Source organism: Nesterenkonia salmonea (assembly GCF_005771525.1).
Classification (GTDB): Bacteria; Actinomycetota; Actinomycetes; order Actinomycetales; family Micrococcaceae; genus Nesterenkonia; species Nesterenkonia salmonea.
The window spans coordinates 1-56,768 of record NZ_VAVZ01000019.1; the positions used below are offsets into that span (position 1 = coordinate 1).

57 protein-coding genes (1 of these 57 running past the window's edge) are annotated in these 56,768 nt (G+C 60.9%); 31 read left to right on the plus strand and 26 right to left on the minus strand.

From position 1 onward, the window contains the following. Positions 1 to 95: 95 nt before the first annotated feature. Complete coding sequence (locus tag FEF26_RS07940; protein ID WP_138253010.1) at positions 96 to 470, minus strand: DUF2267 domain-containing protein; 375 nt, start codon at positions 468 to 470, stop codon at positions 96 to 98. 244 nt (positions 471 to 714) lie between these two features. On the opposite strand from FEF26_RS07940, the gene FEF26_RS07945 reads away from it, so the two are divergent. Next, positions 715 to 1,845, plus strand: coding sequence for an ATP-grasp domain-containing protein (locus FEF26_RS07945; RefSeq protein ID WP_138253011.1), 1,131 nt, complete (start codon positions 715 to 717; stop codon positions 1,843 to 1,845). Between the two features lie 252 nt (positions 1,846 to 2,097). After that, the gene (locus FEF26_RS07950; RefSeq protein ID WP_138253064.1) at positions 2,098 to 3,933 is read left to right on the plus strand and encodes a phosphoenolpyruvate carboxykinase (GTP); all 1,836 of its coding nucleotides are present in this window, start codon (positions 2,098 to 2,100) and stop codon (positions 3,931 to 3,933) included. 54 nt (positions 3,934 to 3,987) lie between these two features. Here FEF26_RS07950 and rfbA read toward each other — a convergent pair whose 3' ends face one another. After that, positions 3,988 to 4,857, minus strand: a complete 870-nt coding sequence (rfbA, locus tag FEF26_RS07955) for a glucose-1-phosphate thymidylyltransferase RfbA (RefSeq protein WP_138253012.1) — start codon at positions 4,855 to 4,857, stop codon at positions 3,988 to 3,990. A gap of 37 nt (positions 4,858 to 4,894) precedes the next feature. Here rfbA and rfbB point away from each other — a divergent pair, with 37 nt between their 5' ends. The 6 genes from rfbB (at position 4,895) to FEF26_RS07985 (ending at position 12,936) form a co-directional block, all read left to right on the plus strand. Continuing rightward, the gene (gene rfbB, locus FEF26_RS07960) at positions 4,895 to 5,893 is read left to right on the plus strand and encodes a dTDP-glucose 4,6-dehydratase (protein ID WP_138253013.1); all 999 of its coding nucleotides are present in this window, start codon (positions 4,895 to 4,897) and stop codon (positions 5,891 to 5,893) included. Further along, a complete protein-coding gene (locus FEF26_RS07965) occupies positions 5,893 to 7,284 on the plus strand; it encodes a sugar nucleotide-binding protein (protein WP_138253014.1) in 1,392 nt (463 codons plus the stop codon). The genes rfbB and FEF26_RS07965 overlap by 1 nt, the downstream gene beginning before the upstream one ends. 111 nt (positions 7,285 to 7,395) lie before the next feature. Next, complete coding sequence (locus tag FEF26_RS07970; RefSeq protein ID WP_138253015.1) at positions 7,396 to 8,919, plus strand: tyrosine-protein kinase domain-containing protein; 1,524 nt, start codon at positions 7,396 to 7,398, stop codon at positions 8,917 to 8,919. Between the two features lie 175 nt (positions 8,920 to 9,094). After that, the gene (locus FEF26_RS07975) at positions 9,095 to 10,405 is read left to right on the plus strand and encodes a PIG-L family deacetylase (protein WP_166432961.1); all 1,311 of its coding nucleotides are present in this window, start codon (positions 9,095 to 9,097) and stop codon (positions 10,403 to 10,405) included. 138 nt (positions 10,406 to 10,543) lie between these two features. Continuing rightward, entirely contained in the window at positions 10,544 to 11,701 is a 1,158-nt protein-coding gene (locus FEF26_RS07980; protein WP_138253017.1) for a GNAT family N-acetyltransferase, read from the plus strand. Next, positions 11,698 to 12,936 (plus strand): GNAT family N-acetyltransferase, encoded by a 1,239-nt coding sequence (locus FEF26_RS07985; protein ID WP_138253018.1) that lies wholly within the window; start codon positions 11,698 to 11,700, stop codon positions 12,934 to 12,936. Before FEF26_RS07980 ends, FEF26_RS07985 begins: the two co-directional genes overlap by 4 nt. Here FEF26_RS07985 and FEF26_RS07990 read toward each other — a convergent pair. Further along, on the minus strand, positions 12,906 to 13,826 hold the full coding sequence (locus FEF26_RS07990) for a glycosyltransferase family 2 protein (protein WP_138253019.1): 921 nt from the start codon (positions 13,824 to 13,826) through the stop codon (positions 12,906 to 12,908). The two genes, FEF26_RS07985 and FEF26_RS07990, sit on opposite strands and share 31 nt — an antisense overlap. After that, the gene (locus FEF26_RS07995) at positions 13,823 to 14,485 is read right to left on the minus strand and encodes a polysaccharide deacetylase family protein (protein WP_166432962.1); all 663 of its coding nucleotides are present in this window, start codon (positions 14,483 to 14,485) and stop codon (positions 13,823 to 13,825) included. The genes FEF26_RS07990 and FEF26_RS07995 overlap by 4 nt, the downstream gene beginning before the upstream one ends. Positions 14,486 to 14,714: 229 nt before the next feature. Between FEF26_RS07995 and FEF26_RS08000 the strand changes: the two genes are divergently transcribed. Continuing rightward, positions 14,715 to 15,656, plus strand: a complete 942-nt coding sequence (locus FEF26_RS08000; protein ID WP_166432963.1) for a glycosyltransferase family 2 protein — start codon at positions 14,715 to 14,717, stop codon at positions 15,654 to 15,656. On the opposite strand, the gene FEF26_RS08005 is transcribed toward FEF26_RS08000, so the two are convergent. The 4 genes from FEF26_RS08005 to FEF26_RS08020 are packed head-to-tail and all read right to left on the minus strand — an operon-like array spanning position 15,653 to position 19,416. Next, the gene (locus tag FEF26_RS08005; protein ID WP_166432964.1) at positions 15,653 to 16,666 is read right to left on the minus strand and encodes a glycosyltransferase family 2 protein; all 1,014 of its coding nucleotides are present in this window, start codon (positions 16,664 to 16,666) and stop codon (positions 15,653 to 15,655) included. The genes FEF26_RS08000 and FEF26_RS08005 overlap by 4 nt on opposite strands. Next, positions 16,663 to 17,499 (minus strand): glycosyltransferase family protein, encoded by an 837-nt coding sequence (locus FEF26_RS08010; RefSeq protein ID WP_138253023.1) that lies wholly within the window; start codon positions 17,497 to 17,499, stop codon positions 16,663 to 16,665. The genes FEF26_RS08005 and FEF26_RS08010 overlap by 4 nt, the downstream gene beginning before the upstream one ends. Next, the gene (locus FEF26_RS08015; protein WP_166432965.1) at positions 17,499 to 18,326 is read right to left on the minus strand and encodes an ABC transporter permease; all 828 of its coding nucleotides are present in this window, start codon (positions 18,324 to 18,326) and stop codon (positions 17,499 to 17,501) included. The genes FEF26_RS08010 and FEF26_RS08015 overlap by 1 nt, the downstream gene beginning before the upstream one ends. Before the next feature lies 1 nt (position 18,327). After that, complete coding sequence (locus FEF26_RS08020) at positions 18,328 to 19,416, minus strand: ABC transporter ATP-binding protein (RefSeq protein WP_138253025.1); 1,089 nt, start codon at positions 19,414 to 19,416, stop codon at positions 18,328 to 18,330. A 259-nt stretch (positions 19,417 to 19,675) separates the two neighbouring features. On the opposite strand from FEF26_RS08020, the gene FEF26_RS08025 reads away from it, so the two are divergent. Continuing rightward, positions 19,676 to 20,605 carry a glycosyltransferase family 2 protein gene (locus FEF26_RS08025; RefSeq protein ID WP_138253026.1) on the plus strand — a complete coding sequence of 310 codons (930 nt, stop codon included), beginning with the start codon at positions 19,676 to 19,678 and terminating at the stop codon, positions 20,603 to 20,605. On the opposite strand, the gene FEF26_RS08030 is transcribed toward FEF26_RS08025, so the two are convergent. Beyond that, positions 20,532 to 21,686, minus strand: coding sequence for a glycosyltransferase (locus FEF26_RS08030; RefSeq protein ID WP_138253027.1), 1,155 nt, complete (start codon positions 21,684 to 21,686; stop codon positions 20,532 to 20,534). The genes FEF26_RS08025 and FEF26_RS08030 overlap by 74 nt on opposite strands. Before the next feature lie 2 nt (positions 21,687 to 21,688). Further along, on the minus strand, positions 21,689 to 23,659 hold the full coding sequence (locus FEF26_RS08035) for a glycosyltransferase (protein ID WP_138253028.1): 1,971 nt from the start codon (positions 23,657 to 23,659) through the stop codon (positions 21,689 to 21,691). A gap of 103 nt (positions 23,660 to 23,762) precedes the next feature. Here FEF26_RS08035 and FEF26_RS08040 point away from each other — a divergent pair, with 103 nt between their 5' ends. From FEF26_RS08040 to FEF26_RS08070, 7 genes are all read left to right on the plus strand, one after another. Next, entirely contained in the window at positions 23,763 to 24,383 is a 621-nt protein-coding gene (locus FEF26_RS08040) for an arsenate reductase/protein-tyrosine-phosphatase family protein (RefSeq protein WP_138253029.1), read from the plus strand. A gap of 5 nt (positions 24,384 to 24,388) precedes the next feature. Further along, the gene (locus tag FEF26_RS08045) at positions 24,389 to 25,762 is read left to right on the plus strand and encodes an O-antigen ligase family protein (RefSeq protein ID WP_138253030.1); all 1,374 of its coding nucleotides are present in this window, start codon (positions 24,389 to 24,391) and stop codon (positions 25,760 to 25,762) included. 59 nt (positions 25,763 to 25,821) lie between these two features. Beyond that, positions 25,822 to 26,913 carry a glycosyltransferase family 4 protein gene (locus FEF26_RS08050; protein ID WP_166432966.1) on the plus strand — a complete coding sequence of 364 codons (1,092 nt, stop codon included), beginning with the start codon at positions 25,822 to 25,824 and terminating at the stop codon, positions 26,911 to 26,913. A gap of 22 nt (positions 26,914 to 26,935) precedes the next feature. Next, the gene (locus FEF26_RS08055) at positions 26,936 to 28,057 is read left to right on the plus strand and encodes a glycosyltransferase family 4 protein (protein WP_138253032.1); all 1,122 of its coding nucleotides are present in this window, start codon (positions 26,936 to 26,938) and stop codon (positions 28,055 to 28,057) included. Beyond that, the gene (locus FEF26_RS08060; RefSeq protein ID WP_138253033.1) at positions 28,054 to 29,103 is read left to right on the plus strand and encodes a glycosyltransferase family 4 protein; all 1,050 of its coding nucleotides are present in this window, start codon (positions 28,054 to 28,056) and stop codon (positions 29,101 to 29,103) included. Before FEF26_RS08055 ends, FEF26_RS08060 begins: the two co-directional genes overlap by 4 nt. A gap of 2 nt (positions 29,104 to 29,105) precedes the next feature. Beyond that, entirely contained in the window at positions 29,106 to 30,299 is a 1,194-nt protein-coding gene (locus tag FEF26_RS08065; RefSeq protein ID WP_138253034.1) for a glycosyltransferase family 4 protein, read from the plus strand. Positions 30,300 to 30,372: 73 nt separating this feature from the next. After that, a complete protein-coding gene (locus FEF26_RS08070) occupies positions 30,373 to 31,320 on the plus strand; it encodes a glycosyltransferase family 2 protein (RefSeq protein WP_138253035.1) in 948 nt (315 codons plus the stop codon). On the opposite strand, the gene FEF26_RS08075 is transcribed toward FEF26_RS08070, so the two are convergent. Genes FEF26_RS08075 through FEF26_RS08085 form a run of 3 tightly spaced genes read right to left on the minus strand, consistent with a single transcriptional unit; the run spans position 31,296 to position 34,310 of the window. Next, positions 31,296 to 32,093 (minus strand): phosphatase PAP2 family protein, encoded by a 798-nt coding sequence (locus FEF26_RS08075; RefSeq protein WP_166432967.1) that lies wholly within the window; start codon positions 32,091 to 32,093, stop codon positions 31,296 to 31,298. The two genes, FEF26_RS08070 and FEF26_RS08075, sit on opposite strands and share 25 nt — an antisense overlap. After that, positions 32,086 to 33,213, minus strand: a complete 1,128-nt coding sequence (locus tag FEF26_RS08080; protein ID WP_208012871.1) for a glycosyltransferase — start codon at positions 33,211 to 33,213, stop codon at positions 32,086 to 32,088. Before FEF26_RS08080 ends, FEF26_RS08075 begins: the two co-directional genes overlap by 8 nt. 53 nt (positions 33,214 to 33,266) lie before the next feature. Continuing rightward, positions 33,267 to 34,310, minus strand: coding sequence for a glycosyltransferase family 4 protein (locus FEF26_RS08085; RefSeq protein ID WP_138253037.1), 1,044 nt, complete (start codon positions 34,308 to 34,310; stop codon positions 33,267 to 33,269). Positions 34,311 to 34,422: 112 nt separating this feature from the next. On the opposite strand from FEF26_RS08085, the gene FEF26_RS08090 reads away from it, so the two are divergent. The 5 genes from FEF26_RS08090 (at position 34,423) to FEF26_RS08110 (ending at position 40,713) form a co-directional block, all read left to right on the plus strand. Continuing rightward, positions 34,423 to 35,562, plus strand: a complete 1,140-nt coding sequence (locus FEF26_RS08090; RefSeq protein ID WP_138253038.1) for a glycosyltransferase family 4 protein — start codon at positions 34,423 to 34,425, stop codon at positions 35,560 to 35,562. Between the two features lie 77 nt (positions 35,563 to 35,639). Further along, the gene (locus FEF26_RS08095; protein WP_243730481.1) at positions 35,640 to 36,488 is read left to right on the plus strand and encodes an ABC transporter ATP-binding protein; all 849 of its coding nucleotides are present in this window, start codon (positions 35,640 to 35,642) and stop codon (positions 36,486 to 36,488) included. A gap of 68 nt (positions 36,489 to 36,556) precedes the next feature. Further along, positions 36,557 to 37,567, plus strand: a complete 1,011-nt coding sequence (locus FEF26_RS08100; RefSeq protein ID WP_138253039.1) for an ABC transporter substrate-binding protein — start codon at positions 36,557 to 36,559, stop codon at positions 37,565 to 37,567. Positions 37,568 to 37,572: 5 nt separating this feature from the next. Next, a complete protein-coding gene (locus tag FEF26_RS08105; protein WP_166432968.1) occupies positions 37,573 to 39,684 on the plus strand; it encodes an iron ABC transporter permease in 2,112 nt (703 codons plus the stop codon). 102 nt (positions 39,685 to 39,786) lie between these two features. Then, positions 39,787 to 40,713 carry an alpha/beta hydrolase gene (locus tag FEF26_RS08110; protein WP_138253041.1) on the plus strand — a complete coding sequence of 309 codons (927 nt, stop codon included), beginning with the start codon at positions 39,787 to 39,789 and terminating at the stop codon, positions 40,711 to 40,713. Positions 40,714 to 40,743: 30 nt separating this feature from the next. On the opposite strand, the gene FEF26_RS08115 is transcribed toward FEF26_RS08110, so the two are convergent. From FEF26_RS08115 to FEF26_RS08150, 10 genes are all read right to left on the minus strand, one after another. After that, positions 40,744 to 41,169 (minus strand): hypothetical protein, encoded by a 426-nt coding sequence (locus FEF26_RS08115; RefSeq protein ID WP_138253042.1) that lies wholly within the window; start codon positions 41,167 to 41,169, stop codon positions 40,744 to 40,746. A gap of 36 nt (positions 41,170 to 41,205) precedes the next feature. After that, positions 41,206 to 42,660: an ATP-grasp domain-containing protein gene (locus tag FEF26_RS08120; protein ID WP_138253043.1), complete on the minus strand. Its 1,455-nt coding sequence runs from the start codon at positions 42,658 to 42,660 to the stop codon at positions 41,206 to 41,208. Further along, positions 42,638 to 43,243, minus strand: a complete 606-nt coding sequence (locus FEF26_RS08125) for a cadmium resistance transporter (RefSeq protein ID WP_138253044.1) — start codon at positions 43,241 to 43,243, stop codon at positions 42,638 to 42,640. Before FEF26_RS08125 ends, FEF26_RS08120 begins: the two co-directional genes overlap by 23 nt. Continuing rightward, a complete protein-coding gene (gene cmtR / locus FEF26_RS08130; RefSeq protein ID WP_138253045.1) occupies positions 43,240 to 43,599 on the minus strand; it encodes a Cd(II)/Pb(II)-sensing metalloregulatory transcriptional regulator CmtR in 360 nt (119 codons plus the stop codon). The genes FEF26_RS08125 and cmtR overlap by 4 nt, the downstream gene beginning before the upstream one ends. A 179-nt stretch (positions 43,600 to 43,778) precedes the next feature. Further along, positions 43,779 to 44,180: a MerR family transcriptional regulator gene (locus tag FEF26_RS08135; RefSeq protein ID WP_138253046.1), complete on the minus strand. Its 402-nt coding sequence runs from the start codon at positions 44,178 to 44,180 to the stop codon at positions 43,779 to 43,781. Positions 44,181 to 44,208: 28 nt separating this feature from the next. Continuing rightward, a complete protein-coding gene (locus FEF26_RS08140) occupies positions 44,209 to 45,201 on the minus strand; it encodes an arsenic resistance protein (RefSeq protein ID WP_138253047.1) in 993 nt (330 codons plus the stop codon). 503 nt (positions 45,202 to 45,704) lie between these two features. Continuing rightward, positions 45,705 to 45,851, minus strand: a complete 147-nt coding sequence (locus FEF26_RS16075) for a hypothetical protein (protein WP_243730482.1) — start codon at positions 45,849 to 45,851, stop codon at positions 45,705 to 45,707. 90 nt (positions 45,852 to 45,941) lie between these two features. Then, positions 45,942 to 46,826, minus strand: a complete 885-nt coding sequence (locus FEF26_RS08145; RefSeq protein WP_279536480.1) for an FAD-dependent oxidoreductase — start codon at positions 46,824 to 46,826, stop codon at positions 45,942 to 45,944. Then, positions 46,823 to 47,071: an FAD-dependent oxidoreductase gene (locus FEF26_RS16260; RefSeq protein WP_279536481.1), complete on the minus strand. Its 249-nt coding sequence runs from the start codon at positions 47,069 to 47,071 to the stop codon at positions 46,823 to 46,825. Before FEF26_RS16260 ends, FEF26_RS08145 begins: the two co-directional genes overlap by 4 nt. 67 nt (positions 47,072 to 47,138) lie before the next feature. Next, the gene (locus FEF26_RS08150) at positions 47,139 to 47,453 is read right to left on the minus strand and encodes a thioredoxin family protein (protein WP_138253048.1); all 315 of its coding nucleotides are present in this window, start codon (positions 47,451 to 47,453) and stop codon (positions 47,139 to 47,141) included. A gap of 54 nt (positions 47,454 to 47,507) precedes the next feature. Here FEF26_RS08150 and FEF26_RS08155 point away from each other — a divergent pair, with 54 nt between their 5' ends. The 4 genes from FEF26_RS08155 to FEF26_RS08170 all read left to right on the plus strand — a co-directional run bounded on the left by FEF26_RS08155 (position 47,508) and on the right by FEF26_RS08170 (position 51,135). Beyond that, on the plus strand, positions 47,508 to 47,990 hold the full coding sequence (locus FEF26_RS08155) for a heavy metal-responsive transcriptional regulator (protein ID WP_138253049.1): 483 nt from the start codon (positions 47,508 to 47,510) through the stop codon (positions 47,988 to 47,990). A gap of 165 nt (positions 47,991 to 48,155) precedes the next feature. Beyond that, complete coding sequence (locus FEF26_RS08160) at positions 48,156 to 48,782, plus strand: recombinase family protein (RefSeq protein WP_138253050.1); 627 nt, start codon at positions 48,156 to 48,158, stop codon at positions 48,780 to 48,782. 18 nt (positions 48,783 to 48,800) lie between these two features. Then, complete coding sequence (locus FEF26_RS08165) at positions 48,801 to 50,243, plus strand: Mu transposase C-terminal domain-containing protein (RefSeq protein ID WP_243730483.1); 1,443 nt, start codon at positions 48,801 to 48,803, stop codon at positions 50,241 to 50,243. Then, on the plus strand, positions 50,230 to 51,135 hold the full coding sequence (locus FEF26_RS08170; RefSeq protein WP_138253052.1) for an AAA family ATPase: 906 nt from the start codon (positions 50,230 to 50,232) through the stop codon (positions 51,133 to 51,135). The genes FEF26_RS08165 and FEF26_RS08170 overlap by 14 nt, the downstream gene beginning before the upstream one ends. Here FEF26_RS08170 and FEF26_RS08175 read toward each other — a convergent pair. Then, on the minus strand, positions 51,132 to 52,430 hold the full coding sequence (locus FEF26_RS08175; RefSeq protein ID WP_138253053.1) for a CapA family protein: 1,299 nt from the start codon (positions 52,428 to 52,430) through the stop codon (positions 51,132 to 51,134). The genes FEF26_RS08170 and FEF26_RS08175 overlap by 4 nt on opposite strands. Next, positions 52,427 to 53,836 carry a phosphomannomutase/phosphoglucomutase gene (locus FEF26_RS08180; protein WP_138253054.1) on the minus strand — a complete coding sequence of 470 codons (1,410 nt, stop codon included), beginning with the start codon at positions 53,834 to 53,836 and terminating at the stop codon, positions 52,427 to 52,429. The genes FEF26_RS08175 and FEF26_RS08180 overlap by 4 nt, the downstream gene beginning before the upstream one ends. Positions 53,837 to 53,928: 92 nt before the next feature. On the opposite strand from FEF26_RS08180, the gene FEF26_RS08185 reads away from it, so the two are divergent. From FEF26_RS08185 to FEF26_RS08190, 3 genes are read left to right on the plus strand one after another with little or no spacing between them, the layout of a single operon-like run. Continuing rightward, complete coding sequence (locus FEF26_RS08185; protein ID WP_138253055.1) at positions 53,929 to 54,774, plus strand: hypothetical protein; 846 nt, start codon at positions 53,929 to 53,931, stop codon at positions 54,772 to 54,774. Continuing rightward, positions 54,774 to 54,911 carry a hypothetical protein gene (locus FEF26_RS15720; protein ID WP_166432969.1) on the plus strand — a complete coding sequence of 46 codons (138 nt, stop codon included), beginning with the start codon at positions 54,774 to 54,776 and terminating at the stop codon, positions 54,909 to 54,911. Before FEF26_RS08185 ends, FEF26_RS15720 begins: the two co-directional genes overlap by 1 nt. Positions 54,912 to 54,938: 27 nt before the next feature. Continuing rightward, the gene (locus FEF26_RS08190; RefSeq protein ID WP_138253056.1) at positions 54,939 to 55,256 is read left to right on the plus strand and encodes an NUDIX domain-containing protein; all 318 of its coding nucleotides are present in this window, start codon (positions 54,939 to 54,941) and stop codon (positions 55,254 to 55,256) included. Positions 55,257 to 55,318: 62 nt separating this feature from the next. On the opposite strand, the gene FEF26_RS08195 is transcribed toward FEF26_RS08190, so the two are convergent. Further along, positions 55,319 to 55,600, minus strand: a complete 282-nt coding sequence (locus FEF26_RS08195) for a helix-turn-helix transcriptional regulator (protein WP_138253057.1) — start codon at positions 55,598 to 55,600, stop codon at positions 55,319 to 55,321. Positions 55,601 to 55,723: 123 nt separating this feature from the next. On the opposite strand from FEF26_RS08195, the gene FEF26_RS08200 reads away from it, so the two are divergent. Continuing rightward, positions 55,724 to 56,656 (plus strand): sodium-dependent bicarbonate transport family permease, encoded by a 933-nt coding sequence (locus FEF26_RS08200; protein ID WP_138253058.1) that lies wholly within the window; start codon positions 55,724 to 55,726, stop codon positions 56,654 to 56,656. A gap of 14 nt (positions 56,657 to 56,670) precedes the next feature. Then, positions 56,671 to 56,768, plus strand: partial view of a P-II family nitrogen regulator gene (locus FEF26_RS08205; protein WP_138253059.1) — the 5' end (the start) only. It continues 205 nt past the right edge of the window; the window shows 98 of its 303 coding nt (coding positions 1-98); it begins with the start codon at positions 56,671 to 56,673; the stop codon falls past the right edge of the window.

Sequence of the window (56,768 nt, forward strand, 5' to 3'; positions counted from 1 at the left end):
ACAAAGTCGCCCGAGCACGAACCAGCCTCAACGAACAGGCAAACCAAAACTGAGACAGACCACTAGCGCGCCTCATGCGAGGCAGGTATTGACGTTCAGCTCCAGACGGCCAGTCCGGAAATGTCCTCCGGGAGCGCGTTCACAAACGATGTCCGCTCGCCTGGTGTCACCGCATCAGCGATCACAGAGATCGTAGCGTGAGTGACACGCGTGGCGGCTTCGCGATCGAGGTCTAAAGCTGATTCGATCCGACCCAGCAGCGTGTCCCTCGTCAGATCCTCCGCCGCCTCGCCAGAGGCTAATGCTCCCTTGTACTCCTCCGGCAGCTGTGCGGCAATTTCGCGTGCCTCCGAGCCGATGTTGAGACGGCTGAGTTCAGCCAGAACCGCAGTGCCTGCCTCATGTGCCGCCTCTGTGGATTCCAGCTCGGCACGTTCCTTGATAATGGTGTCAATCTCTTCAGTCTGCACTCATGCCTCCTGTTCAATATGGGTCGTCTTGATGTCTCGCCACGCTATCTGCTCAACCATGGTCAGCTGCAACCTCGCTTGGTCTCCTGCGGCATCATGGGAGTCGCCCCTGACACGTACGTGCCCGGTGCTCGCGGCTTCCGTGTTGGCATATTTCTCCCTGTAAAGTCATCTTCCAGGGGGCTTCCGAGAAGGTCTCAATGGCCTGGTGGAGGTGCGTCGTGAGAGAGCAGAGGTTAGGCCCGTGGAACTAGAAGAGACACACCAGTATTTGGTGAAGCACGACATCAAGGGCGGCCTCACCGTGACCCTCTTAGCCAGCCGAGCGTTGGAAAAGGGGATACCCATCTCCGGGGATTCCAAGCGGCGTTTGACCATGAAGGTCGGCAATCGAAGCGTCTGGTTCGACGGCGCCCGCTCAAACCTGAATGATCTGCTTGCCCGCCGCTGCACCCGATACAAGGATGTGACCAGCCGCCTGCTCCTCAATAGAGGTGTCCGGGCCCCTGAGAACATTGCCTTCGGCCATCACCAATTGGATGAAGCGTGGAGCTGGGCGTCGCATCAGACTCCCGTTGTCGTGAAGCCACCCAACGAGGGCATGGGCTCATCAGTTCATATTGGGATCTCCGAGTTCACCGAATTCGAGGCCGCGTTCAAAGACGTCGCTTCCCAGTCCGACTATGTCTTGGTCGAGCGCTTCGTCGAAGGAGTGGAACATCGAGTGCTGTTGGTCTACGGCAAAGTTGCTGCCGCCGCACGACGTGTGCCTGCCAATGTCATCGGAGACGGTTCCTCCACTGTTGCCGAGCTCATTGAGGAGAAGAACAGGCAACGCACTGCATCGCAAAACCCTGTGCATTACCAAATCCCTGTCGACGACGTCGTTGTCAAAGAGCTGAAAAAGAGTCAGCTCACCTTGGAATCGGTCCCCGAAGATGGTCAGCAAGTCTGGCTGCGCCCAAACTCCAACGTCCACAGCGGGGGAGACGGCGTGGACGCCACAGATGAGCTCACCCCTGAAGAGATCCGCATGGCCGAAGACGTGGCCAAAGCCATACCCGGCCTGCGCGTCGCTGGAATTGACATGCTCCTTCCGCGCGAGGGGCAAGGGGATAAACCCTATGTGCTCGAAGTCAATAGCAGCGCCATGATCACCGGTCATCACTACCCTTGGACCGGTCAGAGTCGGGACGCCGCTGGCATGCTGGTGGATGCCATGTTCGCCGACGCCGCTTCCAAGAAGAATCAGACACCTCAGAAGCCGGTTATGACAGTGAAAGAACCGGAAGTCCGCACCTCATCGCGGCTGCGCAAGCAGATCCGTATCCTGCGCCGACGGCTGCAGTGGTTGACATCCAGGAAGCTCCGGTAAGGAGCCAAGGTCAAAAAGTGATCTCGGTCACACTTCTGCGAGTAGTTCACCTGATTGTGACATTGGCGCGTTAGAGTTAGCGCTGTCTCCTCCTGACGCCGCAGGCCCATCGCGGAAGCAAGGACGGCACGTACAACGTAGTACGCGCCACGGACCGTTCGCGGTCCACCTGCCCTTCGCATGGTGTGGCAGAGGGAGAAGGCGCGATACATCTGTCACCCAATGGAGGGAAAAACAGTGAACACCGTTGCAATGGCGCCCGGTGAAAATATTTGGGACATCGCCAAGGATGCCCCCACTACACACCAGAAGCTCATCGACTTCGTCGCTTCGATCGCGGAGCTCACAGAGCCGCAAAACGTCCACTGGGTGGACGGTTCGGAAGAAGAACACACTCGGCTCACCGATCACCTCGTGGACACCGGAACCCTGACTCGCCTCACCAGTCCGGACTTTCCCAATTCCTTCGCCGCCTTCTCCGACCCGGCCGACGTCGCCCGCGTGGAATCGCGGACGTTCATCTGCTCTGAGAAGGAGCGCGACGCCGGTTTCACTAATAACTGGGTGGAGCCGGAGGAGATGCGCAAGACTCTCAGCGGAGTATTTCAGGGCGCAATGCGGGGCAGGACCATGTATGTCATACCGTTCGTCATGGGCCACCTCGAAGCCGATGACCCGAAGTTCGGCGTGGAGATCACAGATTCCGCCTACGTCGTGACCTCGATGCGCATCATGGCGCGCATCGGCACCGATGTTCTGCGCAAGATCGAGGAGCTCGACGCGTTCTTCGTCCCCGCCGTGCACTCGGTGGGCGCCCCGCTGGAGCCCGGCGATGAGGATGTGCCGTGGCCCTGCAATGAGGACAAGTACATCGTCCACTTCCCGGAGAGTCGGGAGATCTGGTCCTTCGGCTCCGGCTACGGGGGCAACGCCCTGTTGGGGAAGAAGTGCTACGCGCTGCGCATCGCCTCGGTGATGGCGCGCGATGAGGGCTGGCTCGCCGAGCATATGCTCATCCTGAAGCTCACCAGCCCCGAGCAGAAGAGCTACTACATCTCCGCAGCCTTCCCCTCGGCCTGCGGCAAAACCAACCTCGCGCTGATCGACCCCACCCTGGAGGGCTGGAAGGCTGAGACGCTCGGTGATGACATCACCTGGATCCGGCCCGGCGCAAACGGTGAGTTCCGGGTGATGAACCCAGAGGCCGGATACTTCGGGGTGGCACCGGGCACCGGGTGGCACACCAACGCCAACGCCATGCGCGCCATCGCCAAGGGCAACTCCATCTTCACCAACTGCGCCCTTACAGATGACGGCGGGGTCTGGTGGGAAGGCATGACGGAAGAGACTCCAGAACACCTCATCGATTGGACTGGTCAGAACTGGACCCCAGACTCTGACGAACCAGCAGCGCACCCCAATGCCCGGTTCTGCACTCCCATTGACCAGACTGACATGCTGGCGCCGGAGTACTTTGAACCGAACGGAGTGAAGCTCGACGCCATCCTTTTCGGCGGCCGCCGGAAGACGACAGTGCCGCTGGTGACCGAAGCGCGTGATTGGAACCACGGCATTTTCTTCGGCGCCACCCTCTCATCGGAGACGACCGCTGCAGCCGAGGGGCAGGTGGGTACGGTACGCAGGGACCCCATGGCCATGCTGCCGTTCATCGGATACGACGCCGGTGACTACCTCAAGCATTGGGTGGAAGTCTCCGACGCCGCCTCAGAAGAGGACCTGCCCAGGATCTTCCTGGTCAACTGGTTCCGCCGCAACCGTGACGGCGGTTTCGCGTGGCCTGGATTCGCGGAGAACACCCGTGTTTTGAAGTGGATTGTGGAACGGCTTGAAGGACACGGGGAAGCTACCGAGACTCCCATCGGTTTCACTCCGACTCCCGAGGCCCTAGATCTCAGCGGACTCGAGGTCAGTGACCAAGACATAGAAGATGCGCTCAAGGTCGACCCCGCAGAATGGGCCGAAGAGCTGGTGGGGATTGACGAATGGTTTGGAGAATTCGGAGAATCCCTGCCTGAGACGATTCGCGCTGAAGCAGAGCAACTGCGTCAGCGCATCAAAGCCGACTAGAGGAACACTCTTCGAGGTCTGCTGGTGAGCGCATGGTGTGCCCGCCAGCAGACCTCAGCGGCGTAATTCCAGCAAAGACCCCAGGTAGCGGCCATAGCCGGACTTGGCGAGTGCCTGAGCTCGTTGGGCCAAACGCTCGTCTGAAAGGAACCCCATTCGCCACGCGGCTTCTTCGGGACAGCCGACCTGGAGACCCTGCCGAGCTTGCACCGTGCGGACAAAGTTGCTGGCGTCATTGAGTGAATCAAATGTTCCTGTGTCCAGCCACGCGGTGCCGCGGGGCAGCACCGAAACGCGCAACTGACGGTTCTCCAGATACACACGGTTGACATCAGTGATCTCGTATTCTCCCCGAGCCGATGGCGCTAGGTCGCGGGCGATGTCCACCACCGCATTGTCATAGAAGTACAAACCGGGAACGGCGTAGGGTGATTTCGGCCGCGTGGGTTTTTCCTCGATCGAGATCGCATAGCCGGTTTCGTCCAGTTCCACCACACCGTAGGCAGTGGGATCGGCGACCTGGTAGCCGAAGATCAGTGCGCCCTCGATGCCGCTGAAATTGCTGAGTTGAGTGCCCAGACCCTGGCCGTAGAAAATATTGTCGCCCAGCACCAGACAGCAGGTGTCGGTGCCGATGAAATCCTCACCGATTGTGAACGCCTGGGCAAGCCCCTTGGGTTCCGGCTGCACGGCATAGTCGATGGAAATTCCGAGCTGCGAACCATCTCCCAGAAGGCGCTGAAACGCGTCTTGTTCGTGGGGAGTAGTAATGATCAAAACGTCTGAAATGCCCGCGAAAATAAGTGTTGAGAGCGGGTAGTAGATCATCGGTTTGTCATATACGGGCACGAGCTGTTTGCTGTTGCCCAAAGTGATGGGATGAAGTCGGGTGCCTGAGCCGCCTGCCAGGATTATGCCACGCATATCCCGCATTATCCCACGCGGCCCATAGTATGGGTTTATGTCTTCGCTTCTCGTCACTGGCGGTGCCGGTTTCATCGGCAGCAACTTCACGCGATACGTCCTTGAGAACACCGAACACACCGTGACTGTGCTGGACGCGCTGACCTACGCTGGGAACCGCTCATCATTGGAAGGCCTTCCGGAAAAGCGTTTCCAGTTTGTGAAGGGATCAGTGTGCGATGCACGAATTGTCGATGAGCTTGTCCAATCCCACGACGTGACAGTACATTTCGCGGCTGAGTCGCACAATGACAACTCGATGCGCGACCCGTCGCCCTTTGTTCAGACCAATGTGGTGGGCACTTACGAGCTGCTTCAGGCAGTTCATCGGCATGACAAGCGGTACCACCACATCTCAACTGACGAGGTCTATGGTGACCTTGAGTTGGACGACCCTGAGAAGTTCACCGAAACCACACCCTACAATCCGTCGAGCCCGTACTCGGCAACTAAGGCCGGGTCAGACATGCTGGTCAAAGCCTGGGTGCGCAGCTTTGGGGTCAGGGCCACCATCAGCAACTGCTCCAACAACTACGGGCCTTACCAACATGTTGAGAAGTTCATCCCTCGCCAGATCACCAACATCCTTGATGGGCATCGCCCTAAGCTCTATGGCACAGGACTGAATGTCCGGGATTGGATCCATGTTGATGACCACAACACTGCAGTTCTGGAGATCATCGACCGGGGACGGATCGGGGAGGTCTACATGATCGGCGCCGACGGAGAACACAACAACACATCAGTGATCGAACTGATCCTGACCCTCATGGACCAACCTGCCGATGCCTACGACCACGTCAATGACCGGCCTGGGCACGATCTGCGCTACGCGATAGACGCCACTCGGCTTCGTCAAGAACTGGGTTGGCGTCCCCGATACGCTGATTTCTCCTCGGGCCTGCAGGACACGATCGAGTGGTACCGCGCACACGAATCCTGGTGGCGCCCGGCGAAAGCCTCCACGGAGGCTCAGTACGCCCAGGCTGGGCAGTGATGACCGAACTCAGCGCCCACCCAACGCCGATTCCAGGCCTGTTAGTGTTCGACCTGCCGCTTCATGGAGACTCACGTGGATGGTTCAAGGAGAACTGGCAACGCGCAAAGATGACTTCTCTGGGTCTCCCAGACTTCGGCCCCGTTCAGAACAACGTCTCGTTCAACGAAGAGGCTGGTAGCACTCGAGGGCTGCACGCTGAACCCTGGGACAAACTGATCTCCCTAGCGCACGGGCGGATCTTCGGCGCTTGGGTGGATCTGCGGCCAGGTGAGACATATGGGACGTCATTTTCTTTGGACATGGGTCCTGAGAAAGCGGTGTTTGTACCGCGGGGGGTTGCCAACGGATATCAGGCACTCGAGCCGAAAACCGTCTACTCCTATCTAGTGAACGATCACTGGAGCCCGCGGGCTCGCGATTCCTACACGTATCTCAACCTCGCCGATCCAACGATCGGTATCGACTGGCCGATCCCACTGGACCATGCAGAGCTCTCTGACGCCGACCGCTCCCATCCCTTCTTTCCCGACGTCGACCCTGTGGCGCCCAAACCGCCAGTCATCGTCGGGGCCTCCGGGCAGTTGGGTCGGGCGCTCGTTGAACACTTTCCTGAGGCAGTAGGCCTAGCTCGGACGGACATTGACCTTTGCGATCCGGCGTCGATAGATGCCACGGACTTCTCCCAGTTCGGAGTGATCATCAACGCGGCCGCCTACACGGCCGTAGACGCAGCTGAGACGAAACAAGGCCGGCGCGAGTGCTGGCAGGTCAATGTCACAGGGCTGGCGCACTTGGTAGAGCAAGCCCGCAAACACAGAGTGCCGATGGTGCACATCTCGTCCGACTACGTTTTCGACGGTACCCAAGAAACGCACGACGAAGACGAGCCGCTGAGCCCCTTGGGCGTATATGGGCAAACCAAGGCCGCCGGAGAGAAGCTGGTTTCAACTCTGCCCAAGCACTGGATCGTGCGCACCAGTTGGGTCATCGGCCAAGGCAACAACTTTGTTCGCACAATGGTTGGGCTGGCCTCACGAGGGGTAAACCCGTCCGTAGTAGGTGACCAATACGGTCGTCTGACGTTCACCCGGGATTTGGTCGACGGCATCGACCACCTCATTCGAACAGCTGCGCCCTTCGGCACCTACCACCTCACTAACGCTGGGCCTCCCCAGAGCTGGGCAGATATTGCCAAACGCGTCTTCGAACTCTCGGGCCGTTCCTCTGATGACGTCACAGAAGTGACAACAGCCCAGTACGTATCGGAGAAACAGTCCGCGCCACGCCCGCGGAACAGCACATTGAATCTTGACAAAATCTCCGCCACTGGTTTTCGCCCTGTTCCTGCGGAAAACCGACTTTTCGATTACCTCGATGAAATTCAGTGAACTCTCAATGCGTGGGCCTATTCGTTATACACCATCGCATCCGTATACTTCTGGCAGGGGCTGGCGCATAGTTCCGGGGGGAACCCACACTTTGAGTGAGGATATGACGGTATGACGCTGCGACAGGTACTTGGAATTATTGGGCATCGCTGGATTTTAGTGCTGCTGACAACGATCCTGATCGGGGGAGCGACAGCCGCGTACGCACTGCTCACACCGCAGGTCTACGAATCCTCGACCACTCTTCGCTATAGCGAGGCCGCGGCCACGACTCTTGAAGGCCCCGGCGGATACCAAGGCATGGAGCTAGACCTGGACACATTCTTCGTCACCTCAGAGGAAGTACTTGAGGGGGCGGCGGCGGAGACTGGTGATTCCGTGGCTGAACTGCAGGAGTCCACCAGCGTGGCCCTGCTCGAAGGCGTAAGAACGCAACGTCTTGAGATCACAAGTGAGGCAGAGTCCCCGGAACAGGCTCAGGCCCGAGCCAATGCTGTGGGCGAGGCATACACTTCCCACCTCCAGTCACAGGTCGATGCCAGTCTGGCCGAGTTGGAAGCTGACCTTGAAGAAGCCGATGTGGTGCGGGAAGAAGCTATCGAGGCCGTGGGCGAGGACCCTGAGGACACATTCGTTCAGGACCAATTGGGTGTGGCGCTCTCGGAACACGCTGAACTGGCGAGTCAGATAGACGCCATCGAAAATGCAGGCCCCCCAGTCACGACGCTCCAGACGGCCTCTCCCGGAGGTCGCGTCGGCACAGACCTTCCTCTCCTGATCGTGATCGGCATCATCAGTGGGCTCATCGCAGGTGCCGGAGTTGCGCTGATTCGGGACCTCTTTGACGACCGTATGCGCACTGCATTGGCCATGCAGGAAATAGCTGAACAACCGCTTCTTGCCGAAATCCCGCTGGTAGAGAAACGGGGAGCTGACGATCTCTCACTACCCCTGGCAGGAATCGCGCCAACACCCTTCAATGAGAGCATTCGCAACCTGCGAACCTCGCTACAAGTCTCCTACTCGGAGCAGCATGCCGTCATCGCCATTACCAGCCCGATGCCAGCGGACGGTAAAACGTTCCTTACAGCCAACTTGGCCGTCTCAGTGGCACGCAGCGGGCGCAGCGTGGTCATCGTCAGCGGTGACTTGCGACGCCCTCGTGTGGAGTCTTACTTCGGGGAGCAAACAGAAAAAGAAGGGCTCTCTGAAGCTCTACGGTCCGATGCCGCAACCGAGCAGATTCGTGAGTTTTTGCTGCCCACTCAATTCGACGGACTTCGCCTGCTGCCGGCTGGGGTGGCTCGGTCCCAGCCTGCAGATCTCTTGGCGGGTGACTCCCTGCCCCGGGTGATCGAACGCCTGAGGGAGTTGGCGGATGTCATCCTCATTGATACGCCTCCAGGGATGGTCATTGCCGACGCCACGCTCTTGGGCGCTCAAGCCGACGGCGTGGTCGTGGTCTCATCGGTGAAGTCCACCAGTAAGCGCAACCTCCTCTCCACCTTAGAAACGCTAGAGTCCAGCGGTTGCTCGGTCGCAGGCATCGTTGCCAACCGTTCCAAGCGCCGAACGATGCCCCGGAGTTACGACTCTTATCTGGAAACTGCCAGTGATGTGGACGCGAAAAGCTGAACCCCCGTCGCGGTATTCGCGAGGGCTAAAAAGCTGCCGTCCCCGCTTACAGAGCATTCGTTCGGCCTGCTACCACCCATGGAAGGCGGCTGTATCGCTGATACTGGCGAGCCTAGTCCTGGGCTGTTCCACGGACCCTGACCCGTTGGCAGACGACCCCGATGGTCTTACAGGTATGTCAATTGTTGCCCATCACGACGACGATCTGGGCCTGATCAACCCCTCTATAGAGGACGACTTACGGCAGGGAGCTGCGGTACAAACCATTTACATCACCGCTGGGGATGCTGGTCAAGGCTGGGGCGACTATCCCAAGGGCAGAGAAGAGGGAATTAGGGCCGCCTACGCCCATATGGCCGAGGAATCCTCCCCCTCATGGACCTCGGGTGAAGTGTCCGTTGATGGCATGAGCATCGCATACTCCGAGCTTGATGGAGCTGACATACGTCTCTATTGGCTGCGGCTTCCGGACTCCTACCCGCCAAGACTGGCCGAGTTGTGGTTGGAAGAAACCGAAGCTCTGGAAGCTGTCGACTCTGGTGAGGCGTATACCAAAGATGATCTGATCTCAGTGCTGTCGAGCTTGATCGATCTTCACGATCCGGCAGTGGTTCGGCACTTGAATTCACGCGATGAGTTCGGAGCGGGAGATCATCTTGACCACGTTGCAGCTGGGCGCTTTGCGGCGGCGGCGGTGGAAGCCTCCGAGACAGCACCGACCAGTGCCATCTATGGGAGTATGCAGCTCGCTGGGTTGCCGAATACGATACTGACTCCGGAAGAGCAGCAGCGCAAAGAAGAGACAGTGGCGGTCTACGCGCCGTACGACGAGATTTTCGGGAAACATTGGGATCAGGATGAGCAGGTGGGTATGGCTCTTGAACGAGACTTCTCCATCCCATCGGCTGAACCACCGACGTTATCGAATCCGCAAGAAGCGAGCCTGTTCAACGACGCCACTTTGCCTGATCCAGACCCGGAAGGGCAAGAGACTTCGCCGGCGACAGTGGCCACAGCCTTCGAGGTCGGAGGGGACAACGACTGGAGCGCCGTCGGGGGCAGAGTGCAACTGGCTGCCGGGGCGGACGCTGATGTTGAAGGGGGCGGGTACTTCGCGCATCTGTGGAAGTCTCACGACCAACTGCCTGGTACCTGGCTTGCCTCGAGTACCTGTGATGACGTTGTGCGGGGTCAATGGGCCGAGTGCCGATTCGTCCAGCCCGTGGCGCTGGATGAAGACAGTCAGTACTTCATCGCTGTCACATTCCCCCGGGGACGCGAGCCCAACGTCTCTGACGTCATTCCGCAGGATGGTTACGAGTCAGAAACACCTGGCTTGTCAGTTCCAGGTGCCGACAGCAGCCCACAAGGGCTTATGCGTCGGGGAATGGGCGCAGCTGAAGGATGGGCGCCGGTGACTCCGGATCCGGGTGCGTGGCGCGGGGCAGACGTTCTCCTGGAGTACGAGCCCCGCTCTGCTCAGTGACCCTCGCAGCCCAATAGTCTTGCAGCTATAATGGCCTCAGGGGGCAATCGAAGGGTATTTCGCGCGCTGTGATGGGGGAGCGGGTTATGCCATGCGCATTGGGTCACGACTCGCGGGTTCTACCGGAAGAAGGCAAGAGTGGATGTCCAATTTGTGCCGCTGGTAGATGCGGTTCACGGCATATCTGGCTGGGAAGATCTCGCCGAGACAGCGGCAGAACCCAATGCATTCCTTGATCCCCGATTCCTCCGGCCCTGCGCATCGCATTTGGAAGAAGCTGAAGACGTGGAACTCGCCGTGGTGCGGGATGGAAACGAACTTGTGGCACTTCACGCCTTCTCCGACCAACCGATCCAGCTACGTGGCGTGGCTCCCGTCGCCACGTCAACGTCAGGTCGATTCTTCGATCAGGTTATGGCTGTTCGCCGTCCGTTGATCAGTGGAACAGACCCTGCTGGGGCGGCCACGTCTCTTCTCCAAGCCATGAGCCTGAGTGAACGCCCCGGGGTCCTCGCGATGGTCGGCGCCCCAGGCGAAGGCAAAGTCGCTGAAGCTATTCGAGCGGCGGCAGTCGACTGCAACATGCCGCGCCATACCTTGTCGACCTTTGAAACTGCCTGGTATCGACGCAAATCCGTACCGCCAAGAAAATCAGCCGGAGCGCGCGAGCTCGTCGATATCGTGGCAGGTCAGACGTACTTGAGTACTTCGGCGCGAAAAAAGATGAAGCAGCGCCTCCGTGCTATGGAGCGCACATTTGGCCCGGTGAGCTTGGTTGACCGCAGCAAAGATCCACTTGCGGTGGACGACTTTCTCGCTCTGGAGAATGCAGGTTGGAAGGGCGACGTATCTCAGGGCGGAGCGGCCTATGCGGCCGAGTCCAAGAGCGCGTGGCTGCGTGAAGTGGCACATCAGTTCCGAGATTCTGGTCACTTGTATGTGAATGAGCTTCGTGCCGGAGCGACAACGGTCTACCTCGCGATCGAGCTGCGATCAGGCGACGGTGTTTTCGCACTCAGAGAGACCTTCAACGAGGAAGCCGCAAAGTTCAGCCCCGGTCTCTTGGGGCGAGTATTGGTCCAGAACAGGATTCTCTCCATACCGGGTGTTCAATTCTATGATCCATGCATGGGTGAGGCAGCGCCAGAGGTGCAGCGGCTTCTTCCTGAGCGCCGAACGCACGAGACATATATGCTGGCTGTTCGGGGCACAGGACGCAAGGCTGCTCTGCGCATGTACTCTCGACTTGGTGCACGACACCGGGCAAAACGAGATTCAGAGGGGGGCGAATCGTGAGAACGCGAATTCTCCGTGTGGCAGAGCTGTCCCAAGGCGATGTCCTCAGATGGCAGGCACTTGCTGAGCGAGCGATAGAGCCCAACGCCTATCTGGACCCCCGCTGGCTCCACACCTCAGTTCTGACGCACCCGGATGCCGCCGACATGATGGTGGCACTCGTAGAGGATGACGACGATCTCCGCGGTCTGCTCGCTTTCACTGTGGAACCGGCCTGGCAGGGTTTTCCGTTCCGTGCTGTGTCGACGGCGGGCCGCTTCTTGCACACTCATGCCGAGCGGCATCATCCACTCATCGATCCTCGAGAGCCAGTTGCCACGATGGAGTCGCTGCTTCGAGGCTTGCGGGCCAGCCGCCTTCCCGGACTTTTCGCCCTCCATAAGTTCGTTGGCGATGGTCCACTCGCGGCCGCACTGGAGCAAGCCGTGACACGATCCGGTGTCTTCGTGCAGGAATTACTCCGCCAGCCATGGGCCTTTGCTGAGTCAGAACGCCCCACCCTGCTCCCGAACTCGAACGTCTCAGAGGACGGTCGGCTAGAGCTGACTCCTGAATTTATGCTGCCTCTTTCGAGTAAGAAAGCAACGCAGAATCTCCGAAGGCGTGCCAGAGGCCTCCTGAAAGAGCTCGGCGCCCCGGTGGTGCTTATCGACCGCAGTGACAGCCCTGAAGCTATATCCGACTTCCTCACGTTCCAGGCCTCGGGGTGGAAGGGAGACGCTTCCGCTGGTGGAACAGCGATGGCGCTGTCCGAGCATACGGAGAAATGGTTCCGAGAGGTCTCCGAACGGTTCGGGAGCGACGGAGACCTGCGAATTTTCCAAGTGGAATCAGGAAAAACGGTTCTGTATATGAGCGTGTGCTACAAGTCGGGCGGGGGCGTCTTCGGGATCATTGATTCGTACAATGAGGATTTTGGACGTTACAGCGTGGGGCACATGGGCCGCATTTTGGGGCTCGATATGTTGAATTCCCGAGACCCCGACACGCTATTCGACCCCGACCTCGACCCTTTCTACTCATCTAGTACTGCGATCTACCCCCATCGGCGAGAGAGGGTGAACCTTCTGATGTCTCTGGGCGGTCCCATTTCACCGTTGCTTCTGCGGGCGGTGCCGCTGGCCCGCAGATCTCGGGAGCGTGTGCGCGAACTCCTTCGGCGCAAAGGGGGCGAGGACGGTCCTGAAGAGAAAAGCCCTTCGCCTCAGGGCAAGGTCTCTGGAGGCGTAAGCTGAGCGACCGCGCCTGTTTGGGCTCGGCTGTAACCTAGCCGGTGCGCCAGCGCAGCAGCGTGGGGAATAACCTCAGAAGGTCGCCGAGCGATCCTCATGACTTTTCTCTGTATTCTCCGTCGTCGACTCGGGGCTGGTTCAGCCCCACCGACAGTCTCTGGGAGGGAAGGCCCTAGAGGCGCATGGGCGTACGCCTCTCTCACGCGCGAGTAGCGCTGCGACAGCAGGCGAGTTCCGGAGCCTTTGGCATAGGCCTGACGCAGCGAAGCCAGAAGGCCGTCTCGCTTGCGTACGTGCACGATAGCCTCAGGCACACCCAGGAGGTTGTAACCCGCCAACTGGACTCGCCAGGAAAAGTCAAGGTCTTCGCCAGCACTCAATGACTCCTCGAAGCCACCTACTTCGGCAAACACCTCAGCGTGAATACCCATGTTTCCCGACCCACCTGCCGGAAGCTGGGGGAGTGCCTCGTTATAGAACGTAGGCTCATTCCACCCGAAATCCCAGTCGCGGCCCCGGTTGAGCAATGAATGCTCTACAGCACCCACCGCAAAGGGAGCCTCCAGGAGTGCGTGGTGCATCGCACTCACCCAGCCGGCGCTGACCACATCGTCAGCATCGCAAAAGAGCAAATGAGGTGACCGGGCAGCAGCTGCTCCGATATTGCGTGCTGCTGAAGCGCCCCGCCGGGATGAGGCATCGATCAGGCGAAGGCCCCCGAACTGAGGGGAAAACGCTGCGGTGACCTCCGGGGTCGAATCCGATGAACCGTTGTCGCACACCAGGACCTCAAAACGGACGGTAGTCTCCTGTGACGCAGGGGCCTCCAACTGCTCGGTGAGGGTCTCTTCAGCGTTGTATGCGGGAATGATGACGCTCGCATCGTAAATCATTCTCGCCTCATTCGGTCTCGAAGTGCGCTACGCACCTGCCGATGATTGCTGAGCAACTCATGTGCGGTCACGGTGCCGAAGTTTCGCTGGCTGAGACCGTCCAGAATGTGAGAAAGAACCTCGGCCTTATTGAAAGTGGGGAGGCGTTCGCCGTCACCGAGCATCTCCGGATCAGCTCGGTGATCATGCAAAAGGAGAACAGCGCCAGGAAACACGGCCTGCAGAGCTCGATCTGCGACCACAACGGTCTCGTCATCAATCCAATCCCAGGCATGGCCAGACCAGATGGCCAGTTCCATCCCCATCCGGCGTATCCCTAGTGCCTGCCGCCACGTGTGTTTGCCGTAGGGAGGCCTGAAGAGCTTTACCTCAGTCTGCGCAATGCCCTCCACGAGGTCTTTGGCCTGACGAATGTTCTGCAACGCTTGGGCATCACTGAGCCGTGTCAATGCGGTGTGATCAAGGCCGTGCAGTGCGACCTCGTGCCCCTCCGCAGCGATGCGCCGAACGATATCGGGATTCTCAGCAGCTTGGCTCGCCAACACGAAGAACGTTGCGCGCGCCTGCCGCTCTGCAAGCACATCAAGAATGCCAGGCGTGTGCTCAGGATGTGGCCCATCATCGAAAGTGAGGCTGACTAATGGTTCAACAGTGTCCACGCAGAAGACCCCGAAAGGTCTCGTTGCCAATGCCGGCAGCGGCACAGGCGCGAGGGACAATTGCGAAAACTGCCCGCCTCTGGGCGCAGGTTCACGCCAAATGTCCCGCGACCGCACAAGAAGCGGCGAAGGTTGCTTGAACATGATGCCCCCAGACGTGGTGCTAGCCCTAAGTAGTAGTCTAATGTCTGCAAAGTCTCAGAGGATCAACTCGTGAAAGTTGGGAACTGTGAACGAAAATTCAGCGGGTGCTCAAGGCCCAGCTCCGAGTGACCACAGCTCACTTTCCGGCCTGCCAGAAATTGTGATCGTAGCCTATGGATCCCCGGAACTGCTCACAAGTACCCTTGCGCCCCTAGGCGGGTGCACCGTGACCATCGTGGACAACTCTTCGATGCCTGAGATAGCGGAAATCGCAGAAGCGGCCGGCGCCACATATTGGGACCCCGGAGAAAATCTCGGTTTCGGCGCGGGAGTAAATTACGCCCTGGCACGCCGTCAGATTCCTGGATCGGATGTTCTGCTTCTGAATCCCGATGCGGTAATTGAGCCTTCGGAGATTCTCCTGTTGAGCGAAGCTCTACATGCCGTCCCACGCATTGCCTGCGTGGGACCGGGGCAGGTAGACCTCAACGGAAATCGTGCCCAAGTCACGTGGCCGTACCCGCGCCCTTCGCAGTACGTTGCAGATGCGGTCAAGCTTGGCCGCTTGGTGCGCAGTGAGCCCCGCTACGTCATCGGTTCGGTCCTGCTGCTGAACGCAGCGGCACTTGCTGATATCGGAGGCTTTGACGAGGAGTTCTTCCTCTACGCCGAGGAGGCGGATTGGGAGTACCGTGCTCATGAGGCGGGCTGGCGCAATGTTGCTGTTGACGACATCACAATTCTCCACATCGGTGGTGGTACAAGTTCTGACCCGGTACGGCGGGAGGTTTTTCTGCAGGCCGGTCAGCAGCGTTTCTTGCTGAAGCATCACGGCTCTCTGGGATGGCACGCTGCGCGGTGGGCCACTGTGCTTTCCAGCATTCCGCGGATCCTTCTGTTCCGGGGTGATAGGCGCGGCCAAGCGAAGGCGCGGGGCTCCCTGTTCTTGCATGGCCCGATCGCGCTCGAGTCGAAGTATCGACCGGAACCCAAGAGGCAGGCGAGAGCTACTGAGGGGCCGCCTTAGGGGGGCGCGCCGCTATTGGCTTGTCCGGCGCCTATGAGGTCGTTTCGTCTTGCAGCAAAGGCGGCTGGGAATCCGGCTGCGAGCCCTGAGAGCTCTACCGGGATCCACGTCAGTGGTTCCGGAGCTGCTAAGCGTTCACGGAGTCGGCGTCGACTCCCGTCTGGATGGGTGCGCCCTAGACTCTGAACGAACTTGCGCACATGATTGGGCTGCTCGCGGACAGTGGTCCAGAGAAACCTGTACGTCAGAGGGTCCCTCCACCCTAGAGCCCGGAGAAGCACCATGACATGGTCGCGGCGTTCCGTGTAGCAAAAGCGGTAACTCATCCTGTTCTTCTCATCTGTTCGGCCAGCTGCGGGTGCTTCTACTACGGCCGCAGGCTGAAAGATAAGTCGGCCCCCCTTCGCTCGCAGCCGCAGAGCCGCATCTGTCAGCTCGCGACCGCCCCTGCCGGGGTATCCGATGCGGCGTATACCCCCAATGCTCTCCAGTGCGGTGCGGCGGAAGGACACATTCGTGCTGGGCACGTGGTCCACTTCAATGGGGCGTCCAGGATCCGCCCCAAAATTATCCGTGAGATTGCCATTTGGCAGCAAGCACCCAATTTCGCTGATGCCGTTTGTCGCCTCACCCGGGATGCCGTTCGCCACTCGGCCACTCACGCCGGCCACGGATTCGTCCTCATAGGGCATCATCAGTTCGTTGAGCCAGCTTGGCTCGGCACGGGAAGTGTCGTCGATGAACACGACGACGTCACCTGCGCTTGCCGCAACACCTAGGTCATGAGATGGATTGCTCGCGCCCTCAGCAGGTTCGTCGGGAAGGAAGTGAAACTCGGGGAACTGTTGGCGAGCAGTTTGGACGGCCGGATCGTCCCACTGTGCGCCGACAATGAGCACCTCAGCTGGCTTGGTATCCAGGTCTTTGAGGTGCTTCAGACAGGCAAGGAGATCACCATGGTAGTTTCTCGCAACCACGATGACCGTGACGCTCAGCTTCGCTAGGCTCACTTCCCCACGCCCTCGGGAACGGTCACGAGGCGATACCATTCGCTGCGTCGCAATGGCGAGGTCAGCACGGATTGCCGGGGCCTGCGTTGGCGGCGTGCCCACCGTTGATAGACAACTGGTTGGGAATAGTCCTGGGCGTGTCCGGACCAACCGAACTTACGCCGGATCGTGGCGTGGTCTCGAACCCATGAGTAGTGAAGCACCGCTGATTCCGGGCTGATGACCTCATGAACTGTGCTTCCATGGTTATGGTGCGGATCGGTGTTCCACGGTCGGAGATCAACTCGATAGAGCGGGACCTCAGCCTGCCGTGCCTGCACAAGTTGCGTTCCTGCCCGGATCGCCAGTGGACCGGGGAAAGAAGCTGCTGGTCGGCCGAACCTGGTGCTGGCCTCCAAAAAACGCCCGGGCCCCACTTGCGCATATAGCCACCGCGACGGGTAGTCCATGGCGGATGCCCCGAGGGACTCAGCTCGGTGCAGCGACCGGAAAAACTGTTCTGGATCGAGCATGACCTCATCGGTATCCAACTGCAGTACCCAATCTGCGCCTTCAGATGCCAGATCCAGTGCTTGCTGCCGTTGATGGGTGTCATTGTCGAGGGGATCATGGTCGAGCCGGGCATAGGATCCTGGTGCATGGACGCACTTATTGTTTGTGTCCACCGTCTCGATCACGTCGAGGCACTCCTGGACAGGAATGGCAGTGCCGGTCCAGGAGACTGATGTCTTGTCATAGGACAGCACTATGCGGTCCACATGGTGGTAGTACGAGCGCAGGCTCTCGCTCAGGAAGTTCGGGTCAGCGACGAGCACATAAGCGGTGACGCGCATTAGATGTAATCCGCGAACTCACGTTCGTTCTTTTGGAAGACGAGAATGCCCAGAAAGAGGACGGCCGGCGCTGCCACAATGAGGGCGATGAACTGCCATGATGGCGGTGCCTCGGCTCCTAAGGTCGACCAGCGGAAGACTTCGAGGAACCACGTGATCGGGTTCGCTTCGAAGAACCACCGAATGTTCTGCGGAACGGCGTTCAGAGAGTAGGCGAGTGGGCTGGCATACATCAGCACCTGCAAAACCCAGGGCAGGACGTAGCCAACATCCCGGTATTTCACCAGGTAGGCCGCCGCCATTAGGCCCAGTCCAAGCCCGAGCATGAGAATCAGAAGGACCCAGACAGGCAGCAGGAGAATGGGCCAACCGGGGTTGATTCCGAAGATAAACAGCAGCGCCACCAGCAGTGTGAGGCTCACCAGGAAGTCGACGACAATCGACACGACGCTCGAGGCCGGCACAATAAGCCGAGGGAAAAACACCTTCTGTACGAGCGACTGATTGCTCACCATAGAGGTCGAGGCCTGGCTCACTGCCCCGTTGAACAGGTTCCAGGCCAGCATTGCGGCAAGAGTGAAGACGAAGGTCGGAATGCCGTCGGAATCTAAACCGGCGATAACTCCGAACACAATAGTAAAGACACCAGCTGTGACGAGAGGCTGAAGCAGTACCCACGAGATACCGAAAATGGTCTGCCGATAGCGGACGATGATGTCCCGTTGAGCCATTCGCACCGCCACTTCACGCGAACGCCAGATTTCGCGCCACTGGGGGAGGTTGAGCCGACCTGGCGGCGTGATCGAAGTGGGCTTAGGCTTCTGCACCTCAAGCCTCCTTGTAGTCGAAGTTGACGAAGACGAGCCCTTTTTCGGTGCCCGAAGATTCGGTGAATTCGGGATATGGCAGGTCGGGAAGGACCTCGAAACGCCACGCCCCCTCCCACGCGTCAAGAACGCCTGCCTGACATACGAAGACATCGACTGTGTACTGGCCCGGTTTTAGCCACAAGTCACGGATCAAGAGGTGCCCTTCATGGCGGTGGTTGGGGTCAAACCACTTGCCTACCAGCCGTGAGTCGCACTGGGCGATGACGGCTCCCTGATCATTGTTGATGTGGGCGGAGACGAAGTAGCTGCCAATCAGGTCTTTCGACGGCGGAGCTGCGAACCTGATGTCGATGTCGTCGCCTGATTTGACGAACTCGTCCTCCATAGAGACTCTCTCCAGGCGCAGCATTCCATTGCCTGGCCGAAGATCTGGATTCGATTGGGCAATGGCGAAACTCTCGAAGCTGTCCCGGTATGCCTCTAGAGTGCCTTCAACGGTGCCTGAGTAGGTTAACTTGCCGCGGTCCAGCAGCAGGGCGGATGTGCACAGGGCCTGCACTGTCTGCAGTTGGTGGCTGACATAGAGCACCGTGCGCCCACCTGAGGCCGCTTCCCTCATCTTGGCGATGGAGCGGCGTTGGAACTCGGCATCGCCGACGGCCAACACCTCATCAATGGCGAGGATTTCCGTTTCCAGATGTGCTGCGACGGAGAATGCCAAACGAACCTGCATGCCTGAGGAGTAGCGTTTCACGGGGGTGGCCAGGAATTTTTCGATACCGGAGAAGGCAACAATCTCGTCGTACTGCTTGCGGATCTCCTGGCGGCTCATGCCAAGAATCGCGCCATTCAAGAAAATATTTTCCTTGCCCGTCAGCTCGGGGTGGAATCCGGTTCCGACCTCCAGGAGCGAACCGATGCGTCCGTTGAGTTCAATCTTTCCCCGTGTAGGCCCCGTGACTCGGGTCAGGAGCTTCAGCAGAGTGGATTTGCCGGCTCCGTTACGGCCAACGATTCCGACTGCTTCGCCCTGAGGGATTTCAAAGGACACATCATCCAAGGCATCAAAGAGCGTGTACTTTGCCATGCCGGTGGATCGCAGCCACTGTATTGCTGCTTGCGCGGCAGTTGACGGGCGTTCTCCGTTAGCGCCGAGTCTGTAGGTTTTGCCCAGACCTGAAACACTGACCGCTGGTATTTGTCCCAAATTACGTCCCCCTCTAAGACACGAATAAGCCCAACTTATCGAGTTGTTGTCAAGGAAGCGAGTGCTACGGGTGTGTCGGCTTCCGGGACTGCGTCTTTGGGTTCGCCGCGCAGTGCGTGAAAGCTACTAGAATTCAGGGATGAACAGTGTGATGCCTCTGGTGAGCGTCATTCTTGCGACCAACAGAATAGGTCCTTTTTTTCCTGAAGCCCTCGCTTCAGTCGAGGCTCAGAGTTACTCAAATGTCGAGCTCATTGTGGTGGACGACGGCGCGCCAGAATCGGCTGAAGTCGATCTAGCCGTCTCCTCAATCACCAACGCGCGGGTTATTCACCAGGCGGCGGCAGGCGTGAGTGTGGCCCGCAACGTCGGCATTGCAGCCGCACAAGGCGAGTACGTCGCCTTTCTCGACGACGATGACCGCTGGGACCCTCGGCGCCTTGAGCTGCAGGTGGGGCATTTTCTTGCCACTCCTCACGCCGTGGCTTGTTACTGCGGGATGCGCACGATCAATCACGAGGGAGAGGTGCTGGCGCATGCGGATCAGGTCCCCGTTGCTGACCGCCTTGACATCGCGCGGCGCAGTACTGGGATCATCCTTCCAAATACCATGGTGCGGCGAGCCGCGCTGGTTGCCGCCGGAGGGTTCCATGCGGGAATCAGGCTGGCTGAAGACCTGGATCTAATGCTCCGCCTAGCTGAGCGTGGCGACTTCCTGTTCGAACCACAAGCCTTGGTCGACTACCGCAATCATGGAAGCAACACCACGCGTCGGCACCGAGACCTGGTGGAGAGCATCGAGCGGGTGCTTCGCCTGCACCGAGGCAATGCACACGAACGGGGAGACATCGACCTCGTTGAGGCGTTGGACGAGAGCCTGCGAAAGAACAGAAGGTTCGCGTGGTGGTCTGCTGGGCGCGCCGCGAAGGCTGAACTTCAGCACCGCCGTCCCTTCAAGGCCGCTGGGGAGTTCCGGTGGGCGCTCATGGCCGCACCTACTGGTCTGGTCGACGGCGGGCTGCGGAGTCTTCAGCGGATTCGGCGGCGGAGTTCAAAACAGCTGCCATAGCGGTCACTCTGTCGCTCCAGTCGGCCAGCTGAAAGGGGCCCACCTGCGCCGGTGGCTCAGCGATGAACTGAGCCACCGCATGGGGAAGATCATCGGAGGGCTGGATGACCACACCTGGTGTGTCCTCAAGTTCCCGGAAACCCGAAACAGGGGTGGCGGCGATTGGTCGTTCGGCAGCCTGATATTCATAGAGCTTGATGGGGTCGAGACTGTCAGTGAACTCATCCACCTTGTGGGGCACTACGAGCACGTCTGCGTGCTGGAGGTAGGCGGGAATCGTGTGGTGGGCCCGGGTGCCGAGGAGGCGGACGCCGGGCGCATGGTTCAACAGCGTGGTGTTCTCGGTGCTCAACGCGTTCGGGCCGACCAGGACTAGCGCGGCGTTCAGGGCGGCGAGTTGCCCCCCGATGCGCAGGCATAGATCCACATCCAGTCGGTCTTCGTGCAGGGTTCCGACGTACACAGCAGACCGGGAGTCTCCCATATCTGTAGGGCGGGGTAAGGGTTCGCGGTACCGTGCCACATCCACGGCATTCCGGATGAGTTCGATGGGCCGTACTCCTCCCTTGGAATGCGCAAGGTGGGGGGAGCACACCACAACTGCGTCACATCTCTGCACGAGCTTTTGGTCGTTGGTGACGATTCGTTGGTGCTCGCGCGGTGGGCGCTCGGCGGCCGCCCAATCATCGGTGATGTCATAGAGGGACGTCCAGTTGGTGGCGTGGACCATATGGGCCCAACCAGGGTCATTGATCCACAACACCGGTGATTTCATCCCCAGACGGTGCACGGCGCCGCGAACCCCGCGACGAAGCAAACTGTGGGCCCACGGGCCGACAGCGCGTGGCAACCATTTGGTGAGTTCGAGCCTATGCAAACGGCCACCGTATCCAGGGACAGGTATCAGACCCTGCCCGAGCTGCGCCTTCTGGCCAGTGCGGATCTGATGCAACGGATCACGGGTCGGCTCAACGAAAAGAACGCGATGCACTGTCTGTTGGCGTAGCAACCCGTCCACCAGAAACTGATTGCGCCGCCAGACATCGTCCCAGGGCTCGAGGGAACACACGATCAGATCCATGGTCACCGCTCTCCGACGCCGCCGGCACGGGGCGCCCTGGTATAGAACCGCAAGCGCCACTTCGCTCGGTCCCGAGTGTCCCCGCGGGCCACCGCAGCACGGGCCAATGCACCGGCGAGCACGGCCGCTCGGAACGAGAACTCCCCGGTCCGGCCGTAGTGCTTATCCATAAAAGCAAGAAGTGAGGTGTTGAACATCTCCATTCTGCGAACTGAATCTCCACCGGTGCCCGCGCCAACATGAGTGGCGGTGGCCTCAGACACTAAACCGGTTTTCCAGCCCCGTTTGACGGCTCGTAACTGCCAGTCGGTTTCCTCCGCGTAGAGAAAGAACCGCTCATCGAATCTTCCAACATCAGCCAACGCAGAGCCGCGAAGCAATAGCACCGAACCAATGATGAAGCCTGCACGGTTGTTAAGACGTCCGAGCCCGATCGCTTCGAGCCACGCGGCTCCGGGCCCTGGAAATGGCCAGGACACCCGTTCAGGGACCCCGGTTCTCGGGTGCTTCTGCACGGGAGCGACGCACGCCAGGTGCGGGTTTTCGTGCAACCCGACGTGCAGCGACCGTATGGATTCAGCGGTGACGGTGGCATCTGGGTTCAGTAGCAGGACATCGGAAGTGCTCAGCCCGCGCTGTTCCAGGGAGTCCAAGGCCATGTTCACCCCGGCGGCGAAACCAAGGTTGCCGCCGGGATCGATGTAGTGGGCACCATAGAGTTCCGCGACGTCGCGCGTCTCCGCAGAGGAGGAGTTGTCGACGATCGTGATGGAGAACCCGGTCAGGGGCCTTATGGCATCTGCCAGCGGTTCAGCTGGGCCATAGGCCACAACCACGATTTCTGGTGGAGCTTCGGGATTATCCACAGGTGTTAGCGCTTCCTGGTAGAACGTGAGTTGTTCAGTGGCTATCGAAGGCCAGTCGAACTGCTGGGCTCGGTGAAGTCCGGCATCTCTGAGGGTGGACCATCGGACAGTGTCCGTCACCACAGCTAGGGCTTCTCTGATGGCCTGGGGGTCTCCAGGTTCTACCAGGATCCCGGCGTCGGCCACCACATCCTGGAGTGCGCCGGTGCGACTGGCGATGACGGGGACCCCGGAAGCAAATGCCTCGATCACCACCCGCCCGAACTGCTCCAACCATCCGGGAGTGGGGAGCGATGGAACCACAAGCACGTCGAGCTCCCGGTAGAAGTCTGGCAGCTGATCACCCAGATGACCTCGAAAAGCAACCTGATCAGCGATGCCCAAGGTGTCAGCCAGCGCCTCCAATTCGGGGCGTTGAGGACCATCACCGGCGATGTCTAGCTGATACTGGGGCGCCTCCGAGATTGCGGTGAGCAAGACGTGCGCGCCCTTGTGGGATTCGAGGCGGCCAGCGAAGCCGACGCGCACCGGAGTCTGCGGCCGCTGACGTTCACTCGGGGTGAAGACACTGACATCTGTGCCTAGGCCAATTAACCGCGCCGGAGCGCGTAACCCTTTCCGTTGCAGAATCTCCCCAGCCTCACTGTTGCAGACGTACACCCCGGCGGTCCTGCGCAGTGCGTAGCGCTCAAACCAGCGGAAGGGGACCGGGTAACGCTTATAAATGTTCTGCGCAGAGTAGAGAACAAAGGGTGTCCGAAGTCCGCGCAGCCGTCGCATGGCAAGCACTTGAGCCGCAGCCAGGGAGAACGGCTCCTCGTGGAGATCGATGAGATCCCACCGCTGCCCGAGCAGCTTCCAGAGAGGCACAGGTGAATAGACGAAAGCGTTGGGATGTGTCCCGAATGTGCGCACGCCTGTGACGAAATGATCCTGGCCTGCGTGGAGGTCAATGTTCTTGCCGCCCTCATTCCAGCGTTTGGCGGACACCAGAGTCACATCGACGTGTTGTTTGCGCAGTTCACGTTCCCGTTGCCGCCAAGGAGTCACGACGCCGTGATGGGCGACCCTAAGGACACGCATGGCATGAGTCACCGCGCCTGTCATCCTGTCCCCCCGCAGTTCGCCAATATCAGACTATGATGACACAGACCACCATTTTCTCACCGAATGGACGAAGCGAGGTCCCGTGGTGCACCAGACTCGACTGATGCCTCAGGATCACACTGCCCCGCAGTCTGGCGCGGAACCTCAGCGGAATTCTGATGAGATCTCGATGATTTTTGTCTGCCGGGCCAATCGTTGCCGGTCACCGCTTGCTGAACACATCGCCCGCCACCGGGCCTCGCAGTGGGGGCTGGCGGTCAGCACCTCATCGATGGGTTTTCTAGCTTCAGGTGCTCCTACGCCACCTGCTGGTGTTCAAGCAGCGGCTGAGCAGGATATTGACCTGTCGAGGCACCTGAGTCAGCAATTGGACCCTGAACAGTTGCGGGACGCGGATGTCATTCTGGCATCAGGACGAGCTGAAGCTCGTGACCTGGTGGCAAAAATGCCTGAACTTTGGCCTCGTGTCTTCACCCTGAAACAGTTCGACGCTCAGCTTGGCGCGGATCCGATCTCATCGGAGGAGGGCTTTTCCTCCTGGGTCCTCCGGTCCGGAGAGTCGCGATCACGCAACGTGCTTTTGGGCAGTAGCTCCAGGGACGACATTGCCGACCCGGTGGGAAGGCCCCCTCGGATATGGCGGAGGACAATCCGGGAGCTTGATGAGCTGATCCGCAGCGTGCTCGGGCGTTCCGCGGGAGCTATCCCCAGAGCGGAAGTCTGATACAGATGACGAATGTGAGTGTCCGCCCCGGCGTAGGGGGCAGCACGCGACGTTCTGTGGGCAGCATCGCAGCTGCCATGACGGGGGTCTTCGCCCTGGTGGCTCTCTGCGCGGCGCTGGGCGTGGTCACTGTCGAGTTCGAAACCTTGGCTCTTATGCTCGCGATCGGTATCCTCGCGATCGGCCTTGTGTCCACCGATATCGGAATCCTGCCGGTCCTTGCGTTTCCCGCCACGCTCGTGATGGTGCGGACCGGGCCGCTGAGCGTTTCAGACTTGGTGCTGGCAATGGCGATCCTCCCGGCGCTCTTGCTCTACCGCCGCAGCGACACAGCGCCCATGCGGAACTTGATGTGGGCAGGTGTCGCCTACCACGTCCTTCTCATACCCACGCTGCTGATGAACGTCTATGTGGAAAACTTCCTGGAATGGTTCCACACCATTGCACTGGTCATGGGGGGACTCGCAGTGGGTTGGGTGGTGGGACGTCAGGGGTATGCCCGGAGCGCGCTGACCCTGTACGTGGTGGGATGCGTCGGCATCGCGGTTGCCGCCATTTTTACTGGGCTGCTGATGTTCGCCCAAGGAGGGTCCTTCGGCCCCGTATATCTACCCGCTCTGCACAAGAACTTCATCGGCAATAGCTTGGCCTTCGCGTTCCTCATGCTCTGGATACGCCCGGCGTGGCTGCGTTGGAATAGGCAACTAGCGATTCTGGCCATGGTGGTTTGCGCAGGAGGCATCGCGGCCTCCGGAGCAAGGCAAGCGATGGTCTCAGTGATCGTTGTCATCGCCGTACTGGCGTTGCGCAGCCGCTCACGCGGAGGGGGAAGAGGGCGGCTTCTGCTGTTAGCCCTCATACCCGCGATTTTTCTCATCTGGAACTCTGTCAGCGCGCAGTTCGAAGAAGACAACCCCTTCAACTCTGCGGCTCAACGACTTGAGTGGTTCGGCGAATCGCTCGAGGTGTGGCAACATTCTCCGCTCTTCGGCGTGGGACTCCGCTGGTGGTACACCGGTAACTACCCAGGGTTCCAGCCGCCCAATGGCTTCTTGGAGATGCTCTCCTCAGCCGGCGTCGTCGGGCTGCTTGCTTTTCTGATTCTCTGTGTTGCCAGCCTATGGGTGGTGTTCAAACTTCCGCCGCGGTACGGGCAGATTGCCTTGGCCGTTATGCTCGCACGTTTTGTCCAGGGGCAGCTTGATCTCTTTTGGGTGGCAGGGCAAGCCTCAATACCGTGGATGGTCGCGGGCCTGGCGATCGGCGTGATGGCGCTGGAGCGAGCAAACGGGGTTCCGGAGGCCATGCCCACAAGGGATCGACGTGCCCAAGGGATCCCATGGCGAGGGCGGCCCCCGGCCCGCAGGAACGATTCGTGAGGCCCCTGGTGCACGCGATCACCCCTGGTGATCATTTTTCTCCACAGACTGGTAGCGCTGTGCCCACCGTGATTGATGCGCTGGCCCGGTCAGCACACCTGGACGACCATGCAGGACCCCAGAGCGTTCTTGTGGCGAAGGGAACATACCCAGAGCGCTACGACTCAGTGGCCGCAGTCGAGTACCACCAGAGAATGGCGCCGAGTCGGCTTCAGCGAGGAGCCGACCTGCTCGCCGGCCGGCTCAGTGGGGCCCGTCCGTTCCAGCAGCGAAACCTCCACGCGATGCTGACTGAGCAGCACATATGGCCGCCATCAATTGTCGTCGCCCATAACCTGATCCAGCTGGTACCGCTGGTGGACGCTGACCGTCACCAGGCTGTGCTCTATGCCCACAACGATTTGTTCCGAACCTACAGCCGACGTGAGGCCGCCAAAGTTCTCGACTCAGTAGGGCCGATCGTCTCCGTCAGTGAATTCTTGGCTGAGCGGATTCGCCAGCGGCTCCCCGGGCCACTGCAGCAGCGGGTCGTGGTGGTCCCCAACGCGGCAGATTGTGAGACGTTCACCCCCCGTGCGGCAGAGGGCACCGCCGAATCTGGCCCGCTCAGGGTGGCTTTCGTGGGCCGTGTGGTCCCAGACAAGGGAGCCGATGTGTTGTTACGGGCCGCGGCTCTGCTGAAGGATCCAGACCTAGAGATCACGGTGGTGGGCAGCACAGGCTTCGATCGTGGGGCCGAATTGTCCTCCTTTGAACGCACACTCCGCGAATTGGCAGACGGGCTGAAGGTGCCCGTGTCTTTCCGCCCCTTCACGGACCGGAACGCTCTGCCAGGACTTTTGCGGTCCCAGGACGTTCTTGCTGTGCCTTCCCGGTGGCCGGAGCCATGGGGTCTCACCGTTTCAGAGGGTCAGGCCGCGGGGCTTGTGGTGCTGGCGAGCAATATCGGAGGTATCCCGGAGGCGATTTCGGACCACAGCCACCTGGTCCCACCAGATGATCCTGAAGCGTTGGCTGAACAGCTCCAGCGGTTTCTTGCTGACCGTGAGCTACTCGCTGAACACAGCCGTTCCGCACGCGCCCACGCTGAAGCTCATGACTGGCGCGAATCGTGGCGCATATTCCAACGGCACTTAGCGAAGGCGATGTGACGAGGTCTACTCAGGGGGAGTTATGACAAGAGTCGTTCAGATTGTGCCCGAACTGCGCACCGGCAGCGGGGTGGAGGCAGTGGCTTACCACCTTGAGCAGGAGTGGGCGAAGCTGGGGGTAGACACCAGCCACTTCACGCTCGCAGATGCTGGGGGAGGGTGGCTCCCCGAAGCCGGAACCGGCTTAGGAGGAAAACTCACGCTAGCAACGAGGGTCGTGTGGTTCTCCACTGTGGGGACTATTCGGGCACGGCGGATGATGACCCGGCAACCGGAAGGCACTGTCATTATTTGCCACAACGACGCCCTGGCTGGAGATGTCTACGTCAACCACGGCATTACCGCAGAGGCGATGAAGGCTCGTGGCAACCGGTTCGCGCGCATGGTGCGCAATCCGCTTCACCTCTTCGTCTGGGTCCGCGACGCACTCCGGTTCGCCGCCGGAACTCACCAAGTAGTGGTCAATCTCAGCGGTTCCGAAGAAGAGGCCCTCCGGCGCAGCTACCCGAGCATCCGGTCACGGACGGTGATCATCGGCAACGGTGTCGATACTGACCGCTACCGGCCTGACCCCGACTCAAGGGCCGCCACGAGGGCCAGTCTGGGCATTGACCCAGGTGCGGATGTGGGTGTGTTCGTAGGACACGAATACTCCCGCAAAGGACTACCGCAGATCTTGGAGGCCATGACCGGGTTGCCGGATTTTGTGCTGCTGGTGGTGGGTGGGTCCACCGACATGATGGAGCACGCGAAAGCCGAAGCAGCCAGCCTGGGGGTCGCTGACCGAGTGCGTTTCCTTGGACAGCAGCCAGACCCGCGGCCCTACTTTCACGCAAGCGATGTCTTTGTGTTCCCGAGCGCGTACGAATCCTACGGTCTGGTGATCCTGGAAGCCTTGGCCTGCGGAGTACCCGTTGTTGCTACAGCTGTTGGTTGCGTACCTGATGTGCTCACAGAAGGCGTCAACGGTGCCATTGTCGCCCCGGGAGGGGAATCCGTCCGGGAAGGCATTCGGCGGTGCCTGGCCGGGGATCGGCAGGCACAGGCGCAAGCAGCCAGAGAGACCGCAGAAGACCACTCGTGGACTGCGCTCGCCAGAGAGTACCTCGAGCTCTTCGACTCGTTACGTGGAGGATCCCGATGACGCGACCGCTTCAGGTAGTACACGCCATCCGCTCCAGCGGCTTCGCCGGCGTTGAACGGCATGTATGTGTGCTCGCTCGAGCCCAGGCAGAGACAGGAAACCTTGTCACCGTTATCGGAGGTGACCCTGAGCGCATGTCACAGGCGCTGCAGGGCGCAGACGTGCGATTCCTACCCGGTGAGACGGTACGAGCGGTCACCAAGGCCATTGCGCGCAACGCCCGCGAAGCCGACATCGTGCATTCTCATATGACGGCTGCTGAGTTCGCCGCCGCCCTGGCCTCCCTCGGCCCGACGCGGCGTCGTCCACTCATCGCCACCCGCCACTTCGCAGCCCCCCGAGGGCAGAGCAGATTTGGGCGTGTGGTCGCCGGGTTCATTTCCCGCCGGGTCAGTGCGCAGATCGCCATCAGCCAGTTTGTTGCCGACCGTGTGGAGGGCAGCTGTGAGATCGTCTACCCCGGAGTGCGGGCCATGGAGACACCGCAGGTACTACGTGAACCAGTTGTCCTGGTGGTGCAGCGGTTCGAAGCAGAGAAACGCACCGACGTCGCAGTGGAGGCGTTCGCCCGGTCTGGACTCGCTGACCAAGGGTGGCGCCTGAGGCTCGCTGGCGATGGGTCACTCCGTGACGATCTGGAACAACAGGCCAACGACCTCGGCATTGCCGAGGCAGTGGACTTTCTCGGCATGCGCTCCAATATCCCAGAGCTCATGGCAGGTGCCTCCCTGATGGTCGCGCCATGTCCCATTGAAGGACTCGGCCTCGGAGTTCTAGAGGCCATGGGAGCCTCATTGCCAGTGGTCGCGAGCAAAGCCGGTGGGCATCTGGAGACACTGCCCGATGAGGCCCACCGATACTGTTTTCCCGCCAATGACGCAGACGCAGCTGCTCGAGCTATCGAAGAGCTCGCTGCAAGTCCCGAACTGAGGAGGAGACTGGCCTCCCAGGGGTTGCAACGGCAGCAGGAACACTTCACCCCCGCCGCTCAAGCGGCTAGCACTGCGCAGATTTACGACGCCGTCCTCTTCCAGAAAGCGAGCTGACCGTGCCTGCCACCCGCGTCGCGATCCTAGGGCACACGGCACAACTCGGGGGCGCAGAAATCGCGTTGTTGCGCCTGGTGGATGCACTTCCTGAGACCTGGAGCATCACGGTGGTGCTGTTTTCCCATGGCGCGCTGGAAACGGAACTGCTCCAGCGTGGGGTCGCCGTGGAAGTCATGCCACTCGCTGCCCAAACCGTGACGCAAGGTCGCGCAGAACTGACCGATCCGCGTGTGCTGGCACGTTCGGTGCGCGATTCTGCAGCATTCACAGGTCAGCTCGCTCACCGCCTCTCCGACCTAGGTGCGGAACTGGTCGTAGCAAACTCGCTCAAAGCGGCAGTTCTGGGATCCATTGCCGCCCGCCGAGCCCGGCTTCCTTGGGTGTGGCACCTTCATGACCGGCTCAGCTCTGACTACCTACCCGCACCTGTCGTCACAGCTCTGCGCATGTTGGGGCGCACCGCACGCCATGTGGTGGCCAACTCTCAGCAGACGGCTCGTTTGACCCGACTTCCACCGCGTCGTGTATCGGTGGCGTACCCCGGGCTGCCAGAGGCGTCGTTTACCCAGGAGCATCCGCAGTCCACACCTCCTGTATTTGGTCTGCTGGGCAGAATCAGCAGCACCAAAGGACAGTTGGAGTTCGTCCAAGCAGCGGCGCTGGTGGCCGTAAGACATCCCACTGCAGAGTTCCACATTGTTGGCGAAGCGCTTTTCAATGACCAGGATTACGCGGAACATGTGCGGAAACTCCCAAAGACACTCGGCATCGACGGCCGTGTGCGTTTCCTTGGCTGGACGGCGAACCCAGCCCAAGAGCTGGACCGGTTTACGGCGCTGGTTCACGCCTCTCCAGTGCCGGAGCCGTTCGGACAGGTCATTGTCGAAGCGATGGCACGCAAAGTGCCGGTCATCGCTACCGTGGGAGGAGGCGTCGCAGAAATCCTCACTGAGGTATCAGACCCTCCCACCGTGGAGCCTGGCAACGCCCTGCGCACCGCGAATGGTCAGCTGGTCGCACCCCAGGACCCCACGGGTCTGGCCGCGGCAATGAACTGGGTCCTTGATCATCCGGCGGAGGCCTCCATACTGGCACAGACCGCGGCAGAGTCGGCCGTACGCAGATTCTCCATTGCCTCCACGGCGGCCGTCTGCACCGCGGTGTGGAAAAACGCCATAGCTGGGCACCACTAGAGGACCGCAGACGCCGACCTGGGATATCCTGCTCTTCGGACAAGCTCTGTCCTCCCGGGAGGTGGCAGGAAAAATGTCAGAACAGCCAAGACACAGTGTCTGCGTGGTCACCTACGAACGCCCTGAGTTCCTCAGGCGCTGCCTCGAGGCCCTCGCATCAAACGTCGCCGAGGACACTCAGGTGGTTGTTGTGGACGCCTCAGCGCAGAGCCAGCAGGGTACTGCGCGCAGCGCGTTTGAATCAGTTGTCTACGTTCACGCGCCCCAGCTTGCCGGTTGGATGACTCGTTCGAGGAACGAGGCGCTGCGGTGGGCAACCGGTGGCGTGGTGAGTTTTCTGGACGACGACGTCGTCGTGCGTCCCATGTGGCAATCAGCGTTGCTAGAAGCCTTCTCTGACCCCAGTGTTGAAGCGGTCTCCGGACGCACCTGCAACGGAATCGACGGTGAGGAGCGTTACGACCAGCCCATTGGACGCCTGCGGGAGGATGGCACTCTCACGGAGGGGTTCGCGTCACTACCGGAAGGGCCGGTGGAGGTCGAACACGGCATCGGAGCCAATATGGCGTTCCGCCGATCGGTGCTGGCCAGGCTCGGTGGCTTCCGCGACGATTACCCAGGCACAGCTTTGAGAGAAGACACGGATATCTTCCTGAGAATCATTGCGCTCGGCGGACGCGTGCTCTTCGCCCCCGAGGCTGCTGTGGATCATCTTCCGGCGCCCCATGTGCGAGGAGCACGGTTCGACACTCGCTACAAGCTCTACGGCCGGCGCAATCATATGGTGCTGCTCGCCCGGAACCGTGGCATCGGCTCATCAACCCTGCGGCGCTGGACGCTTCTGCAACTGCAGGACGTGACCCGTGCGCCCGGGGTGAAGGGGAAGGTGCAGCGCCTTGGCGTCACCCTGTGCGGAATCGGCTGGGGTACTGGGGCCATGATGCGTTCGGCTCGTTGGCGGCCGCTTCCACCGGAACGTCAGGATGCCTCTGCGCGTCAGTTGCGTGAACTCTTGTCATAACCGGGGGCGCTTTCGGGAAGAAGTACCCAGCACGCCGCGGCGAACATCCCGAATAGTGCGCCCACCGCCAGGGCCGCCCGCGGGTCACCAGGGATAAAGACGTTCGGGAAGACAAGCATCACTAACGACGCCGCCCCCGCCACACTTGCCACCAGCAACCCCCACCTCACCGCATAGCTGGTTTTACGACGGGGCCGTGTCAGTGCGAACACGGCGCCGGCGATGAGGATACCTCCGAAAGTGTCACTGGGTCTGTGGGCAAAAGTCGCCATAGAAGCATAGGAAGCTGCCGTCACCGTCACAACAGCCATCACGGCAACGGGCCAGCGCCAGCGATTCTTCTGCGGGACGAGCCTGAGGCACACCAACACCAGGACACAGAGTGCGGCCACGTGACCGCTCGGCCACGTGTTGTAGTCATACGATTCGACCCCCAGCTCTGGGCGCCACAGAACGCGCCTGAGCAGCGTCGCGCCACCGGCAGCGAGGACCGAACATAGAAAGGTCACCATCACCAGGCGCCACTGTCCCCGGATGAGTGCCACAACCCCTAGCACCACTGCGATGACGCTGAACACGGCGATGCTCCCGGTCCGCAGGACTCCGAAGATGCGCAGTTGGAGTTCCACGGGCATGTGAAGGAAGTTGGCCCCCAGGGCTGCGGCGTCGATCTGTTGTCCCAGTTGAAGCAGAACAAAAGCAATGTAGCAGGCCACCGCAGCAAGAAAATACGTGGCCGCGCTGATGAAATTCCACGGTAGGGGCTTAGTCACGGGAGCTCGCCACGACATCCTGGAGATGTCGGACAAAGCGCGCTTTACCGAATTTCTCTGAGTGAGCAGTGATCCGCTCGCGGTCCCATGGGCGATCAATGAGAACAGAAATAGCGTTGCGGATGGAGGCGTCGCTGGGGTCTTCGAAGAAGACGCCGTTGACCTCGGGATCGATAGTGTCCAGATATCCTCCCGCGTGAAGTGCAGCGGTAGGTTTTCCAAAAGCTGCCGCTTCCAGGGGAGTCAGTCCGAAGTCTTCGAAGGAGGACGCAACGAGCCCGACGCTCGCGGAGTACAGCCAGCGGAGCACTTCCTCCGACACGCCTCCCATGACATGAGAATCCGGTGAGTTCTTGGTGAGTTCGCGCAGCCGGGCTTCATCCGGTCCTCGACCGACCACAACCAGCCCGAGACCGTCGACGCCTTGGACGGCACGAATCACCGCATCAACGTTCTTATAGGGAAGCAGACGAGCGACACAGAGAACGAACGGTCTCTTGATGGGAAGGGATTCCGTAGGGCCTTCCGGGTCCATGGCAGGAGGGGGCGGCAGCACCTCGGCCTCAATGCCGTAGGCATCTGCCACAGCCTCTCGGACTACGGTGGAATTGACCAGATAGCGGTCAGCTTCAAGCGCTCGCCGAGTGTCCCAGGCCCGCAGCGATGGTGACATCAGTCCCAGTGCGGCGGAGGCCAGGAGGTGCCGTGCCTTATGCGGCAAGCTGCCGTCAAAGGAGCCGAGGTAGCGTTCCTTCTGGTAGAGCCAACGAGCTGGAGCATGACAGTAGACCACCTTCTTGCCTGTGGTCGGCATCGCGTGGGCCCACCCTGAAGAACTCGCCAGGACGACGTCGGCATCGATCTTCATAGTGGACACACCAGGAGCTAGGAACGGCAACGCCAGGCGGTGGTTTCGTCTGAGCAGCGGTATCCGGTTCAGCGCGGATGTTCGTACATCGAGTTCTCGGAAGTCGTCGAAGGTTCCATCCGGATCGTACAGTGAGGTGAAGAGCGGCGCGTCAGGGAAAGCTGACGCCATAATCGCGGCAACCCGTTCAGCTCCGCCGCGTTGGGTGAGGTAGTCGTGCGCCAGCGCCACCGGTGTACGAGTGTTCATCATCGTTGCTGCCCTATCTGGTCGGCCGATTCAGCTTCTGGCGGGTTGAGTGGGTCTCACCGAAGGGCTTTCCACACCCGAGAATGGCCGTCAATGCAGCGTTGCCAAGTGAAATCCGCGGCCCGGGACATGGCGCGTTGGCGGAGTTGATGGACATCGCTGCCCTCGGCTACCGCGTCCAGGACACCTTCGGTGATGCCTTCTGCGGTGGGCTGCACCAGCAAGCCTGCGTCGCCGACAATCTCTGGAAGCGCCGAGGTCTCCGCGGCCACGACTGGGACTCCCGCCGCCATCCCCTCGAGTGCAGGCAGGCCGAATCCTTCATAAGTGGATGGCACCACCACAGCTGCTGCGCTGCCCACCAGCGAAGGCATCAGCGCCTCTGGTTGACTGCCGAGCAGTCGTACCCCGGGAAGGCCGGAGAATAGGCTGGTGCGCCGGGGATGTGGCGGCCCAGAGAGCGCCAGCAGAAGGTCAGGGCGGGACTGGTGGATGACTGGCCAGGCTTCCGCCAGCGCCTTGAGGTTCTTGCGTTCGGAGGCGCCCCCAAAATGCAGGACGTAGGGGCGGTCCAGGCCCAGGCGCTCCCGTTCCTGGTCCTCTAGCGGCGGCGGGTTGAAGAAACGGCCATCGACTCCGTTGTAGACCACGACGGGGTTGCGCACACCGAGAAGTTCCTGCACCTCGTTGGCTGAGAATTCGGAAACACAAATGACAGCATCGGCGCGCTGTGCTTCCTCGACAGCTGCCTTAATGGGAGATGCCTCATCGTTGAATCGCCAGGCCACGGTGTCGTGGATGGTTGCCATATCCGGGCCCGGGCCGGGGGGAAGGAGCAGGTCCATACGGTGAACGATCGCGTCCTTAGAGCCGTATATGAGTTTGCCTAGCATTTTGCGTTGGCCTAGTGAGGCGTTTTGCAACCAGTTCATGGGTAGCCGGCGGTTACCTGACAATGGAGAGCGCATGGATCGAGCCACAACCTCGGACACCTTCCATCCAGGCATCGAAGCGGGTGCCGCTGCGCTGATTTCACGCTGGTAGCGCTCGGCGCCCATCGGCGTATCGGACGCAGTGGTTGCCAGGATTAGCCTTGACATGGAGCTCCCCTTCTTGCCGCTGAACCGCAGCTGCCCGCGAGTCGACATGCACCGCAAAGCTGGCCAGTACCATTAGCTTAGTTGACGTCGGCGGGATGAACAGGGGAACTGAATGCGAATCGCCTTGATCGCCAGCTCCTTTTTGCCGCGCAAAGGTGGCGTGGAGGAGCACGTCGCTAATACTGCGCTACAGCTTAGGGCCCTGGGCCATGAGGTGGTGGTCTGGGCGGCTGACCAAGGTGATGAGGTGCCCCGAGATTTTCAGGGGATCCCTCTGCGGTACCTTCCTACGCCTTTGCCCGCTCGTGCAGCCGGCCCGGCAGTCCGATTCCTCGCTTCAGCGCCGCGGGCATGGACCCAGTGGCTGCGTGCGTGGCGCCGGGATGCCCCTGACATCCTCCACCTGCACTGTTTCGGCCCCAACGGGCTCTACGCCACAGCACTTTCCCGCCTCACCCGGACACCCCTTGTGCTCAGCAACCACGGTGAGACCTTTTCCGATGCCCACGGTGCGTTCGACCAATCTGGCTTGCTCCGCCGTGGTCTGAGGGCAGGATTGACACGCGCGGAAGTGGTGACATCGTGTTCGCAGTTTGCAGCTGCTGATCTCGAACGCTTCGGGATCGACCCTGGGGAAGTCCAGGTGGTGTTCAACGGGATCAATCTCCATGAAGCCGCCGACGGTTCGATTCCTGAGCTCCCAGAAAGGTACGTGCTTGGGGTTGGTCGACTGGTCGGGACCAAAGGCTTCAGCAACCTGATCCGGGCATTCGCAGCGATCGCCGACCACCCGACCGCCGCCGGCGTGCACCTTGTCATCGGAGGTGAGGGCCCGGAGGCCGACCAGCTGGCCAAGCTGGCCGCCGAGACGGGGATAAATGATCGAATTCACCTTGTGGGGCGGCTTGACCGACCACAGGTGGGGACGGTGATGGCCAATGCGGAAATTCTGGTGGTGCCTAGCCTGGTCGAGGCTTTCGGCATCACGATCCTGGAAGGGTGGAGGGCTGGAGTGCCAGTGGTCGTCACCAGGCATGGAGGCCCTCCAGAGTTCGTCGAAGACGGGGTGAGCGGGATCCTCATCGATCCCGAGGATGTGGTGACCATGGGTGAACACATCTCTGGGTTACTCGCTGATCAGCAGCGCCGTGGAGTAATCGGAGCCGCGGGTGCCGAAGCAGTCAAAGACTTCACGTGGGAGAACGTGGCCCAGCGCTACCAAGAGATGTACGACGCCGTCGGCCCCACCTAACTTGCCCACCGCACCGTCACATAATTTTCGCGATCCACCTAAGGTTCACCTTCCTTTTAATTTGCTAACATATTGATGTGCAAATTAATCACGCGTCTGCTGCGCTGCGGACAGAGTCGGTATCGGTCTCCTACGGAGCCGCCGCCGTCGTCGTCGATGCGAATATCGAACTGTCTCCAGGCGGCGTCACGGCCCTCATCGGTCCCAACGGCAGCGGCAAATCCACACTTCTCCGCGGGATCTCTCGGCTTGCCGACTCCACGGGAACCGTCACCCTGGACGGTGTGGACACCGCGGAACTGTCTCCACGTGCTTTCGCTAAGCGGCTGACTGTCCTTGCTCAACAGCGCCCCACCCCAGGGGGTCTGACGGTCACCGAAGTTGTTGAACTGGGAAGGCACCCGCATCGCCGGCGATTCAGCCGTGTGGACGCTGGTAGCCACCGAGCAGTAGAGCGTGCCATCGCACTGACAGGCTTGGATCCTCTGCGCGACCGGCCGGTCACTGAGCTCTCAGGGGGTCAGCTTCAACGAGTCTGGCTCGCCACGTGTCTGGCGCAGCAGACCGATGTCCTGCTTCTGGACGAACCGACCACCTTCCTGGACCTGAAGCATCAAATGAGCTTGCTGGATGTCATCCGTGACCTCGCCGATGACCACGGACTGACGATCGGCGTGGTGCTGCACGACCTGGAACAAGCAGCCGATATCGCCGACCAGGTAATCCTGGTCTCGGAAGGACGCATTGTCGCTAAGGGAACTCCTGCTGAGGTGATGACCGCGGAAAGGCTCACCAAGATCTTTGGAGTGACCATTGATGTCGCCTCAACACCTTCTGGTGACATGACGGTCCGCGCCCGCCGTTCTGGCCGGAGGCTCGGTCACCGTGTGGAGGACCGGGTAGAACCTGTCTTGCTTTCTGCCTGAGTTTCACCCACCTCCGTGTCTCCCTGGTCTCACTTTTTCTGTGCCCATTACCGAAAGGAACCCCGCCCATGATGAAGCCCTCCACGAGCCTGCACAGAGTGACGGCCGTTGCCGCCGTTGCCCTCCTGGGCCTGACTGCCTGCGGAACCACTGATGTCGAAGAGACAGAGAACGGAGCAGAGCCCAACGACTCCGGGCCTGTCACTGTCACCGACTACCGCGGCGAAGAAATCACCCTCGATGCCCCGGCGCAGCGCGTGGTTACCCTCGAGTGGGCGCAGACGGAGAACGTGGAGGTTCTTGGAGGCCGCCACGTGGGAGTCGCGGACCTAGAAGGTTATGAAACCTGGGCTACAGCTGCCTCAGTTGATGACGACGCCGCCGATGTTGGCATCCGCACCGAGCCCAGCCTTGAAGCTATAGGCCAAGCAGATCCGGACCTCATTCTGGGAGTTGATGTCTCCGTTCCTGAAGGCCTTCTCGAAGACCTGGAAGAGATCGCGCCTGTCGTACTGCAATCCGGTGCAGACGCCGCGGACCCGCTGGGCAACATGGAAGAGAACTTCTACATGACGGCAGAGCTCCTTGGCGCCGAAGACCGCGCCGACGAGGTCTGGGCTGAGTTTGAGGAGACCCGGGACAACTCAGCCGAGGCCATTGCTGAGGCCGGAGTTGAGGGCACGCCTTTCGTGCTGGTCTACCCCACCGTGGAAGGCAACACCGCCACGTTCCGAATGCACGGCCCCGGAGCCCTGGCCCAGACGCTGGGAACAGAGATCGGCCTAGAATCCGCATGGGAGGACGAAGGCGACGAAGCTTTCGCGATCAGCCAATCAGATGTCGAGGGTCTGACCTCACTGGATGATGAGACCATCCTGTACTGGTGGACCACAGCTGCCGATCCTGCCGACCCGTTCGAGCCCCTGGAGGACAACTCCGTCTGGACCTCTCTCGGATTCGTGGAGAACGAGGCCATGCACCCGGTGGAGGGAATCTGGATCTACGGCGGGCCCGCCTCAGCTGGCCAATGGATGGAGTACCTCACTGAGACAGCGATCGAGACTGCCGAACAACAGTGACCTCGGTGAAGACTGCCGACGCCGTCGCGCCTCGGATTTCTGAGGCATCAGCTAGGGCGAGGTGGGTGGCTGTGGGGGCGATACTCCTCGCAGCGGCAACGCTGGTGATGCTCTCAGCAGTCCATCTCACCCAGGGCACTTCAGCAGCATCGCCTTGGGACCTGCTCGCGGCAGTCTTCACCACTGGCGACGCCGAGGCAACGGCTGGTCTGCGGGCGCTCGCCCTCGATTCACGGCTGCCGCGCCTGGTCGGAGGGCTCGTGGTCGGGGCAGCTCTGGGCGTTGCCGGCTGCGCGCTGCAGGCGATGACGCGAAACCCCTTGGCCTCACCCGACACGCTGGCGGTCAATGCCGGGGCTCATCTGGCTCTTACGGGAGCCGCGGCGTTCGGGATATCGCTTCCGGTACTGAGCTCGGCTGCGCTGGCATTCCTCGGCGGGGGCATTGCTGCGGGGATCGTGTTGACCCTGGCGGGGTTTTCAGAGCATGCGCCCATTCGGCTCGTTCTCGCCGGGACCGTGGTTGCCATGGGCCTGGCCTCAGTGACTGCGGCACTGCTGATGCTCTACGCGCAGTCCACCCAGGGGCTGTTCCTCTGGGGTTCGGGGACGCTCAACCTTTCCGGGATTTCCGGTCTGCTTCCCCTGCTTCCAGTGGTGCTTGCCGCAGCTATCGCCCTGGTGATGCTCTCACGGAGCACTGATGTGCTTTCGCTGGGGACCGACACCGCTCAGTCGATGGGCGTCAACGTGGCGTTCTTGCGCGGAGCATTGTTGATCTGCGCGGTTGTTCTCTCAGCAGCTGCGGTCACAATGGTTGGACCACTGGGCTTCGTGGGGCTCTGCGCCCCTGCCATTGTCCGGCTCGCTTCGGCCAAAGTCATCAGGTTTGGGCGATTCTCCTGGGCCTTGGGAGCCTCAGCCCTGGCAGGGGCACTCATTGTCATCGGCGCCGATGTGGCCGTTCGTGCCTTGGTCTTCGCAGTTGCCGGACCCAATCTAGCCGTGGCGATCCCCACCGGGGTGGTCACATCATTGGTGGGGGCGGTCTTCCTGGTGGTGCTTGCACTACGGCTGCGCAGCGCAGGCGGCAACCAGGAGATCTCCGCGTTGCCGCTGCCGCACCGCATCACCCTCAGCCGAAGAGTTGTGCTGAGCTCCGCCGCGGTGGTGCTGCTGATTGTGCTGATCGGCGCGGGTCTGTTGCTGGGGGACTGGTGGTTGCGCATTGGGGACATTCAGCTGTGGCTCAGTGGTGAGGCAGCTCGTTCGATCGACATCACCTTGAACTTCCGCAGTCCCCGAGTCGCCGCTGCAGTGCTGGGCGGCGCAGTGCTCGCCATCGCAGGGGCCTTAGTGCAGACCGTGACACGTAACCCGCTGGCTGACCCCGGGATCCTCGGCGTTGCGGCAGCAGGGGGAGCTGGGGCCATCGTCGCGCTGATTCTCTTCAGCTCTTCGGCGTGGACCATGTCCGCAGGAGCCGCAGCAGGTGCCGCACTGGCGGGCCTGATTGTTTTCCTGCTCGCCGGCTCCCACGGCAGCTCACCGGAAAAGGTCGTACTGGTCGGCATCGGGGTCATGACGGCTGCTCAGGCCATCACACAGCTGCTGATCGCCACAACGAATCCCTACAACCAGGCCATGGCAATCTCTTTCCTGGGCGGGTCGACCTTCGGCACCACGTGGGGAGACCTCGGCCCGATTGTGCTGGTCCTGCTGCTTGCAGTCCCGCTCGTGGCGCTAATGCGGCGGGAACTCGACATCATCAGCATTGATGACCTCACCCCAAGGATCCTTGGCGTGCGACTGAGTTGGGTGCGGGCCGCGGCGCTCATCATGGCAGTACTTCTCTCAGCAACTGCTGTGATCGGGATAGGTGTCATCAGTTTCGTGGGGCTGGCGGCACCGCATATGGCGCGCATGCTGGTTGGCCGCGAGCACCGCTGGTTCCTGCCGCTGTCAGCACTGCTCGGCGGCGCCCTGGTGTCACTGTCCGATACATTCGGTCGGACGGTGATCGCTCCAGATCAGCTGCCGGCAGGACTCGTTGTGGCCGTCCTGGGACCGCCCTATCTGCTGTGGCTGCTGAAGCGCTCCACATCCAAGACCGTGTAGGGCGTAGTCGGTGGAATTTTCACTCCGCTAGGCGCTAGTTCCTCCAGGAGGGCTGGGATATTGTTTGTCGAGGTACGCCAATGAACGACGAGGAGGTGTGGCGTGCAGCGAAGCATTCCGGACACACCACAGGACCATTCTCCCGGAAGTCCCGCAGCGGCGCCCCAACTAGGTGCGCCTGTTCCCACTGCGACGGACCTCATGGGCTCCACTGGCGAAGAAATCCCTTTGCGGCCGGAAGATGTTGTTGAGGATCGTGAGCAGGCTCTGCGCTGGGAAGACGGAGGCTACGTACTACGCAATGTCACACGCCCCACTCTGATCCCGTACCTGCCGGAACCTGAGAATGCGACCGGCGCCGCTGTGCTGATCGCTCCTGGGGGCGCCTTTCTCATGCTTTCCATGGAATCGGAAGGTGCCGACCTGGCGCATATGCTTCGCGAACGTGGGGTGGCTGCATTCGTGCTGAAGTATCGACTGGGTGACACAGGTCAAACGGTGGAGGATTTCACCGAGAAGATCACTCGCGTGTTCACCCAGCGTCAGGGATCCAATGTAGTTGATACAAGCGGTGGGCATCAGCGGCTAGCAGTTGATGATGTGGAACGCGCACTCGCGCTCATCCGCCGAAGAGCCGGGGAGTGGGGCGTGAGCCCGTCACGTGTCAGCACCATTGGGTTCTCAGCTGGCGCTTACGCCGTTACTGCTGCCCTGGCTTCGCGGGATTCCGAGTCGCGGCCCGATTCGATAGCGTGCATCTACGGCGGGAGGCTCCCTGAGGCCGTGGCCAAGACGGGCCAGAGTCTGCCGCAACTGTTTACTGCCGTGGATGTCCACGACCCGCTCTGCGCGGAGGACGTTCTGGAGCTCATCGGAACCTGGCGTCAGGCAGGAGCCCCAGTGGAGGGCCACATCTATCCAGGTATGGTGCATGGTTTCGGAGTTAAGCCCACCGGGGCCGCAACCGACTCATGGGTCGACCGCTGGTTCGAGTGGCTAGACCGCCAGAGCCTGCTCAGCTTCTCCTGATGCCCGGCAGCGAGGGCTTCAGCGAGGCCTTCACGAGATGATGCTGAGGCTGAAATCGTCGAAATTTCCTGCCATGACGTGATCGTCCTGCCAGTACCGCGGGGTCAGCGTGATGCCTTCAACCAGCACCGGGTGCTCGGGCTGTTTCGTGAACAGTCCGCGTCGCCTGAAAATCAGGTCGACGGCAGCCCAGCGCAGTTCGGGAACAGCACGCACTGCGCTGACTGCGATACGGCTGATCTCATTAATCTCTTTGGCCTTCAGAGGCCCTCGCGGTGACTTCTCGGTGATGAGTGAAACCCCGTCAGGCGTGGCGAGGACCCTGAGATGCCGGCCCTGCGGTCGGCTCTGGACCCAGGTCCTTTCAAAGGGCAACGCTGAGAGCTCAAGAGCCTCCTGGTCGGTCAGGTGAAGCATGCCGTTGGCGTCCCATGATTTCCTCACCTGCAGCATCACGACCTGTTGGGTTCGTCCTTCGATAAAGCTCTTCAGTCAGTCCGTGGTGGAGACCGATCGGCCTCGAACCATTGGCACTGACTCCTGTTCGAGGAACCTGAAGAGCAGGGGGTGGCGCCTGACGACTCGACGGACGACGAAACGATCCTTCGAGGTGCGTCCTTCAGCGGTCACCCAGAGGCGCTCGCCGCTATGGGTGGTGACTTTGCTGAGTTTGTCGGTGAGCCGTCCAACGGAGAGCCCTTGCTTCAGCCACGAACGGTGGATCAGCTCACCCACCGTTGAGCTCTGCTGATTCCCGAGGCCCTGGGTCGGCAGGAATGCCTGCGGCCGTGAGGCAGCAGCTGGGAGCTTCACGGGTGCGTCACGAGCTGGTTCAGTGGAGGTGTCGTCGTAGCGCAGCTGGAAAATGTCTTGGGTGACGTCCTTGGGCTGCCCGTATGTGGGGAATGCGGCGGAGAGGAATCCGGCGTTGGTATTGACCTCTATGACGTAGGCCTTGCCGGTCTTGACGTCGGTGATGATGTCCACCCCGCCCCAGGCTAGTCCCGGGATAGCGGCGATGGCTTGCCGAGCTGTGTCTTTGACATCCTCACTGGCATTGTCGATGTCCTGCTTGATGTCAGCTCCCACGCTGTGACCACCAACATTCCGCACTGTCACCGTCTCTCCTAGCGGAGGAACGGACTCGACTCTGAGGCCATGCCGTCTGAGGAACTGGCGGGTGATCCTGTCGATGGGGATGGGGGCTTGGCCGAAGATGGTGCTGCTGGCCCGCTGAAGGTTCTTGTCCTTGATTAGTTGCTCGATGGTGGACACACCATCTCCCACCACATGAGGAAACACCCGCACATTGGCGGCTACGACGCGATCGGAGGAGGCCATCACGCGCATTTCCTCTCCGACCTCAATATGTTCCTGGACGATCACCCCGTCTCGGTACTTGCGCGCGAAGGTGAAAGCACGGCGAATATCTTTCTCCAGCACGAGGTCAGTGGATACACCACGTCCTTGGCTTCCGTCCTGCGGTTTGATGACCACTGGGCCGTCTATGGTCCGCGCAGCTTCGACTGCCTCCTCCGCTGAACTGACGACGACAGTGCGAGGCGTTGACACACCGTGGGACCGTAGCAGTTCCGCGGTCAGCGCCTTATCTCCGACGACCGTTGATCCTAGGTCGGATTCGTGAGCAGTCGGCCCGTTGGTGTGTGAGTCGCAACGGTAAATGGCATGATTCCGGCGTCGATTTGCGGCCGATGGGGAGGGCCTGTCGGTACCCAGCGCAAGGAGGTAGGGCGGGATCTGCCAGCGCGCCAGCCATGCCAAGGGTGAGCCGGTGCGGCCCTGCTTGCTACCTTCAGGGAGTGCCCCGTCCATAGGGACAGTCCCGCATCGCAACAACCCGTCGATCACGACGACAATGACGCCGACGCCCCGCACTCTGGACAGGATGTCCGTAGTTGTCTCGTCAGAGACCGAAGGCCCCGCCACCGACTAGGATGATGATGCCCAGACCGATCAAGACGATCGGGAACAAGATGTGTTCCCACCGCTCAAGGACTTCGGCGATCGGTGCTCGGGTGGCGACGAACTTGGCCAGCATGACCAGGAGCGCGACCAATACGAGGAAGACGATGCAGTAGGCCATCACGGCCGCCGGTTCCACGTTGAGGAAGACGGGAACGTAGACGCCGATGTTGTCCCCACCGTTGGCGAAGGTGACTCCCGCGACGGTCCAGACGCCGACCTTCTTGTCCGCGATCTTAGCGTCGTCATCGTCGTCATCGTCGTCGTCTCCGCGCCAGGCCTGCCAGGCGGCCCACAGACCCAGTGTCAGCGGGATGAGTCCGAAGTAAGGGATAGCCGCCGAGGGCAGAAACGCACCGGCACCCACAGTCACAAGCACAGCCGCACCGAGGATGCCCGCGAATCCTAGGTACTGGCCGGCCGCGATTCGTGCCGTCGTCCCGCGTTGTCCCGAGCCGCGGGCGAAGAACAGCGAGACGACGATGATGTCGTCGATGTTGGTCGCGATGAACAGGCCGATCGCCTGCAAAATCGAGGACAGGATCACACCTCCGCCCCTGCGTTCTCGCAACTGGCAACCGAGCAGGCGGGATCGAGGCACGGGGCGTGCTCGTCCACTGAAAGGGTGGTCTCGACCAGGGCGTTGAGCGCCCGCGTCAGGTGCGGATCGGCGATCTTATAGCGTGTCTTGCGGCCTTCGGGCTCGGCAACCACAATTCCGCAGTCGCGCAGGCACGCCAGATGGTTGGACACGTTTGGGCGGGTCAATTCCAATGCACGGGCCAGCTCCGCAGGGTAGGCCGGCCCCTCTAGCAGCGTCAGGAGAAGCCGTGACCTGGTCGGGTCGGCCATCGCTCGGCCCAACCGGTTCATCACGTTCAAGCGAGAAGTAACAGTCACCACTCGCTGAACTATACAGTAAGGACTGAATCCTCCAACCCTTGCCTTCTTATCGGCAGCGCACCAACTCCTCGGTTCTGGAATGTCCTTTATTCTCAGCGGGGCCTGCCTGTGGCTCGCAACGGTAATGGCGGTCTTCTCACGCCGCTATCTGTCGCTTGTATCGATCGACAGCCCTGGGGTTATGTGAGGGACTTGAAGGCGCACTCGGACTGACAGGGCTCTGAACTATCTGGGCAGGTGGCCACGTGGTCGAGCGAACTCACCAGAACGGCCCGTAGCTCTACCAGGTTGCGGATGCTGTCTTCGACCTCACGCAGCCGCTCAGTGAGCACTGGGTGCAGGGTATCTCGGGTGTTGGTGCAGGTCCCGGTTTCTGTGACCTCGAGAAGCCACTTGATCTGCTCAAGGTCCAGGTTCATCTTCTTGGCCACACTGATGAACCGCAGATGCTCCAGCGCCTCAGATCCATATTCGCGGTAGCCGTTCGCGGCCCGGGTCGAACTGATCAAGCCGAGCTGTTCGTAGTAGCGCAGGGTGGTAGCGGGGACCCCACTGCTCTCGGTGACCTCAGAGATACGCATACCTACACCCTTCCACGGAGATGGAGTGTCATCGGTCGCTGTTCGTTGCGGAAACCTGTTCGACCGGGTCCGGCTTGTCACGGTGGCGAATGATCTGACTCAGTGCGGCCAGGATCGGGAGCTCGATCAAGGGCCCTACCACCAGGGCCACGGCGATCAGTGGCCGGTCCGGGAATGCGGCGACCGCGATACCCAGCGCGATGGGTGAGTTCCGCGCGGTGGTCACCATCGTCAGAGCCACCCGTTGAGGCCCCGTCAGGCGCATCAGTCGAGAAACGCCGGTGGCGACCAGCGGAAGGATGATGAAGAACGCCAGCAGCGGAGGCAGCAACAGCAGCATCTCGGCGCCGCTCTCAGCGACCACCGCCGCCTGCCAGGCAAACATCGCGAAGACTGCCACACACAGCAGCGGCATCACCACCCGCTTCGCCCACAGGTTGACATGTTCATCGCGCCACTGCTCGCCCTTGAGGCGTGTGCTTGCCCAGCGCAGGGTGAAGGCCACCACCAGCGGGGTTAGAAGCATCAGCCCCACGGCTTCCAACAGGGTGCTGGAATCGACCATCGCAGCTTCACCGCCGAGCAGCATCACGTAGACCGGGAGCAGCAATAGCTGAAGCACCAGGTTGATCGGCAACAGGGCGGCAGCGATCCCCGCATGGCCACGGGCCATCGCGGTGAAGATCAGGTACCAATCGGTGCACGGGGTGACCAGCAGCAGCAACAGCCCGATTCGCAGGTCAGGCTGTTCCCCGAGCAGCCCGAGGCCCAGCGCCCAGGCGAGAAGCGGGGTAAAGGCGTAGTTGAGCACCAGACTGACCGCGACCAGCCCCTTGGCCTTGCCCACGTCTTTGAGGTGCGAGGCATCGAGCTGCACGAATACCGCGATGAGCATCACCAGTAGCGCTGGGATCACGAGATGCTCGCCGTTGGCGCCCAATGGGCTGGCGATACCGACGCCTAATCCAACCAGTGCGGCGCCCGCGACGAACACGCTTTGAAGACGCTCAGCCCAAGTCATCTGGTGGTCCTCTCCATCGGCAGCTGTGACAGGACCATTCCGCGGCAGCTGGGTTCAGCGGCAGGGGGGTCCTGCATCACCACGGTAAACCTTCAAGTCAACTAGAAGGTCAAGACGAGTTTCGGTCTGTCCGTCTAGACCCCACATCTTCGGCTCCATGGACCTCGCCTCGATCCTTACCGCGAGCCCGTCGCCGGCAGTCTGGCCATCGACCACGATGCTGGCCATTGGAGCGGACCTGCTCACGGTCCAATGATCCACAGAGCTCTCATGCGCCTGGCAACCTATCCGATGGCCATCTGAAAACTGTCGCTAGATATTCGGCCTGCTCTCTCACTGCTGCTGGGCTTGGGGCTGCTGAGCCCTGAGGTTTTTCAAGCCGTAGCCGGGCCTCGCGCACGTGACCGGAGCGTTGTGGGGGCCTCCCTACGGCCTCGCTGTGTTCAACCTCCAGGGGCTCCCACCGAGCCGGCCCGCATCGTGGGGTTTGTCTTGATCTCTGGTTAGAGCATCGATCCCAGGTCAGACCCGATGGAAGGATATATCGCCGGCGAGGATTTTACCTCCCGCGCCGTCAGCTCGTACTTCATGGCCAGGCTGATTGTGTTCACCAACTCTGCATAACCATGTCCGAACAGATGCGCCCCCACGATGAGATCACTCGAGCGGTCGACAAGAATCTTGACTGCCCCGGCTGTTTCGCCGACCCGATACTGGGAAAACCACCGACTGGTGTCGGTCTACCTGACATCGATATCCATACCGCGCGACCGGGCTTCATCCTCCAACGCCCCTACCCTGGCAAGCTCCGGGATCGTGAAGACCGCCGTCGGAGTCGCCCCGTAGTCAGGCACAGCATCCCCTGACTTCAAGATGTTTGATGCTGCGACTTTTGCCTCCATCACAGCTACCGGGGTAAGCGGCATCCCCTGGGTGTCAGCAGCATCACCGGCGGCATACACGGCTGAGTTCGTGATCGACTGCAGATCAGCTGTCACGTCGATGCCTCGTGGGCCATACGCCACGCCGCCGGCCTCAAGATCAAGCCGGGACAGATCAGGGACACGTCCTGCTCCATGAACGACAAGGTCCACTTCGATCATCGTTGCGACGCCCTGCTGCTCGAGATGCACCTGATACCCGGCGGGTACTGCTTCCATGCCGGTGATGCTGGTGCCCGATTGCACGTCGACACCAGCCTGGGTGCCGCGTTGGATCAGCAGGTCCACCAGATCGGGGTCAAAACTCTTCAGCGGCCGCGAGCCACGGTCGATGATGATGGGGCGGGACCCGGCTCGTGCCGCGATGTGAGCGAATTCGAAGGACACGAACCCGCCTCCGACAAAGAGGACCCGAGGAGGAAGATCCTCGAGATTCAAGAACGCTGTGCTGTCGATCACGTGCTCGTGACTATGGAAATCAAGCGGGGCAGGTGTGGCGCCGGTCGCGATCAGGATCTTTGGTGCGTGATAGCCCACACCGGAGACCTCAACTTCGGTCGGGCCGGTGAACACTGCGGTGCCGTGGAGTGTCTGCACCCCGTGCGCCTTGAGATCGTCTTCCATGCTGGTGGGCACACCATCGGTGAAGCCGTGCTTGTGCTTCATCAGCTGCGCCCAGTTCACCGATAAATAAGTCCCCCCTCATCGATGCCTTTATCCCCCATCAGATGTGCCGCATCCAGGATCTCAGCTCCCCGGCGCAGAATTTTCTTCGGGTCACACCCCCGCAGGGCGCAGGTGCCACCATAGGGAAGCGAGTCCACGATGGCCACACGCCAACCCTGGGATGCGCACTTGGTCGCTGCCGCTATCCCAGCCATGCCGGCCCCAATGACTATCAGTCCGTATTTCTCGGTCTTTTCCGTCATATCTGCACCTTGTCTGAAGCGCTGCGACCATCACGCTGAGGGATTGATGTTCCTGGACGCTCTGTTTCTATCTCGGCGTGGAGTCAGCGGCTGCTGCTGCGGAGCGCAGCTGCTTCATGGTAGGGGCGCCAGCGATTCCCTCAGGAGTCATATACCTGCGACACGACAAGCCCACCGCCGAAGAGGTCTCCGAGAACCTGTCGAAACCATCGATCAGGACACTGGGGGAACCATGAAAACCCAGCCGCTGAGCCTGGGCGTCACTCTCTACCAGCTGTGTGCTCAGACTGATGTCGGAGCGCTCAGCACACAGCGCCTGGAGCCGCTCATGGGCAATCTTCCAATTGGGGCATCCCTCGAAGTACTGCAGCACGATTTCCATGGCCTGATCATAAACCTTGTAGCCGGGTACAAGGTCAAGTCATATGATTGGAAGGTGCTTATCGGAGAACTCAGCGCTGTCACCGGCATTGGCCGTCAGGCGATTCGCTTTTATGAACGCCAGGGCCTGCTGTCGAACCCGGAACGAACGGGCGGCGGCTACCGTCGCTATGACGATCAGGCCGTCACTCGACTGCGGTTCATCCGCGCCGCCCAGGCCGCGGGCCTGACCCTGCAGGAGATCCTGGGCACGATTCAACTTCGCGAGACCGGCCAGATTCCTTGCGCACACGTCGCGGGTCTCGTCGAGCAGAAGCTCGCCGATGTTCGAGCCCGCCAGGTTGAACTCGAGGTGCTGGCCGCTGATCTCGAGCAGACCCTTCTTGCAAGCCAGAACCTCGACCCGGCCAATTGCGGCAACGATGAGGTGTGTCACATCGTGACAACTCCCGAACACAACCGGGCCAGCACCCATAGTTCTGAACACCATCCCGGGCCTCGTGCAGTGGGGATGGAACATCGTGGGCCCCTTAACTGACGATTGACTGAGCCCAAAGTGGTCGTCCCAGTTCCTTGGTTGTGGGACGGACCTCACGAGCAGGCCTCCGGATCCACAGCTATCGGCGCGTCGGCATCCCAGAAGTTATCCCACAATCAGATTCCATCTATTCCGTACGATTCCGACTACTGGTACTCTCAGGCCATGGAATTGGGGTACGCACGAGTCTCGACGGCCAAACAGGATCTAGATCGACAGATCGATGCCCTACGCGAGGTCGGTATCACAGCCGACCGGATCTACGTAGACAAGAAATCAGGTGCCACCGTCAACCGGCCCGGACTCGGCGCGGCGCTGGACTATGCCCGCGACGGTGACGTGATCGTGGTCCACACCCTCGACCGGCTCGGACGCACCGTGCGTGACACCCTGAACCTCATTCACGACCTCGCCGAACGAGGAGTGGGAGTCCGCAACTTGGCAGACCCGATCAAGGTCGATTCATCGAACCCCAACGATCCGATGGCGCAACTGGCAGTGGTGCTGCTGGCACTGTTCGGACAGATGGAACGCACCTACACCCTCGAACGTGCCGCCCATGCCCGAGCAGTGGCCACAGCGAAAGGTCGCCGCGTGGGCCGACCCTCGGTGGTGGACCCGGACAAGCTGGCCTACGCAGCACACTTGCGCGAAACCGGGCATACCATCGCTGAGATCGTGACCAAGTCAGGGATTGCCCGGACCAGTCTGTATCGACACCTTCCACCCCGGCCTGCTGAATCGGTGACCGCCGGAGTAAACACCGAAGCCGACGCCGACTCAGAGATCTGATACCGGCCGGTGATAGCGATGGCGCAGTTCACCCCAGAGAAGAAGATCACTCTGCTGCGCCAGCACGACGAAGGAGTCCCCTGGACGCGCATCGCCGAGGAATCAGGGGTGGCGCTGCGAACACTGACCCGCTGGTCCGCGAAATACCGCGCTGACCCGACCTCGCGTGGCCTGACGCGCCCGGTTCGTAGTGACCGTGGGAAACGACGAATCTCGGCTGAGCTCGTTGAACTGATCGAAGCATTGGCCCTTCGGTGGCCTGAACCCACAGCCGCGTTCATCCATCGCCGGGTCAGCGACATCGCCGATGACCGAGGCCTAACCGCACCGAGCTACTCCAGCGTCCGAGCGATCATCGACGCTATCGATCCTGGTCTACGGACCCTGGCTCAACACGGTGACGCTGCATACCGGGATCGGTTTGAATTGGTGCTGCGCCGCAGCGCCGCACGTCCGAATGAGCAGTGGCAGGCCGATCACACGCTTCTCGACGTTGCGATCCTGGATAAGACCGGCGCCCCGGTGCGCCCCTGGTTAACAGTGTTACTGGATGACTACTCGCGTGCGGTCGCCGGGTACACCCTCTTCCTGGGTGCCCCGACGGCGGAGCAGACAGCACTTGCACTGCACCAGGCCATCAACCCCAAGACAGATCCATCCTGGCCCGTATGTGGTCTGCCCGATCTGATCTACTCAGACCACGGGTCGGACTTCACCTCCGCCCGGCTTGAGCGAGTCTGCCTAGACACCAAAGTCCAGCTCATCCACTCCCGGGTCGGTATTCCACAAGGCCGGGGAAAGATCGAACGGTTCTACGGGTCAGTCACCTCCCAGCTGCTGCCGCATCTGCCCGGGCACATACCCCACGGGACCAACGGAACCCCAGCCACTGACCCGACACTGACGCTCGAACAGCTCGACGCGATCATGGAGAAGTTCATCGTCACCGAGTACAACCAGCGCACCCACTCCGAAACCGATGAAGCCCCTGCCCACCGATGGGGCGCCTCCGGTTTCATCCCACGTGCCCCCGCCCGGCCTGAGGAGCTTGACCTTCTGCTGCTGACCGCAGCCGCCACACGGAAGGTTCAGCGCGACGGGATCCAGTTCGCCTCCACCCGGTACGTCTCCACGGTCCTAGCCGCCTACGTCGGTGAACAGGTGACAGTGCGGTTCAATCCCCGCGACGTCGGCGAGATCCGGGTCTACTTCCACGACGAGTTCCTCTGCCGCGCGATCGCTCCCCACCTCGCGGCAGAGTCCGTCTCCCTCCAGGAGCTCCAGGCCGCCCGGACTCAACGCCGACGCGACCTGAAACGACAGCTGCGACAACGACGCAGCCTTGCCGACGCGCTGCCGCTCGACTCGCGGTACACCCCTCCTGCGCCTGCCGAGGTAGAACCGCCCACCATCGAGGATTCACCACCACGACACCGATTGCGTCTCTATGCCACCGAATAACCCTGGACATTCCATCCTCAACAAAGGCGAAGACGGGCGCCGGTTCCTGACCCAAGACTTCGGAGAGGTCAACTCCAGCGCCCCACCGAGACCCGACCTGCCACCTTTTCAAACCACCCGGGAACATCGTCGCTTCACCGAGTTCGCGGCCCCCGTCAGGGCCCACCGCTACATCGGGCTCTGCTGGGGCCCGCCTGGGGTGGGCAAGACCCTTTCTGCGCGTCATTACGGCGGTATCGATGAGTGGGAGCAGTGGCACTCTCTCTTCACTGAAGATCTCGGCCCGGTGCCGCCGCGAGTGCTCGAGGCCCGCACCGCGTTCTTCACCCCCACCGTGGCTGCGACCACTAAGCAGATCGACCAGGGACTGCCGCGGGTCTGCCAGAAGATCTCGTTCGCTGTGGACTTCGCCGAGCACGGTGTGGTGGACCCCTACGTCCATACCGAGTCACGCTCCAGCGGACGCACTGAGCTGCTCATCATTGATGAAGCTGATCGTCTCAAGACCACAGGCCTGGAACAGGTTCGTGATTTCTACGATCATCACCACATGGGGGTGATCCTCATCGGTATGCCCGGGATCGAGAAGCGCCTCGCTCGATATCCGCAGCTCTATAGTCGGATTGGTTTCGCCCACGAGTATCGTCAGCTGACTGCGGATGAACTCACCGCGGTACTGACCACGCGCCTACCAGCAGCTGAGGGTGCCGCCGACGGTGGTGTCGCCCACGCGACAGCTGTCGCTACCATCGTGCGGATCACAGGTGGCAACTTTCGTCTCGTGGATCGATTACTCACCCAGATCGAACGTGTGCAGACAGTCAATGGGCTCGACGAGTTGACCCCCGAAGTAGTGGAAGCCGCAAGGGACGCCCTCCTCATCGGTCACTAAGGACGCCGATTACCGCTGCCGAAAAACCGCCACTTATCGTTGCGACTCACACCGTTGGTGAGGAACCGCTTGCCGTGAAGAGTTATCACGGATGTTGAATCCGCGAGCCAGTGGACCTTGGCCCCTTTCGCCTCCGCTCCCAGCGGCAAGATCATGGGGCCCGGTGGCCTATTGATCCTGGTGGCCGCATCTTCAAGCTCCGCGCTGGGAGTCAGCCGGGGGGACTCATTCGGGTCACCTGTCGGAGTGAGATTTTCGAGGCGGGAAGGGCGCTGATCAGTTGGCCACGCTCCCAGATCAAGTGCCAGGTGGTGGCCTAGCCCGTCCGAGCCTGTTGTCATCGCGGGGTTGCGGAACCGCCAGGGACGCAGCGGCCGTTCAGCCAGCGCGCTGACGATCGTCTCAAAATCCTCCGCAGAGACTGCCCGAGTGCCTGTAGCCTCGCCCGAGTCTTCGACGGGGTAGAGCTTCAGAGTGACGCGCCGAGAACCGTCAACCCCGTGGATTTCCAACATGGCCCAAAGGGCGAACGGCGGTGGCTCCTCAACCCCGGTCGGGGAGTGTCCTGGTTGGTTCTGAGCGGTTGAGGGAGACTCTCCCAGCCCATAAACAACCCACCGCTCCCGTTTGCGATGCACCTCTTGGAGTCGTTGGGTGCCTGTGCCCAGAACGAGGTCGAAATCCTTATTGAGCATCTGATGGACCAGCGCGTACTGGGTGGTGTTCCGCCAGGCTGACTTCTTCCGCCAGGACGGCATAGCAAGGTGAAAGGCATCGAGACGCTCGTTCTCCAATCGCGGCCGGGGAACTTCCTGGGTGCTCAGAGGCGCAAGACCTGCGCGGTCATCCTCAGCCATAGTCGCAAGATTATTTGATGAGCCTTCTGGACGGATATGGGAGGCGTGGAAGTTCAGTTGCCCGCCGCCCGCTGCCGCGGGGATCTCCACGGAGAGTGGGTTCTTCGCCTCATGGAGGTTGCGGCCCACGCCAAAGGGGATGAGGCCTTGGTCGTGCAGCGAATCCAGCGCGGTTTCTACACCCGCAGAGGTGAGATTTGAGAGATTCTCCGGCGCCAGGTGAACTGCGTCTATGCCTATCTCTGGCATTCCAACCACGCCGTTTCGGACCTCAGCCAATCTCTCGGGTCGGATCGTTGCGATCACCTGATCAGCACTCTCTGTGAAGGCTGCTAGAGCTGAGGAATGCGCATTGGCTCCAGCTGATAGGTCTTCTAGTGGAAAACCTAGAATGAGCACCCGGTAACTTGGTGACATCGACGCGTTCATGGTGCTCATTGTTGAATCATGCTCAGCACCTGGTCGCGGATCGTGGTCATCTGCTGGTGGGTGTGCGCCTCACCGTTGAACCGCAGGAACGGCTCGGTGTTTGATGGGCGGAGGTTGAACCACCAGGTGCCGTCGGTGGAGTTGATGGTCACCCCGTCTTTGCGGGTGATGACGACGCCGTCACCGGAGAAGTTGCCCACGACGCGCTCCATTGCGCCGGTTTTGTCCTCTACCTCCGAGTTGATCTCCCCGGAGGCGGCGTAGGGGTTGTATTCGGCAGCGAGTTCGTTGAGCCCCAGATCTTGTTCCCCGAGTGCTGCGAGGACGTGCATGGCTGCCAGCATCCCGGTGTCGGCGTTGAAGAAGTCCCTGAAGTAGTAGTGCGCGGAGTGCTCACCGCCGAAGACTGCGGATTCCTCGGCCATGACCGCTTTGATGTAGGAGTGTCCCACGCGGGTTTCGACAGCCCGGCCGCCGTGGCGTTCCACCAGTTCCGGGACGGCCTTTGAGGTGATCAGATTGTGGATGATCACGGGCCGTTCTTCCCCGTTGGCTTGGGCGCGGGCGATCTCCCGGCGGGCCACCAGTGCGGTCACTGCCGACGGCGAGACAGGTTCACCCTTCTCATCGATCACAAAGCAGCGGTCGGCGTCGCCGTCGAAGGCGAGGCCAATGTCAGCCTCATGGTCCAGAACTGCACGTTGAAGATCACGCAGGTTCTCTGGTTCCAGTGGATTGGCAGGGTGGTTCGGGAAGCTGCCGTCGAGCTCAAAGTAGAGCGGAATGATCTCCAGGGGAAGGTCACCGAGCCTTTCGCCTCCAAGTACCGCCGGTGTGGTCATTCCGGCCATACCGTTTCCGGCGTCCACGACCACCTTGAGGTGGCGGCCCTGGGACAGGTTCACCTGGGTGCGCAGATACGCGGCGTAGTCGGTGAGGAGATCTGCGGTGTTCACTGTGCCGGCGGCGTCGTGCTGGGGGATTGTTCCGGAGTCCAGGTAGGTTTGGGCAGCTTGGCGGATGTCTTCCAAACCGGTTTCTGCGCTGAGCGGCACGGCCCCGGCCTTCGACATTTTCATCCCGTTGTAGCCGGCCGGGTTGTGGCTGGCGGTGAACACCACTCCGGGTGCATTCGCGGTTCCGGAGGCGTAGTAGAGCATGTCGGTGGAGATCAGCCCGAGGTCTGTGACGTTGGCCCCGCGCCAGGTGGCTCCCTCGGCGAAGCTTTGGGCGAACTGCGCTGATGAGGGCCGCATGTCTCCGCCTACCAGCACCTGTTGACCGGCGAGTTCCAGGACGTCGACGAAGGCGGCGCCGACCGCGCGCACGGATTCGGGGGTGATGGTTTCCCCGACGATTCCGCGGACATCGTAGGCTTTGAAGGAGTCAGAGAGCTCAATAGTCACGAGCCTCATCCTACGGGCGGAACCTCAAGATGCCGCTCAGCAGCGCACTGCGCAGGGGAGGGGTCTGACCAGGTCCTCCCGTATTGCGTACACTGGTTTATATGGAGATCCTTCTGCTCTTAGTCCTTGGGCTGGTGCTCTTCCTTTTCGTGCGGACCATGATGCAGCGCCAGGCGCAGAAGATGAACGACCGCATGCAACAGGAGATCACCCCTGAGACGGCTCGCCAGGCCGCATTGGCATTGAACGACGACCAGCACAAAGCTGTGTATCAGGCGATTGCCGCCGAGGATGCTAAGCGCGCCATGATGGTCTTCAAGCAGGCGACCGGCGCATCGGTCCAAGACTGTTTGGTGGCGGTGCAGGCCCTGTTCCGTTTTCCGCAGCCGAACCCTTCGGAGATCCGTTTCCAGGAGGGTTTCAACCTCAACCATGAGGATTCCTCCAGTGAGGACGTCAGCGAGGAGTACCTCGAGGACGCTATTGACGATGTCAGGGACGACGCCGATTCCGCACCCGGCTCTGATGAGGGACCTTTGGCTGAGGCTGACCCCAACACTGGTGAGATTGTGGGGGAGAACGCCTCCAATGTGCCCAATATCCCCAATGGCCAAAAGCCCACAACGGGTGAGGGCGATGATGATGAGATTGATGCCCGAGCACGGGAGCTGATGGAGGCGTCCGGTTTCGATCCGGACCAGGAGCTGACCATCCCTGAGGAGTGGGCCTCTGAGGATGAGCAGGCCGGCTTCCACCTTGAGGTGCAGCGTGGAGATGAGAAGATCACGCTGTCTCATGACGACCTTGAGCCGTGGGTGCATGATCAGCTCTATGCGCTGCTGCGGGATGACCACGTGGACCAGGCCGCAGACCTTCTCGCCGCGAATTCTCCTCTGACCACGGAAGAGGCCCACCGCTTCCTGGTGGTCTTCAAGAACCAGGGCTGATGACGACTCTCCAGCTCACGGCCGTGCTCCTGATTGGGTTGACCGTCATGCTCGTGGTGTTCCTGGGGTCCATCATGGTCAGCAACCGTAAGAACGCCGAGCGGAAAGCTCAGGGCCAAGACCCCCACCAGGAGTAACTGCGGGTCGGAGGGCAGAACGGATGACTGAGCCAGTGCGGCGTTCGTGAGACGCGTGAAGAGCTGGGTGTTGTCGTCAATGAGGAAGACCTTGTTCCGCTGACGGTCATGCATCGCACCGGCGCGAACGGTCAGGCTATCGACGAGCGGGTGGACTTCTTCTTCGCGGTCCAGCACTGGGTGGGAGAGCCAAAGATCCAGGAGACCGACAAAGCCGAGGAACTGCGTTGGGCGGAGCCAACTGCCCTGCCATCTCCCATCGTCCCGCACGAACGTTTCGTCTTGGAACGCTGGGCGCAGGCCACACTACCCGCCGTCACGACGTTCGGCTTCGATCTGTACTAGCCCTGAGGTTCTTTGCCTCAGGTTTTCGTCCTTACCTGGAGTAGGTGCTGGCTCTCACGCGCCTATTCGTTGTCGTCCTTCAGGGCGGTCAGTAGTTCTCCGACTCGGTGATGGCGCTCCAAAGGGTGACGCAGAGGTAGTTCCGGATTGACCCGGTACCGGTTGCGGCGGCCGTCCCTTTCCCGGTCCAGATAGCCGGCATCAATGAGCTCAGCCAGGATCCGCTGAGCCGCACGTTCGGTGATGCCCACCTCTTGGGCGATTTCTCTGACTCGTAGCCCTGGATCCCGGGCCACGCATATCAGTACATGAGCGTGATTGGTGAGGAACGTCCAGTCGGGCATGCTTCACCCTAGCGCATATACGACATGAAATACATGACAAGCAATTCGTGTAGTCTATGTCTCTGGTTGGGGTTTTCTGCCGAAACCCCGTGGTGTTGGATGTTCCTGGAAGGACTCACCGGCGTGCTTGATCCCGTCATCCTCTTCTTTGTGCTGGGCATTTCTGCTGGTCTGTTGCGCTCCGAGCTGCGCCTACCAACTGCGGTCTACGAGCTCGTGACTATCGTGCTGTTGCTGGCAATTGGGCTCAAGGGCGGCGTCGAACTGGCGAAGCAACCGCTGGGTCAGCTGCTGCCACAGATGGTGGGCGTCGTCGTGCTGGGATTTTTTCTCACGCTCATTGCTTTCCCCATCCTGCGGAAGCTGGGGCGTTTGCAGCGTGCCGATGCGGCGTCAATCGCTGCCCACTATGGGTCGGTGAGTGTGGGTACCTATGCGGTGGCGGTGGCTTATCTGGGCAGTCGGCAGGTCTCCTTTGAGGAGCACATGCCGCTGTTGCTGGTGCTCATGGAGGTACCGGCGATCCTGGTGGGAATTATTCTGGCTAGGGGTGTGACCCGCTCGACGAACTGGGGTTCTGTGATGCACGAGGTGTTCCTCGGTAAGGGCATCGTGCTTCTGATCGGTGGCCTGCTCATCGGCTGGGCGGCCGGCCCGGAGGGTGTGACTCCACTGGAGCCACTCTTCGTGGACTTATTCAAAGGGGTGCTGGCGTTATTCCTGCTGGAGATGGGCCTTATTACCGCCACGCAGCTGACGGGCCTTCGGCGCTATGGCCTGTTCTTGGTGGGCTTCGGTGTGGCCATGCCACTGTTCTCTGCTGTCGTGGGGACCGGTGCGGCCTATCTGCTGGGGCTCTCTCTTGGAGGAACCGTGGTTCTGGCAACTTTGGCGGCCAGTGCCTCCTACATCGCTGTGCCGGCGGCTATGCGGATTTCGGTTCCTGAGGCCAATCCCACACTGTCATTGGCGGCTGCGCTTGGCATCACTTTCCCGTTCAATGTCCTTATCGGTATACCCGTCTATCACGTCATGGCCACCCTGGTGCATGGTTAGCAAGGAGCGATCCCATGAACTCACATAAGCGAAAACTACTGACTATCGTCACTGAGGCGGCCTTGGAGAGCACTTTGGTCCGCGAGATTGAGAGCCTCGGTGCGCACGGCTA

Coding starts and splice junctions, on each gene's coding strand:
- FEF26_RS07950 (WP_138253064.1), top strand. CDS start 2,098: ATGGCGCCCGGTGAAAATATTTGGGACATCGCCAAGGATGCCCCCACT.
- rfbA (WP_138253012.1), bottom strand. CDS start 4,857: ATGCGTGGCATAATCCTGGCAGGCGGCTCAGGCACCCGACTTCATCCC.
- rfbB (WP_138253013.1), top strand. CDS start 4,895: ATGTCTTCGCTTCTCGTCACTGGCGGTGCCGGTTTCATCGGCAGCAAC.
- FEF26_RS07965 (WP_138253014.1), top strand. CDS start 5,893: ATGACCGAACTCAGCGCCCACCCAACGCCGATTCCAGGCCTGTTAGTG.
- FEF26_RS07970 (WP_138253015.1), top strand. CDS start 7,396: ATGACGCTGCGACAGGTACTTGGAATTATTGGGCATCGCTGGATTTTA.
- FEF26_RS07975 (WP_166432961.1), top strand. CDS start 9,095: ATGTCAATTGTTGCCCATCACGACGACGATCTGGGCCTGATCAACCCC.
- FEF26_RS07990 (WP_138253019.1), bottom strand. CDS start 13,826: ATGATTTACGATGCGAGCGTCATCATTCCCGCATACAACGCTGAAGAG.
- FEF26_RS08010 (WP_138253023.1), bottom strand. CDS start 17,499: ATGCGCGTCACCGCTTATGTGCTCGTCGCTGACCCGAACTTCCTGAGC.
- FEF26_RS08020 (WP_138253025.1), bottom strand. CDS start 19,416: ATGGCAAAGTACACGCTCTTTGATGCCTTGGATGATGTGTCCTTTGAA.
- FEF26_RS08025 (WP_138253026.1), top strand. CDS start 19,676: ATGAACAGTGTGATGCCTCTGGTGAGCGTCATTCTTGCGACCAACAGA.
- FEF26_RS08030 (WP_138253027.1), bottom strand. CDS start 21,686: ATGGATCTGATCGTGTGTTCCCTCGAGCCCTGGGACGATGTCTGGCGG.
- FEF26_RS08035 (WP_138253028.1), bottom strand. CDS start 23,659: ATGACAGGCGCGGTGACTCATGCCATGCGTGTCCTTAGGGTCGCCCAT.
- FEF26_RS08040 (WP_138253029.1), top strand. CDS start 23,763: ATGCCTCAGGATCACACTGCCCCGCAGTCTGGCGCGGAACCTCAGCGG.
- FEF26_RS08045 (WP_138253030.1), top strand. CDS start 24,389: ATGACGAATGTGAGTGTCCGCCCCGGCGTAGGGGGCAGCACGCGACGT.
- FEF26_RS08055 (WP_138253032.1), top strand. CDS start 26,936: ATGACAAGAGTCGTTCAGATTGTGCCCGAACTGCGCACCGGCAGCGGG.
- FEF26_RS08060 (WP_138253033.1), top strand. CDS start 28,054: ATGACGCGACCGCTTCAGGTAGTACACGCCATCCGCTCCAGCGGCTTC.
- FEF26_RS08070 (WP_138253035.1), top strand. CDS start 30,373: ATGTCAGAACAGCCAAGACACAGTGTCTGCGTGGTCACCTACGAACGC.
- FEF26_RS08080 (WP_208012871.1), bottom strand. CDS start 33,213: ATGATGAACACTCGTACACCGGTGGCGCTGGCGCACGACTACCTCACC.
- FEF26_RS08085 (WP_138253037.1), bottom strand. CDS start 34,310: ATGTCAAGGCTAATCCTGGCAACCACTGCGTCCGATACGCCGATGGGC.
- FEF26_RS08090 (WP_138253038.1), top strand. CDS start 34,423: ATGCGAATCGCCTTGATCGCCAGCTCCTTTTTGCCGCGCAAAGGTGGC.
- FEF26_RS08100 (WP_138253039.1), top strand. CDS start 36,557: ATGATGAAGCCCTCCACGAGCCTGCACAGAGTGACGGCCGTTGCCGCC.
- FEF26_RS08135 (WP_138253046.1), bottom strand. CDS start 44,180: ATGCGTATCTCTGAGGTCACCGAGAGCAGTGGGGTCCCCGCTACCACC.
- FEF26_RS08140 (WP_138253047.1), bottom strand. CDS start 45,201: ATGACTTGGGCTGAGCGTCTTCAAAGCGTGTTCGTCGCGGGCGCCGCA.
- FEF26_RS16260 (WP_279536481.1), bottom strand. CDS start 47,071: ATGACGGAAAAGACCGAGAAATACGGACTGATAGTCATTGGGGCCGGC.
- FEF26_RS08150 (WP_138253048.1), bottom strand. CDS start 47,453: ATGGAAATCGTGCTGCAGTACTTCGAGGGATGCCCCAATTGGAAGATT.
- FEF26_RS08160 (WP_138253050.1), top strand. CDS start 48,156: ATGGAATTGGGGTACGCACGAGTCTCGACGGCCAAACAGGATCTAGAT.
- FEF26_RS08165 (WP_243730483.1), top strand. CDS start 48,801: ATGGCGCAGTTCACCCCAGAGAAGAAGATCACTCTGCTGCGCCAGCAC.
- FEF26_RS08170 (WP_138253052.1), top strand. CDS start 50,230: ATGCCACCGAATAACCCTGGACATTCCATCCTCAACAAAGGCGAAGAC.
- FEF26_RS08175 (WP_138253053.1), bottom strand. CDS start 52,430: ATGAGCACCATGAACGCGTCGATGTCACCAAGTTACCGGGTGCTCATT.
- FEF26_RS08180 (WP_138253054.1), bottom strand. CDS start 53,836: ATGAGGCTCGTGACTATTGAGCTCTCTGACTCCTTCAAAGCCTACGAT.
- FEF26_RS08185 (WP_138253055.1), top strand. CDS start 53,929: ATGGAGATCCTTCTGCTCTTAGTCCTTGGGCTGGTGCTCTTCCTTTTC.
- FEF26_RS15720 (WP_166432969.1), top strand. CDS start 54,774: ATGACGACTCTCCAGCTCACGGCCGTGCTCCTGATTGGGTTGACCGTC.
- FEF26_RS08195 (WP_138253057.1), bottom strand. CDS start 55,600: ATGCCCGACTGGACGTTCCTCACCAATCACGCTCATGTACTGATATGC.